Origin of the sequence: Rhodococcus sp. RS1C4 (assembly GCF_002258225.1) — a bacterium.
GTDB classification, from domain to species: Bacteria; Actinomycetota; Actinomycetes; order Mycobacteriales; family Mycobacteriaceae; genus Rhodococcoides; species Rhodococcoides fascians_E.
On record NZ_NOXZ01000014.1, the window covers coordinates 230,687 to 288,050 of the forward strand.

Below are 57,364 nucleotides of genomic sequence, written 5' to 3' on the forward strand. Positions count from 1 at the left end.
CCCGCCGTCGGGACTCGGTTTCTCCAGCGGTGCACCGTTCCTGCTCCTCGACGACGCGACTCTGAGCAACGAGCTCGTGGCCGGACGGGAAGTCGGGGCATCCTGGGTGCGCGTCGTGGTCAACTGGGCTCAGATCGAGACGGCGCCAGGCGTGTTCGACTGGGGCAACACCGATCGTGTCGTCGATGCCGCACGCGCGCAGGGTTACTCGGTGCTCGCGGTTCTGGCCGGAACTCCCGCATGGGCACAGGGACCCATTCCCAGCCTGCTTCCCGGAGCAGTTCCGGTCGACCCCAACACCTACGGCGCCTTCGCGGGCGCTACGGCGGCGCATCTGGGCAACCGGGTCGACTCCTACGAGGTCTGGAACGAACCCAACATCCCGTCGTTCTTCGCACCCGTCGACGCGGCACGCTACGTCGGGCTGTTGCGTGCCGCCTACCCCGCCATTCACAACGCGGACCCCGGCGCGACGGTGCTGAGTGCGGGCCTCGCTACGACGATCGACACCGGTGCGTGGACCGTCGCGCCCGTGACGTTCCTGCAGCAGATGTACGCTGCCGGAGCCGGCGGGTTCATGGATGCCGTTGCGCTGCACCCCTACACGTTCCCCTTCACCGTGGAGAACGACCCCAACGGACAGTGGGCACAGGTCGATCAGGCGTACGGAACGATGGCAGCCAACGGTGACGGTGGCAAGAAGATCTGGATCACCGAACTGGGTGCCCCCACCGGCAACGGCCCGATGGCCGTCACCGAGGAAGCCCAAGCCGCGATCATCGGCAGCAGCCTGGCGCAGGCGTCACGGCTGCCCTACGTCGGACCGGTGTTCGTACATGCGTTGCGCGACGCCGGAGCCGACGCCTTCGACTCCGAGCAGAACTACGGACTGCTGCGAGCCGACTTCAGCCGGAAACCGTCGTTCGCCGTCGTACAGGGGTCCTGACGACCGCGGTGTACACCCCGACCACCAACGCAGCGGCGACAGCCGTCCACCCCACCGTCGCGTTGTCCAGGTCGCCCGCCAGCCTGCCCTGCGCGATCCACATCAGGCCCCACACGATGCCGAGCGCCGGGGCAATCGCGCCCCGGGAGTCGGTCGCCAGCCCGACGCCCACCACGGCGGCAACGACGAGAACGACCACGGCCCACACCGTCGCCCAGCCCTCGATGCCGAGGTCGACGAGGAAAGCAGTCACATTCGCGATCGTCGCGACGCACACCCACCCGAGATACAAGCCCATCGTGCCGTCGGTGACGACTGCGTCGAGCCTGCTCTCCTGCCTGATCGCCTGCGTCGAGACGAACACACGAACGAGCACCACGAGCAGTAGCACGATGATCGGCACACTCAGCCACAGCTGATCGAGCTGGATCGACAGAATCCACACCGCGTTCAGAATCATCGACAGGGCGATCGGCCCGCGAAGGGTCTCCTGCCTCGGTCCCGCGAAGAATTGCCAGATCGCATACGCCACGAACCCCACATAAATGACCGACCAGATCGAAAACGCTGGTCCCGACGGCGCCACCAGCGTCGACGTCGCACTGAGCGCACCGCCCGCAGCCTCCGCGATGGGCGTGCCCACCCACGCCCCCGAACCGATGAACGAGCCCACCACGGCCACGATCGCACTGACGAGTATCCCGACTTTCATAGGCCGGAGAATGCCCCGTTCAGGACGTCGACAAACGGGTGGGGTGTGGTTCTCCCGACCTCGAACGAGCAATCATCCGGAAATCTCGTTTCTCGCACGCCTCGTCATGGGCAGGAGCACCAGAATTCCCGCGGCGGCAAAGGCCAGCGTCAGGTAGTAGACGGAGTGCACCGAACCGGAGGCATCGATGATCACGCCACCCAGTGATGCGCCGAGAAAGATGCCGAAGCAGATGATCGATGTATGCACGGTGTTGACCACGAACGACATCCCGCCGACGCGCATCACCCGCACTGCGAAGGCAGGGTTGAGGCTCACCCCGGCGAGTCCCAGGGCGGCTACGCCGACCAACACCACGATCTTGTTGCTGTCCGCCAGCAGAAACAACAGTCCCGACGTGAAGATCACCACTGCGCCGACGATCGAGACGACCAGTGGGAAATTGTCGGACAACCGGCTCACCACGGTGATTCCGACGACGCAGGCGACACCGTACGCAGCGAGAATGACAGGCACCAAGCTCTGATCGAAGCCCGCACGGTCGGTCAGAATCGGTGAGAAGTAGCTGAAGATCGCGAACACCGCGCCGATGAGCAGCCCGCTGGTCGCGTAGGCCAGCCACAATCCCCCGTTCCTCAACTCGGACAACTGCGCCCGGATCTTCGGTGGCGCACCCGCATCCACGGTAGGCACGAACGTCACACTCGCAACGAGGGAAACGCCGGCGAGCACCGCCACGAAGGCGAACGCGAGCCGCCACCCGAAGGCGTTGCCGAGGAAACTCGCGAGAGGAAGACCGAACACGGTTCCGATCGTGTTGCCGCCCATGACGATGCCTATCGCACGGCCACGGATCTTCTCCGGAACGGACTGGGCGGCAATCGACAATGTGACGCCGTAGGCCGTACCCGCCGCCGCACCGGTGATGATTCGGCCGACGACGATGACGGCGTAATTCGGTGCTGCAGCTGCGATCAACTCGCCGACGATGAACGCGATCGAGATTGCGACGAGCGCCTTCTTCGGTGGGATCCGAGCCAGCAGACTCGATGCGGGCGGCGCAACGATCACCATCGACAACGCGTAGATGGCAATGAGGTACCCGACGCTCGGGAGAAGGACCACCGCGACGACGTCGGGCGATCTCGTCGTCGATCAGATCCTCGAACAAGATCGACACACGCGCGAGAACGGACAACGACTCTCGATGAAGAACGGCGTCCACGGACTCGTCCGCCTTGCTCAGATACGAGGCCATGCACTCCTCGTACAGACCGACCTTACTGTCAGGCGAGCCGGACCGTCGCCGTAGCGCGGTGGCCGAAGATTCGCTTGCCCTCGAAGGTGGCGTTGAGTGCCACGACCGCGGTACGAGTCTCCGGGTCGAGGGACTTGATCTTTCCACCGAACTGAATCTCGGCGGCGCGGTGACTGTCCACGGGAATCGGCGCGGTGAAACGAACGGTGTAGTCCTTCACCGCACCCGGGTCACCGATCCACTCGGTGAGGTAGCCACCGCCGAGGCCCATGGTGAGCATGCCGTGGGCCAGCACGTTCTCGAGGTCGATGAGCTTGGCGAAACCCTCGCTCCAGTGAATCGGGTTGGCGTCGCCCGCAACTCCGGCATAGTTGACCAGATCGCCCCGAGTGAGACGAAACGACTTGCCGGGCAACTCGTCTCCGACAGAGACGTCGTCGAAGTTCACCGACGCCGACGACGGCACGTCGACGACGGTCAGCGGCGGGTGCTCCACCTGATCCTCGTCCTCGTCGTGATCAGCTGCACCCGCGCGCGCCGCGAGAGTCGTCGCGCCCTGCATGACGAGGTTCTCCGCAGCCTCGACGATCCCCTTGTCCACGTCACCGTCGCGCCCGATGAGCAGCGTCGTGTACGTGGTCTGCACCAGCTCACCCCGCTGATTGGAGACGATGTTCTTGGTGACCATCATGTCCTTGCCCATTACCTCCTTGTAGGAGTCGAGCGAGACGTCGCAGTACAGGTGATCGCCGGCAACGATCGGCTGATGGAACTGGAGGACCTGATCGGTCTGAAGCATCTGACTCAAGTCGAACCCGACGGCGATCTTCTGCAGCAGACGCTTCTGGGCCAGCGTGCCGACCAGCGACATGAACGTCAACGGCGCGACGACACTCGAATAACCGAGAGCCTCGGCCGCGTCACCCTCCCAGTGGACCGGGTTGAAGTCCTGGACTGCACGTGAGTATTCGCGAACCTTCTCGCGTCCGACGTCGTAGTAGTCGGCAGTGCGGTAATGCCGCCCTACCATCGCTCGCACATGTTCGGCAGGGTCGAAGGTCTCGGCAGGGTCGAAGGTCTCGGCGACTGTCGCATTCTCACTCATTCGACGCAACATACCTGCAACCGCGCCGCCAGACCACGCGCGGCGCGCAGCTTGTGGCACGTCATAGGCCCATCGCACCTACCGCCGTTCACCACACGAACATCCTCACGCCGACCGATGCCTCGGCATCACCGGATACGCCGTGGAACCGAATGCCTCCTGTGCCGTGATGGTCGTGAACTCCTGTGCCGTGCTGGTCGTGAACTCCTGTGCCCTGATGGTCGTGACCGCCGCCAGCGGACGCCTGGTGCGCTGCCGAACCTCGTCGGCAGCGAGAAGAGCGGCACCATGAGCGGTCAACGATTCCGGCGCCGACGGCACGAACACCGGTAGACGTAGATCCCGTCTGAAGACCCGACGGAGCAACGGTAGGTGCGCACACCCTCCGACCATGACGAGTGCGTTCACCGCCCGCGGGGACTCGACGATCACACTGGCGGTCCAGTCCTCGATGGAATACACGGCCCGCTCGACTATCTCGTCGAAAGAGCTGCGCCACAGCCGGATCGGGCCTGCGACGAACGGACCTGGCACCTCCGCCACGCGGAGGCTGGACAGCTGCTCACGCGCATAAGCAATGGCCACCATAAGACTGTCGATCCCGGAACTGGTGATCAGTTCGTCCGCACCGTACGTGGCGAGCAGGTAATCCCGCACGGCCTCGTCGCACACGGTTCCACCGAACGCACTGGTTCGCTCGGCGCAGTACACGCGGCCACTCGCCGGATCGACGACGGACACCGTCGTGCCGGATGCACCGACGTCGCACACCGCGACGGTGCGCAGCCCGTCCAGCTGACCGGAGCCGCGAAGATAGCGCAGCTGCGCGCCGAGTTCCGACACGATGTTGTACCTGTCCGACCGGTGCACCGAGTACGCGGAATTGCGGGTGCGCGACGCCGGGTCGTCCGGAACAGCGAGAACGGCGTCCTCGCGATCGACCTGCTGCACCGTCGCCATGGACTCGAGCAGCTCCAGCGCTGCGGCGACGTGGCCCTTCGCCTCGAACGACCGAACGACGTTGGCAGACCGCACCGAGTCGTCGGCCGAGTCCAGCGCCGTCGCGCGAGCCGTGGCAGAGCCCACCGACACTCCGAGCACCGTTCTCATGGTTCCCTCGACTTCTGCCCCGTCACGTCCGACTCCTGCACAGATGGTAGCCAGGAAATCCTTCGTTGGGTAGGCCCAGGGAGCCTTTTTCAATCTTTCAGTTTGTTTTCACTGTGATGTAGTGACCGCACACAGTGCCACAGGGGCTCACGCGACCCGTCGACGCTGCGCCAGCAGATCGCCCCACTCCTGCGTGGCGGCACCGACAGGCGCTGCGTCCGTAGCTGTCTCACGCGCAGCCGCAACGAGCGAACGAGCGGATTGCAACAAGCTGACATCAAACGTGAAACTGTGCGTCACCAATTCTTCGAATGCCTGTTCCGGGGAATATCCCCGCAAGGCAATGAGAACTCCGACAGCCCAATCGATACTGGTCCGAGAATCGTCCATCGAGCCAACCTACAATCCGTGAGATGTGAATATGCGTCGGTAACAACAACTTCGAGAATGCGCCAGACAACGATGCACGAGTTACGGACAGCGCATACAACACACACGCGGCCGCGAGCCGGCTTGTAGCCGAAGCGAACGGCCGCTGGAAATCATGGACCGATGGTAGCCCGGAATTCCCGCCGACTGCCACCGATGTTCGATGACAATTCACTACTCCGCGGATAATTCACACGCGGTTCACACGACCGAATCGTCATGTACTCATGAGGCTTCGGGAGCAGTACCGAACGCAGGCATGCCGGATCTAGGGGACGTCGTTCTCCGCGATCGGCGCGTCGGTAGTGCTGCTGATAGACGGCGAAGACGTGGTCTCAGTTGTAGTCGGCGTCGTAACGGGTGTCTCGGGGATTGTCGAGGTCGTCGTCACCCCACCGTTGCTCGGTTTGGTCGAACCCGGCCGCGTCGGGCCTGGTTCGGTCGCGACCGGACGGACCGGCGGTGCTGCTGCGCCCGGGTCGGCGGACTCGGGTTGCCCGGCTTCCGGCTGCGGCGCAGCTTCTCCGACGGGTGCGAGGGGCACGACGACGACAGCGCCGGGATCGACCGGAAGCGCGTCGGCGCCTGGCACGCCGTCGATCGGCGGCTCCGGAGCAGCGGTCGTCGACGCACCGACCGGGATGGATGCAGGGCGCGTCGGCGACGCATCCGAGGCCGGGACATCCGACGGATAGACCATCTCCGACGGGACCGAACCGCCGGCCTGCGACGGATCTGCCGTCATCGCCCATGCTGTGACGCCGCCCAGGGCGGCGAGAACGCAGGCGCCGACGGCGGCAATCGGCCAGACCCCGCGGTGCGGCTCTCGCGCTGAACTGGGTGCTGCGATTGCCGGCGCGAGCGAGCCCACGAGAAGGGCGGCAGCGATGTCCGGGGTGTAGGCGTCGGACAGGCGATCGTCGAAGATGTCGACGACGGGAGTCGGCTCGGATTCGGTGGCAGCCAGGGCGTCGGCGACGATTTCCCGTTGAAGAGCGTTCTCGCACACCACCGCTGCACCGGCGACGTTCAGGTCGTGTTGCATGGCCTGGACGCGCATGAAGCCGAGCGCGGTCGACACGGCTCCGCCTATTCCGCCGGGAGTTGCCGCGACGGTGACCGTGCGGGTCGCGACAGGGCCGAGCTCCGGGAGCGTGATGTCCACCAGCGACGCCGTGACCTCGTACGTGCTGACGTGCACGCCAAGCGCGATGTGCATGCCGCTCGTACCCCCCGTGTAGTGCCGTGAACCGAGTACCCGACGCCAATCCGGGCGATCGGTTGGTTTGATCGGCAATCAGACTACCCGGGTACCGGACAATCGTCGCATTCAGATTCCGGACTCGGTTATCTCCGCTCGGGACGCGGCAGCGGCGGCGAGTTCCTGCGCGTACAGCAACCCGAACGTGAACCCGTTCTCTCCTGGCGTGACACCCGCTTTGCGGCCCAACTCGAGCAGGGTCGCCGCGGCCACGACGGCATCCTGGTGCTCTCCGAGGATCTCCTGGACGTTCTTGTACCGGGCGATCCTGGCTTTCGACTCCTTCTTCCCGACGATCGGCTCGACCAACTCTGCGGCGTAGCGTGCCCGTTTGCCTGCCTTCCGGGCTCGGTGCAGTGCCTCGTCGTCGCCGGCGACTGTCGCCGCAGCCACCCGCTTGGATGCTTTCTTGCCTGCCTTGCGTGCGAGAACGTCGAGATCGTCGTCGTCGAGCTTGTGCGCGCTTTTCGCCAGCGGTAAGCCGCGGGTCCACTGCGCCAGTTCGGTCAGCAGGGCGAGATACCGCTCGCCGTCCAGTTCGGCGGTCACCACGGCACGGAAACGAAGCTGCTCGGCGAGCAGATCGTTCTCGATTCGCGCGGCGACGGGACCGAGCACCAGGTGATCCGGTAGCTCGCCCAGGGATTCTGCAAAGCGAGCACGCTGCACCTGACGGTCGCGAACCTCACCGAGAAGTCCGGCATACCAGGATAATTCCGTTTCCAGGAACAGCGCCCTGTCGTCGTCGAACAGTTCGGCGAACACGCGAAGCGTGCTGCGGTAACGGCGAATCGCGACTCTCGTCGAATGAATCGGATCCATCCCGCGGCGCAGGTACACGTCGCCCGCGAAGATCGCCTGGGCCTGCTGATTCAGGTAGTCCGCGACGACGCCGACGGTTCCCGTGTGGACCGGCTCGGCCGACGAGCGAACCGCACGATGGAATTTCGACGGATGCGCGCCGACGCGTGCCCCTGCCGCCTTCAGCTTCTTGCCCACCTGCTTCAGATCCGACTCCGCCCCCTCGGGACCGAGCTCGACCTCCACCTCCCGCCAACCGTGCCCGTCGGCGCCGGACAGATCGACCGTGACGGTGTCGTCGGCGAGTTCGGCAACCACGCGACCTTTCCGATCGGACAGAACGTGAAGCCTGCGCAGCGACGTCAACGTAGCCACAGGGGACAACGGCTTGCCGAGCGTGGCACCGATCAGAAGCTCCGCGAGTTCACCCGGGACTGTCGCGTCCTCACCGCTACCGAGCGGCAACCTGATCTCGGTCCGCGCCTTGTCGGCCGGAACCTTTGCGTGCCATCCGGTGTCGGCGTCACCGCGTCGGCGACGCACCGTGATTCCGCGCTGCAGCAGGTCGAGATCCGCGGTGTCGAAGTACGTGCTGACGAGCGAGACCTCCGACTCCGTCGCGGAACCGCCCGCAGGAATCAGCTTGTCCGCATCGGGAAGGACGAAGTCCGGGTCGACGTCGAACTTGTCCTCACGTTCGGTGTGTATCGAAGCCATGGAACGAGTCTGCCGTACACAGGTGAACAAACGGAGGCAAACATCGCCGGGCAGGGTCTCTACCGGCGGAGTTCTACCGGCGCGATGACGTTCGTGGAGGAGCCGACGACCGCACGGGCGATTGGGTCGGTGGCCGCGTCGTCGCGGTCGGACGAGTGGTCTGCGGTGGGTCGTTCCGCGGTTGGTCGTCCCGCTGCCGAGTCGTCGCCGTGGGGGTCGGGGTGGGTGCGCTGCTAGTGGTGGTCTCCCGGCGTCGAGTCGTGGTGACCCTCTCGTCGTCGGTCGACTCCACTTCGTCGGTCGTGTCCGCGTCACCTGTAGACGCCTCCGGGGTGGTGGTCACGGCCGCGGAGGTCGTGTCCGGAACCACGGACGCATCCGGTGGGCCCGGCGGCAGGCTGGGAGCCACGGTGGTGGCAACGGAGGAAGAGGACGTGATCACCGGCGTGTAGTCCAGGGCCGGGGGCTCGACTCCGCGATCGCTCGACGCCGCCGCAATCGACACGACCACACCGCCTGCGATCAACGCAACGGCTCCGCCTCCCAGGTACCGCGAAGCGCGTAGGCGCGTCAGACGCCGCGACGACGTGTCGCTGTGACGGGGACGTGCCCTACTCCCGGTGACGACGGACGCGGGGCCGTCCCCTCCCGCGGTCCCCCCGGCGTCGTCGGTCGCATGCTGGGCGACGACGAGTCGCCGAGCCATCCCCATCGCACCTCGCGCAGCCAGAGCTTCCGGCTCGCGCGGGACGAAGACGGGCACCGACAAACCGTCGATCAAGCTCTGTCGCACTATCTGCATGTTCGCGCCTCCGCCGACCGCGAACAGGGCGTCGACATGGGGCGCATCGGTGATCATCGACGACGCCAGAGCGACCGCGTCGTACACGCTGTCCCGAACCAGATCCTCCATGACGGATCGATGAAGGGTGGCGACGCCGGCCGGGCTCACCACCTCCACGGCCGTGACGGACGAGAGTCTCTCCTTGGCCTCGCACACGGTCTCGACGAACAGGTCGCGAGATTCCGGGTCCAGGACCTGCGACCCGAGAAGATGCTGGGACAACCTGGCGTCGCACCCGTCTCCGGACAACACGGTGCTGCGGCGCGAACCGAGGACGTGGCCGGAATCGCATTCCACGATCGACACGGTGACCCCGCCCGCACCGACGTCGAACAGCGCGACAGTCTGATCTGGCGTGAGATCCCCGGACTCCTGGAGCGCGCCGATCTGCGCACCGATGTCCGATACGAGTGCGAGGCCGTCCGCATGCTCCACCCCGTAGACCTCGCTGGGGTTCTTGTCACGAAGAGCCAGGACGGGGACCGTGCCCGTGGCGCCGTTCTCGCGCGCGAACTTGTGGACGGCCCAGGTCACCGAGCCCCACGGATCCTGCGAACCCTCGGGTACGGCAATGACGGTCTCGGTGCTGAGCTGGGGATCTGCGCGCACGTCGCTGCATGCTGCGCGTATTCCGCTCACACCGAGCGATGCGCCGAGTACGGCTGTCATCGAAAACCTCGCTCCGGTAAGCCCCAACCCACTTCGGCAAGGGTCGAGACTACCCGAAAAACCGTATGTTCGTATTGAAAATACGCTGTAAACAGACCTGAAGTTCAGTCGACCGGCGATTGAACGAAGTTCAGGTACGCTTTCGACGGTGTCGGGCCCCGTTGACCCTGATACTTCGATCCGACCGCCGCGCTACCGTAAGGATTCTCCGACGGGCTCGACAACCGGAACAGGCACAGTTGCCCGATCTTCATCCCCGGCCACAACGTGATCGGGAGATTCGCCACGTTGGACAGTTCCAACGTGATGTGCCCGCTGAACCCGGGATCGATGAACCCCGCGGTCGAATGCGTCAGCAAACCCAACCTGCCCAGCGAGCTCTTTCCCTCGAGCCGACCCGCCAGGTAATCCGGCAGCGTCGTCAGTTCGAGCGTCGACCCGAGGACGAACTCGCCTGGATGCAGTACGAACGGCTCGCCGTCCGCAGGCTCGACGAGCGTCGTCAACTCGTCCTGCTGCTTCGACGGATCGATGTGCGTGTAGCGAGTGTTGTTGAACACCCGAAACAGCTTGTCCAACCGAACGTCGACGCTCGACGGCTGCACCATCGCAGAATCGAAAGGCTCGATACCGAGGTTGCCGGTGGACACTTCAGCGCGGATGTCGCGATCGGAAAGCAGCACAGTGCAGGCTATCCCTCCGGCAGCACACCGTTCCCGCTGACCACCCACACGACACCCGACTGCTAGAGTTGCTCGGCGCGGACAGCCTCGACCGTCCGCCGCGCCGGTGTAGTTCATTGGTAGAACGCGACCTTCCCAAGGTTGAGAGGCGGGTTCGATTCCCGTCACCGGCTCTCTTTCTCCTTTCGTCGGTAACAAACCAAAACACGGTCCTCGAGTGTCGAATTCGAGAACTCGACCGTTAATTCGGCGGAATCGACCCTCGCATCGAGAACAAATATTCACATTTCGCTTTCCAGTGCAGTAGGCAGGCTGCATTGTGTTACACATCCCTCGTGCTTTTGTTACCCCTCGACAATTGATACGAAGGACCCGAAATGAAGTGGTTCGCTCTCGTAATGGCCCCGATCCTGATTGCGGCGCCTTATACATATCCGTTTCCCACCTACCCGCGACCGACGGTGTTTCCCAAACCTCCGACCACCACGGCGCCACCGCCCACGACGACAGCCCCTCCTCCCGTCACCACGGCCACTCCACCGCCGAGCGGCGGGCAGACGACCGTGCTCTGGGAGGACCAGTTCAACGGGTCGGGCGCCGTCGATCCTGGAAAGTGGGGTTTCCAAACCGGCAGGTGGGGCGCAACTTCGGGGGAGCAGCAGTACTACACCAACTCGACCAACAACGCGTCGGTCGCGGGTGGCTCGCTGAACATCACGGCCAGGAGGGAAACGACTCCGGACCGCAAGCCCGCGCCGAACAACTTCACCAGCGCTCGTGTCGTGAGCTTCGGAAAACAATCCGTAACCCCGCCAGTGCGACTGGAAGCATCCATAAAGATGCCTCGTGCGGCCGGATTGCTACCCGCTTTCTGGTTACTCGGCCTCGAACCGGGCAATGAATACAATTGGCCGCGTCAGGGTGAAATCGACGTCGTGGAAATTCCCGGCACAAATGGTCCCTCTTTCAATCTGCACGGTCCGGCGCGTAACAACTCCAGCACCGACGTCAAGACCGGCAGCGGAATGAGCCCGATTTCCGACGGCTTTCACACCTATCGGGTCGACTGGTTCCCTGACCGAATCACCTGGTTCGTGGACGGTGTCCAGAAGTTCACCGTGACGAAGAGCGACTACGAAGCCAAAGGGGGCAACTGGAAGCCGTTCTCCGGCGCATGGCCTCACTACGTCCTGTTCAACGTGGCAGTCGGCAACGACTGGGTCGGGAAAGCCCCTGCATCGACTCCGTTTCCGCAAACCATGAGCATCGACTGGGTCAAGGCAAGTCGTATCAATTGATTCGACTGTGATACGTCAGTAAAACAAACTCGTTTCATTGGTACATCGCACAGCGCATCGGCATAGGGTCGAGAGGAACCCACAAATCGAGGTGCTGTGTGAGCTACCGATTCTCGACGACGTCGACCGCCACCGTTCTGCTCCTGTTCGCCGCGTTCGGCGGCATCGCTCATGCTGCGCCGCCGAACGCTCCGGACGTACCGGGGCCCGCCCAGAGCACTCATGCCGATGCGATCGCGTACGCGGCGAACCACCCCGATTCGGTGCCTCCCGGCATGAACCCGACGGACTGCGTCCCGTCGGCAGAGCATCCGAATCCGGTCATCCTGGTCCACGGCACCGACGCGTCGGTCTACGCGGACTGGGCCGCACTGTCGCCCGCGCTGGCATCGGCCGGCTACTGCGTCTACGGACTGAACTACGGCGCCTCGCCGGACGGAACCAGCTTCGGCTACACCGACATTCGCGGTAGTGCCGCGCAGCTGAAGGACTTCGCCGACGGTGTTCTGTCCGCAACCGGCGCCGAGCAGGTCGATCTGGTCGGATACTCGCAGGGCGCGGCCGTCACCCGATACTTCACCAACCGCCTCGGCGGAGCGGACGTCGTCGACAAGTGGATCGGCATCGCGTCCCCCGCCTACGGTGGAACCGCCTACGGAGTGTCACCGGCTATCCAGGCCGTGCCGAGCGCCACGCGACTGGTGTCCAGCGAGTTCGGCCCCGCCCTGGTCCAACTGATCGAGGGCTCGACATTCCTCCAGGACCTCAACGCAGGCGGTGACACCGTCCCCGGCGTCGAATACACCAGTATCGCCACCGACGTCGACGAGGTCATCCAGCCGTACACCAATGCGCTGCTTCGTGATCCGGACGCCCGCAACATCGTGGTGCAGGACGTGTGCCCTCAGAACAACGTCGCGCACTTCACGTTCACCTACGACCCGACGACCATCGCTCTCGTTCTCGGCGCCCTCGACCCCGGCGCTGGAATCGTCCCACCGTGCACACCGGTTCCGATCGGTGCCGGCGTTCTGGACGTGGTGATCGCCAGCAACGCGCCGCCGCCCGCCGGATGATGGGCGGCGACGCCGATCGCGCACTCACCGCGCCGCGTGACGTTCCAACCAGTCGATCCCGAACGCCGTGATGGGTCCGGCGTCGACGACCACGCTCTCCGCGAGCCCCACCAGCCCACGAGCTCCGGCTCCGGTCGCGAGAAACTCCCGGACCACCGTCGCGAAGTAATCGTCGTCCAGGCCGGCCACCACGGGATCGGACGTGTCGAACTCCTCGGACCAACGCCAGACGGTCTCGCCGTCCGGACCTCGAAACGGGTACTCACGCCTCACCCGGCGCTTGGCCGGAACATCGGCCAACGCCTCCGCGTGATGCAGCACCGTCATCGTGTCCAGCGGCGCACCGACCATCAACACTCTGCCGCCGGCCCGGACCAGACGGGCGAACGGCGAATCCGGGCCGTAACCGTTGTCCAACGGGTGATCACGCGTGAACTCGTCGGCCCTCGCACCCAGCGCAGCGACCGAGGCGCCCGGGTTTGCGCTCCGGAGGACCCCCGGCCTGGTACCGATCGTCGACGCGAGTATCCCGTGGTCTCGCGCCGCCCGCGCGGTCGAAGGATCGAACGGCGGAACATGGGGCCGAATGTCGGCCGCAACGGTGCCGTCGGGACCCCAGATGTCGAGGCCCAACTCCCAGTCCTGATACGAGAGAACGGTTCCCGACGGCCCGACGACGTCCAGAATCGCATCGACCAGTGCGTCGGGGCCACCGAGGATCGTCCCGACGCTTCCGCACGCGGCATGCACCATCACGGCGTCGCCGCCTCGAATACCCAGGGCGCGGACGTCCGCGCCGAGGCTCGCTCGCGTAGCGATCATGGACGACGACCCTAGGGTGTGTCGACCTCACTGTCGAGCTTGAGCACCCGCTGCCCGTCGGACTGTTCGATCAGGTAGGCGGGCGTCTTCTCGGTCCCGTTCCTGGTGATCTCGCTACCCGAGATCTTTCTGGTCACCTTGTCGGTGTGGACCTCGACGATCTTGCCCTCGGCAGTGCCCTGTCCCCAGTTCCACTGCACGGTCGTGCCTTTTCGGTGCGTCATGCCGCCGGACTACCCCATCCGGGGGAATTCGATGCATCACCCACCCGGCCGCCCTCTACCCGACCGAAAAACGGTCGCAGCGGGCGTCACGACTGCTACCTTTCCCTCGAGCGCTGCGAAGAGGGGAAACGAATGTCACTGGTTGCAGATTACGTCGTGGTCGGCGCAGGTTCCTCGGGCGCGGTGCTCGCGAACCGGCTCAGCGCAGACCCGCGGAACACTGTCGTCCTGCTCGAAGCAGGGCCGGAGGACAAGAACAAGTTCGCGCACATCCCCGCAGCCTTCTCCAAGCTGTTCCGCAGCGAGGTCGACTGGGACTACGACTCCGAGCCGCAACCGGAGCTCAAGGGCCGCAGTATCTTCTGGCCACGAGGCAAGATGCTCGGTGGATCCTCGTCGATGAACGCCATGATGTGGGTTCGCGGTTTCGCGGCCGACTACGACGAGTGGGCATCGCTGTCGGACTCGTCGTGGTCCTTCGAGAAAATCGTCCCGTACTTCCGCAAGATCGAGTCCATCGAAGGAACGACGGCACTCGACGCCGGCACGACCGGGCCGTTGATCGTCTCGCACCAGCGAAGCCCGCGCGCACTCACCGCCAAGTTCCTCGAGGCCGTCGAACAGGCAGGTTATCCGGTGGAACCGCCGAACCTGCCCGAGCCCAAGGGTTTCTCGCAGACCATGGTCAACCAGAAGCGCGGAGCCCGCTGGAGCACAGCGGACGCCTACCTGGCGCCCATTCGCAAACGGAAGAATCTGACCGTCCTGACCGAGGCGCAGGCCACCAGGATCGTGTTCGACGGTTCGGCCGCGGTCGGCGTCGAGTACGTGTCCGGTGGCCACACCCAGACGGTGCGAGCGGCCCGCGAGGTGGTGCTCGCCGGTGGCGCGATCAACAGCCCGCACCTGCTGATGCTCTCTGGAATCGGCGACCGTACGGTTCTGCAGAACCTCGGCATCACCGTCCAGCATCACGCGCCCGAGGTGGGCCGTAACCTCACCGACCACCTCGCAGCGCTCATCGGCTGGAGCGTCGACAGCGATTCCTTGTTCTTCGCCGAGAAGATCCCCGAACTTCTGAACTACCTGATTCGCAGGCGCGGAATGCTGACGTCGAACGTCGCCGAGGCCTACGGTTTCATCAAGAGCAGAGACGACCTCTCTCTGCCCGACGTCGAACTGATCTATGCCCCCGCCCCGTTCTTCGACGAGGGGCTGATCGCACCCGACGCCCACGCCGCCGTCATCGGCTCCGTCCTGCTCCGTCCGCGCAGCCGTGGGGAGATCACGCTGCGCACTGCCGATCCGTTAGCGAAGCCGATCATCGATCCGCGATACCTCAGCGACGGTGACGGCGCCGACCGCGCAGCCATGCTGGAGGGACTGCGCGTGTGCAACGAGATCGCGTCCCAGCCTGCGCTGGCAGGTCTGCTCGGCGACATAGTCCGCCCTCGCGACGCCGGCGATCTTCTGTCCGAGGCGCTCGAGCAGAATGCGCACACCCTCTACCACCCCACCAGCACCTGCCGGATGGGCAACGACACCTCCAGCGTCGTCACGCCCGACCTCAGAGTGCGCGGCGTCGCCAACCTCCGGGTGGCGGACGCGTCGATCATGCCGACCATCATCCGTGGCCACACACACGCACCCAGCGTCGTGATCGGCGAAAAAGCGTCGGACATGATCCTGCGGGGCTGACCTGCTCGCTCGAGCGTGCCGTAAAGAAACCGGACCGTTGGATAAGGCCCATTTCGGAGGCCGTGCATAACGGATCGGTAACGCCACGGTGTCGAACAGGACACGGCACCACTACGAGTGGTCGAATCGGACATTCTGGGCACACGAGACGTCTCGGACGTGAGAGTCTTTGAGTACCAAAGCCATATGAACGGTTCGGCAGCGGCGGACAGAGCAAAAGCGTGTGGGTTCGGTCGATCTTTTGCGCCCAAATCGCCTCTGTTTCACAAATGGTCGAAGACCTCACCCATCCGGTACCGACCCGGTGGCGAATTACAGACAACGCTCAAGACATGAGCACGAAAGGTAGACATACAATGACCTCCATCCGTAAAGTCATGGCCGCCACCGCAATTGGCGCACTCACACTCGTACCTCTCGCCGCATGCTCGTCCGACGATTCCTCGTCCACCACGGAATCCACGTCGTCGGCCGCTGCCGAGACCACCGAGTCGACACCCGAGCCCGTGGCAGAGGTCGACGACCTCTCGAACGGCGTCAGCACCGCAGTCCTGCTGGACCCCGGCTTCACCGGCGCTCTCACCACCCTCGGACTCACCCCGGGCGTCATCGGAACCGCCACTCTCGCAGACGGTTCCATCAGCTTCCCGATCACCGGCGGAGACGTGAAGTACTGGGAGCCCGGCACGGTCGATCCCTACGTTCAGGGTGAAATCATGCACGACGGAAGCGGTCTGTCGCTCACCGCAGGGGACACCGTCGTCGAGCTGACCGACTTCGACATCGACCCGGGCACCTCGCTGCTCACCGGCAACGTGTCCGTCAACGGTGAAGTCGCTGCAGAAGACGCAGTCATCTTCGACCTCGACGGCCGCACCCTGAACCCGTTGGCGACCGGCCCCGACAACACCGCGATCCTGCAGGGCACGCAGGTCAAGATCTCGGAGACCGCTGCCGGCCTGCTCAACGACACCTTCCAGACCGATGCTGTCACCCCCGGCCTGCTCGTGGGCGTTGCCACCATCACCATCGCCACGGCGTAATGACCGAACCCGAACGCGCGGGATCACCGCTCCAGGTGGCCTCGCGCGTTCGGCGTCGTCGCCCCACCCCTCCCACGTTCCGTAGCCCCCTGCGGGGGCCGTGGCTGACGTCCGTCTTCGGCGCCGTACTGCTGCTCGGCCTGCCCATCGTCATGATCACGGGACTGCTGTCCTACATGGCGTACGGCCCGCAGTTCGGTCAAGCGATGCCGGCCGACGTCGGCTTTCTTCGTCTCCCCCACTTCGATTGGCCCACCGACCCGGCCTGGCTGTACCGACTCACGCAGGGACTGCACGTCGGCCTCGGTCTGATTCTCGTACCCGTCGTCCTCGCCAAACTGTGGTCTGTCATCCCGAAACTGTTCACCGTACCTCCGGTTCGCTCGGTAGCCTCTGCGTTGGAACGACTTTCGCTGATCGCACTCGTCGGCGGCATCATCTTCGAGACGGCCACGGGCGTCCTCAACATCCAGTACGACTACATCTTCGGCTTCAGCTTCTACACTGCGCATTACTGGGGCGCATGGGTGTTCATCGCCGGATTCGTCAGCCACGCCGTCATCAAGATCCCGACGATGGTGACGGCGCTGCGCTCCCGATCCCTGATGCAGGTGCTCCAAGACAAACAGACACAACAGGAGACCGGCGAGTCCGAACTGATCGCCGAGGACCCCGACGAACCGACAATCAGCCGCCGCGGGGCACTTGCACTCGTCGGCGGAGGCGCACTGTTCATCGCCGTGCTCACGGTAGGTCAAACCACCGGCGGCGTCCTCCGCACTGCCGCAATTCTCCTACCGCGCGGCCGATCCTACGGCGACGGACCGAACGACTTCCAGATCAATCGCACAGCCGCCGCTGCAGGAATCGGCGCCGACAACACCGGCTCCGACTGGCGCCTCGCCATCTCCGGCGGCAGCACGCCGCTGACGTTGAGCCGAGAGCAACTCCTGAACATGGAGCAACACACCGCCGAACTACCGATCGCCTGCGTGGAAGGGTGGTCGACAGTGCAGACCTGGACCGGGGTCCGCCTCCGCGACCTCGCCGCCGCTGCGGGCGCGGAGAACATCGCCTCGACTCTGGTCACCTCGGTCGAGACCAACGGGCCGTTCCGTCAGGCCACCTTGCAATCCAACCAGTCGCTTCACCCCGACTCGCTCCTGGCGCTGAAGGTGAACGGTGCCGACCTCTCCCTGGATCACGGTTATCCGGCACGCATCATCGTCCCCGCCATGCCGGGCGTGCACAACACCAAATGGGTGGCGAGCATCGAATTCAGGTCCGCATCATGAGACGTCTCTACGGCGCGGGTCCGCTGCACCTGCTGCTCATGGGTTTCGTGTTCGCCCTCATCGGTTATGTCGTCCACGTGGCCGGCATCGCAACCTTCTGGAACCGCGATGTGTGGTGGCAATCCATCGCGGTGTGGTTCGCGGGCGCCGTCGTGCTCCACGACTTCGTGCTGGTGCCCCTGTACTCGATCGTCGACCGGGCACTGCGCGCTTCTTCGCGTCTACTACGCCCGAGTGTCCCTGTGCTGAACCACATCCGGATACCCGCGCTCGGCGCAGCCCTCACCTTCGCGCTGTTCTTCCCCGGAATCATCGAGCAAGGCTCCGACACCTACCGAACCGCGACGGGCCTCACCCAGGAGCCGTACCTCGTCCGTTGGTTGTTGCTGACCGCCGCCCTGTTCGGCGCCAGCGCGGTCCTCTACACCGTTCGAATCGCAACATCGCATCGTGCACGAAACAGGAGAGAATCATGACACTCACCGCGGACGAGATGTTCGGCCGCGCCGCATCGGGTCTCCCCTGCTGGATGGGGTACTCCGACGGTTCACGTGCGGCGCTGCCGACCGCACGATGGATGGGCGGCGCCGCGGCGAGCCAGGAAGACCTCGCCGCCGATCACGAGATGCTGCGGCACTGCGTCGGACCGACGCTCGATCTCGGCTGCGGCCCAGGCCGCCTCACCGAAAGCCTCGTACGTCGCGGCGTCTCGTCCCTCGGGGTCGACACATCACGGAAAGCCGTCGACCTCACCGTGGGACGTGGTGGGCGCGCCGTTCTACGTGACCTGTTCGATGCACTCCCCGACGCGGGCCGATGGGCGTCCGTACTCCTCGCCGACGGAAACATCGGCATCGGCGGAGACCCGGTGCGCCTGCTGCGCCGCGCCGCCGAACTGATCCGACCCGACGGCACGGTCATCGCCGAGGTCGACGCGCCCGGATCGAATCACGTGATCGAGCAATCCGTTCGATGGGAAACCGACACGACATTCGGCGAGTGGTTCGCATGGGCCCGAGTCAGCGTCGACGCGACGGCCGACCTCGCACACGCCGCGGGCCTCACCGTCGTCGACGTCGCACCCGTTCACGGCCGGTACTTCGCGCGCATGAGCCTGGCGGATCACCAATTCGTGAACAGCAGATGATTGATCGCGAGTGCGGCGACCACCTGCAGTGCCAACCAGAACTTGTGCGAACGCTGCGGCAGAACAGCAGGAGCAAGCAACATCCACATCGCGAACGGAAGCCAGATACGTTCGGTCTCGGCCTTGCTCAGCTGACTCAGGTCAGCCATCACCACCGCCGCGAGGCCGGCGAGGACCAGCAGATTGATCGGCTGCAGCCGCGTGAAGATCCTGGGCAGCGCAGCCGGAACAGCCAGGCCCAGTGCACAGAACAACGCAGCGAAGTTCGCCCAACCCCAGTATGCGAACGGACGATCCGTCGCGATGCCCTGGTAGTAACGCTCCTGGACCAACTCGTAACCGTCGAACCACCAGAATCCGTAGGCCGTGAACACCGCCGTGACGACGAGCGCACCCGCCACAGCTCCGACGAGCGGCCACGCTGTGCGCGCCGCGATCAGAACAGCCACCGCGGGCAGGCCCATCAAGACCAAACCGTAGTTGAGGTAGATCCCGAAGCCGAGCAGCACACCAGCAGCCACGGACGCGGGCCAGAGAAGTCTCGAGTTCTTCCGTGTCGATACGGCCAGCAACGCGATACCCCAGGCAACGACGCCCATGTAGAAGGCGTCCGCGGACACCGCGACCCAGATCGCAGCGGGCGCGAGCACCACGAAGGGCGCTGCCCGACGGGCCATGGTCTCGTCGCCCAGGGCACGGACGGTCACCAGAACCGCTGCGGCAGCACTGGTTCCGACGAGGACACACAGCGACGCCGCCCACGCTCCACCGCTCAGCCCGAGCCGATCGAGCCACACGAACGTCAGCAGAGCGCCCGGCGGGTGACCGGACACGTGGGTGGTCCAGGAATCGACCTGGTAGTCCAGAATGCGATCGGAGAAGCCTCTCAGCGTCTCCGGGATGTCGGTGATGCCGGGTACCTCGTGCAGATACTCGTCGGTGGACGCGAGCCGATCGACGAATCCTCTACGCCATCCGTCGATCATCGCCAGCGACATCGTCCACGCCGCCGACGATCCCCACACCACGAACAGCAGCCGACGCCACGGCAGGCGTCGCGCCAACTCCGGTCCCCACAGAACACCGGCGATCGCAACGACAATCGCGAACGGGGTGCCCCACCCGTAATGAGGCTCGCGGAAGCCGAAAAGCGGTGCAGCGTCCGCAAAATCACGAACCTGCTGCGGTGTCCGGTTGATGATCGGGGTGATCAGTTCGTTTCCCAGGTACGGTACGACGAATGCCACCGCGACCAGCACGGCGGCGAGTCCGCCTGCCAGAGCTTCTCTCCAGTATCGGATAACGTCCACCCATTTCTCGTGCGATACAGCGTCGCCCTGAAGCATAGAAGAGAATGACACCATGAGTTCACGACAACGAGCGGACATCGCCGTCATCGGCGGCAGCGGCTTCTACTCGTTCTTCGGGCCCGACGCCGAAAGTATCGAGATGGACACCCCGTACGGAGCGCCGAGCGGCCCCATCACCGTCGGCGACGTCGACGGCCGACCGGTCGCGTTTCTGCCTCGTCACGGAGCGAACCACGAGTACTCACCCCACACACTGCCGTACCGCGCGAACATGTGGGCACTGCGAATGCTCGGCGTCGGTCGAGTCTTCGCGCCGTGCGCCGTCGGCAGCCTCGTTCCCGAGTACGGGCCGGGAACCGTGGTGGTGCCGGACCAGCTGGTGGACCGAACCAGTGGGCGCGTGCAGACCTACTTCGACCGCGGCGGAGTACACGCGGAGTTCGCCGATCCCTACTGCGGCGACCTACGCGCCGCAGCACTGCAGGACGGGGTGGTCGACGGCGGCACCATGGTGGTCGTCGAAGGGCCTCGCTTCTCCACTCGCGCCGAAAGCCAGTGGTTCGCTCGACAGGGATGGACCCTGGTCAACATGACCGGCCATCCCGAAGCCGTGCTCGCCCGAGAATTGGAGCTCTGCTACACCCCGATCGCCCTCGTCACGGACCTCGACGCAGGAATCGAAACCGGGCAGGGCGTCCGAGCCGTCGATGTCTTCGCGGAATTCCAGAAGAACATCGAACCGTTGAAAGCACTGGTGCGCAGCGCTGTCAACGCCGCGCCGATGGGTCCGTGCGAGTCCTGCCGGGTCCACGACGGCGTGACGCTGCCGATCGAGCTGCCATGACCCGCGTCCTTCTCACCGGCGCAGCCGGTTTCATCGGCGGACACATACGATCGGCGCTCGAACCGAATCACGACGTCGTCGCCATCGACGCGATGCTCGCGTCGGCTCACGGCCACAGCCTAGATTCCAGCAGCGTCGATTCGAGCAGCGACATCACCCGAGTCGACGTGCGCGATCACGCTGCGTTGGTCGAGCTTCTGGCGAGCGTCGACGTCGTGTGCCACCAAGCTGCCGTCGTCGGCGCAGGCGTGGACTCCGCCGATGCGCCTGCCTACGCCAGCCACAACGATTTCGGGACCGCCGTTCTGCTCGCAGCGATGGCAGAAACGGGCTGCACCAGACTGGTGTTGGCATCGTCGATGGTCGTGTACGGCGAAGGAAAATACCGCAACGCCGCCGGCGACCTCGTAGTGCCGGGGCCCCGTACGAGGTTGGCGGACGGCATCTTCGAGAACACCGACCCCGCCACCGGCGAGGTCCTGGACTGGGCACTCGTGGAGGAAGACTCGGAGCTGCGGCCACGCAGCACCTATGCAGCGAGCAAGGTAGCCCAGGAGAACTACGCCCTCGCCTGGTCGCTCGCCACCGGCGGTTCGGTGACCGCACTGCGGTACCACAACGTGTACGGGCCTCACATGCCGAGAAACACCCCGTACTCCGGAGTCGCCGCAATGTTCAGGTCCTCGCTCGAAGCCGGCAAGGCTCCCCAGGTCTACGAGGACGGGCACCAGGCGCGAGACTTCGTACACGTCAGCGACATCGCCGCCGCGAACACCGCAGCCATCGACGCCGCATTACCGGGATTCACTGCCCTGAACGTCTCGTCCGGGCACCCGATCACCATCGGGGAAGTAGCCTCCACGCTGTCCGACGCCTGCCGCGGCCCGGCCCCACAGATCACCGGCCAGTATCGACCGGGCGATGTGCGACACATCGTCGCCAGTCCTGAAAAAGCCGAAAGAACACTCGGATTCGTCGCCGCAGTGTCCCCGGAACAGGGCCTCCGCGAGTTCGCGACAGCACCACTGCGCGACGCGGAAGGCACCGGTGCACCTCGTGTCTGACGTGACGGTCGTCCTGCCGTGCATGAACGAAGCAGGATCACTTCCCGGCGTGCTGGCACGAATTCCCACCGGGTACGTCGCGCTCGTCGTCGACAACAACTCCACCGACGGCACCGCGGACATCGCGAAAGCACACGGCGCCACCGTGGTACACGAATCCGTTCCCGGATACGGATCGGCAGTGCACGCAGGGGTGCTCGCAGCAACAACCGACATCGTCTGCGTGATGGACGGAGACGGGTCGATGGATCCGCAGGATCTCCCTGCCCTGGTGAGCGCGCTGGACACCGCCGACCTGGTCGTCGGCCGTAGACAGTCCGGCCACTCCCCACTGCACGCACGGCTCGGGAATGCCGTTCTCTCCCTCCGACTGCGAACCAAGTACTCGCTACCGGTCCACGACCTCGGCGCGGTGCGGGCGACACACCGACGAACACTGCTGGACCTGAACGTGACCGACCGACGATCGGGATACCCCCTGCAACTTCTGGTGCTCGCATCCAAGGCCGGGCTGACCGTCCGCGAACTGGACGTCACCTACAATCCGCGAACCGCCGGTAAATCGAAGGTATCCGGCTCGATCAAGGGGACGATCGTTGCCACACTCGACTTCTGGAAGGTGTTGTCATGAAGGTCACCGCCCTGGTCGTCGCTAAATCCCCCGTTCCCGGATTGGCCAAGACAAGGCTCGCCGCAACCCTCGGCACCGACGCCGTCGCCGACATCGCCGCCGCCGCACTGCTCGACACCCTCGACGCCGTGTCCGCCGCCGACTTCGATCACCGCGTCGTCGCCATCACCGGCGACCTCGACAAAGCAAGCCGCCGAGAAGAACTGGAAGCGGCACTGGTGTCGTACACCGTGGTGAGGCAGCGCGGCGACGGGTTCGCCGAGCGCCTGATCCATGCACACGAGGACGCGTCGGGTACCCCTGTCTTCCAGATCGGAATGGACACCCCACAGATCACCGCGGAACTGCTCGACGCGTCGGCGATGCACCTGACGGAACCGGAGCAGTCGGTGCTCGGTCTCGCCGAGGACGGTGGATGGTGGGCACTGGGACTGCCGAATGCCGCTCTTGCCCAGGCGTTACGAGACGTTCCCATGTCCACGCCCACCACCGGAGCCTCGACGCGCACCGCACTGGAGAACTTGGGCGCTCGCGTGCGGACCCTGGCCGTCCTGCGCGACGTCGATCACGAGAGCGACCTGCAGTACGTGGCCGCGGAGTGCGCGTCGGGCAGTCGTTTTCGGGCCGCGGCCGAGCGTTACGTACCGCGTCTGCAATGATCGATGGATGCTCTCGGAGAACACCAGTGTCTGACAAGAAACCTGCTCGGATCCGGTTTCCCCGTCGGCTGAGACAGGTCGATCCCGCGCGCCGCGGAATCGTCCTCGCGTGGCTGGCCTTCACCGTCACGTTCGGCGGGGCCAGGTTGGTCACGTGGCTGATCCAGATCGACACCCGCGGCGTCGGCGATCTCAGTGCCGGCGGGGTTCACCTGCACCACTATCTGTGGGGAATTCTCCTGCTGGCGGCGGTCGCGATCTTCGGGTTGGTCGACCGCAGCCCGAGAACTCGCTCGTGGATGGGCATCGTACTCGGCATTGCGTTGGGACTGATCGTCGACGAAGCAGCTCTTCTCATCACACTCGAGGACGTGTACTGGCAGAACGAAGGTTGGTCGTCGATTGCCATTGCGGTGACCCTGATCGGCGTCGTCGGAAGTGCTCTGGTGCTCACGCGTAGCGGGGCGACCACCGAAGACTGACCTGAAATTCCCTCATAGGGTATTTTGGGGAATTGTGGCGAACGACTTCTATACCGCCGAGCAAGTCGCCGAACTACTCGGCCTTCACGTCCGGACGGTGCGCAACTACATCCAGGACGGACGTCTGCCCGCCGTCAGAATCGGCAAGCAATACCGCATCACCCCCGCCGGCCTGGCGGCACTCACCAGTGGCGACTCCCCTGCGTCGGAGATCGGCGTCGACGTGACGAGCATCGTCGACGCCACCGCCATCGACGAGCACACTGCCTCGCGTCTCGCACTGTTTCTCTCCACCGCCGCCACCGGCCGTGGTCCGAGCGCTCGGCGGCTTCGGATCGACACCGCATACGACACATCGACGTCGACGCTGAAGATCGTCGTCTTCGGCGGTGCAGGCGACGTCGCCGAGGTTCTGCGCTTGATCGACACCTTCGTCGAGGGAAGCCGATGAACGTTCTCCACGTCTCCGCCGACGGACACCCGATCGGTACGGAACAGGACGCACTGGACATCGTCGGCGAGGCATTCGGCATCGAGGCGCGCGTCGCCGTGGTCCCGGTGCAGCGGCTGATGCCGGAATTCTTCGATCTCAGCACCCGCCTCGCCGGTGAATTCGTACAGAAACTAGTGAACTACCGGATTCTCCTTGTCATCGAAGGCGATATCCAGCCATATACCGAGGTCAGCGAGCCGCTACGCGCATTCGTGGCCGAATCCAATCGGGGCCGACACATATGGTTCGTTCCCAATCGGTTATCGCTCCAGGACCGGATTGCAACAATCCGATAGCCGCTTTCGCAGTCATTTCTCAGGACCAAGTGCTACAAACAATGTGTGACCGGGGTACTCATAGGCGTGGCGATCTGGATGGCGATGGCTCTCGTCGTCGCCGTCGTGCTGGGTCGGGTCTCTCAGCGCGCGGACAGCGAAGAACTCGGATCGACCCTGAGCTGGGACACCGACGAGATCGACGAGGCCGTACAGCACGACCGGTAGACGCCGCTTCCGAGCGCCTACTCGTTCTTCTCCACGATTTCCGTCAGGATCTGTGCCGCCTCTGCGAGCGTGGCGCGCTCGTCGTCGCTGAGCTCACCCAGTCTCTCGGCAAGTACCCGCTCACGCTCGGCGACGTCAGTGTCCGCCACAGCCCGTCCCGAGTCCGTCAGGGTCAGAACCACCTGTCTCCGATCGGTCGCGTGCGGCACACGCTCGAGTAAACCCATCTCCACCAGGGCGTGCGACGATCTCGACACCGACGGCGGTTTGATCCGCTCACGCACGGCCAGCTCGCCCGTGGTCATCGGACCTTCCCGAAAGAGGGTCGTCAGGATCGACAGCTGAGCGACGGGAATTCGGTCGCTGGCGTGCCGCAGACGAAGCCGACGATTCAGGCGCATCGCCGACACCGACAGGTCCCTGGCCAGGTGCGTGTCCGATTCCGAGCTCATCCCGACAGGTTAGCGTGCCGAACGAACAGGGCGCGCACGGCCGACCCTCCGAGCGCGCAGATCCTGCGGCATCATCGGGGGATGGATGCCGAAGACTGGGACCGCAAGTACGAACGCCGTGACGCCGTCCCCGGCGAACCGCCCAACCAGACACTCGTCGAGATCGCGACGTCGCTTCCCCGTGGACGCGCCCTGGACCTGGCGTGCGGCGCCGGACGCAACTCCATCTGGCTGGCCACGCGGGGGTGGGAGGTGACCGGCGTCGACTTCTCGTCGGTGGCACTCACCCGAGCACACCGCGTCGCGTCGGCGTCGCCTGCATCCGTCCGAAACAGGCTCACCTGGGTCCACGCGGATGTGACGACCGTCCTACCGGAACCGGGATACGACCTGGTTCTCGCGCTCTATCTACATCTACCCCACGAGCAACGCCGCAAAGCAATCTCGACGGCACTCGATGCGCTGAAACCTGATGGAATCCTCATGATTCTCGGTCACCATTCGAACAACATCACCGATGGAGTGGGCGGACCCCAGGAAGTCGAACTACTCTATACGCCAGAGGAATTGGCAATCGACGTCGGCGATCGAGCCGTCGTGAACCTCTGCGAAACAAGGTTCAGAACGACAGACAGCGGTACCGCAATCGATTCGTTACTACTCGCCAGTAGGTCCCGCCTTGGCAGCGCGAATGAACGGGGGTAATATGCCTCTATGTTACCGACGAGTAGCTATACCGAGTAGCTAGATGCTTGGGCGGTACTCACGAGACCGCACCACTGACTGGAGAGCGACGCAATGGGCCATTACAAGAGCAACCTTCGGGATCTCGAGTTCAACCTCTTCGAGCTGTTCGGGCTCGACGAGTCCCTCGCAGGTGACAACTTCGGAGACCTCGACGGCGAAGCCGCACGCGACATGCTGCGCGAGGTAGTACGCCTGTCCGAGGGTCCCCTCGCCGAATCCTTCGCCGACGCGGACCGCAACCCGCCGGTGTTCGACCCGGAAACCCACACCCTGAAGCTGCCGGACTCGTTCAAGAAGTCCTTCAAGGCCCTCTACGACGGTGAATGGTGGCGCGTCGGCCTCGACGACGACGTCGGCGGCATCGCCGCTCCCCGCAACCTCGGCTGGGCACTCAACGAAATGCTGCTCGGCTCCCAGCCGGCCGCGTTCATGTACTCCGCCGGACCCTCCTTCGCCAACGTCCTGTTCCACAACGGAACCGACGAGCAGAAGGAATGGGCCAAGGTCATCGTCGAACGCCAGTGGGGCGCCACCATGGTCCTCACCGAGCCCGACGCCGGATCCGACGTCGGCGCCGGACGCACCAAGGCCATCAAGCAGGAAGACGGCTCCTGGCACATCGAGGGGGTCAAGCGCTTCATCACCTCGGCAGTGTCCGACGACCTGTTCGAGAACATCTTCCACCTCGTTCTCGCCCGCCCCGAAGGCGCAGGACCCGGCACCAAGGGCCTCAGCCTGTTCTTCGTCCCGAACACCCACTTCGACTTCGAGAAGGGTGAACTCGGCGAGCGCAACGGCGTCTTCGTCACCGGCGTCGAACACAAGATGGGACTCAAGGCGTCGGCGACGTGCGAGCTCACCTTCGGCGGACACGGAATCCCCGCGCAGGGCTGGCTCGTCGGCGAGGTACACAAGGGCATCGCGCAGATGTTCGACGTCATCGAACACGCACGAATGATGGTCGGCACCAAGGCAATCGCCACCCTCTCCACCGGCTACCTCAACGCTCTCGACTACGCGAAGCAGCGCGTCCAGGGCGCCGACCTGACGCAGATGACCGACAAGGCAGCACCGCGCGTCACCATCACGCATCACCCCGACGTCCGTCGCAGCCTCATCACGCAGAAGGCATACGCCGAAGGCCTGCGTGCTGTGTACCTGTACACCGCCGCTCACCAGAACCCGATCACGGCCAAGCAGGTCTCCGACGCCGACGAGGACATCGCCTACCGCGTCAACGACCTGCTGCTCCCGATCGTCAAGGGCGTCGGCTCCGAGATCGCCTACCGTCAGCTGGCCGAGAGCCTGCAGACCCTCGGCGGCTCCGGCTTCCTGCAGGACTACCCGATCGAGCAGTACATCCGCGACTCGAAGATCGACTCGCTGTACGAAGGAACCACTGCCATCCAGGCGCAGGACTTCTTCTTCCGCAAGATCGCTCGCGACCGCGGCGTTGCACTCGCTCACGTTGCCGGACAGATCAAGTCGTTCATCGACAGCGAAGCAGGCAACGGCCGGCTCAAGGCAGAGCGCGCGCTTCTCGCCACCGCACTCGAGGACGTGCAGGCCATCGTCACAACGATGACCCAGCAGCTCATGGGTGCACAGGAACAGCCCACCGAGCTCTACAAGGTCGGCCTCGCATCGGTGCGCTTCCTCATGGCATTCGGCGATCTGCTCATCGGATGGCTCCTGCTCCGTCAGTCCGAGATCGCCATCACGGCACTCGACAACGGCGCCGAAGGTAAGGAAAAGGCGTTCTACGAAGGCAAGATCGGCGTCGCGTCGTTCTTCGCCAAGAATATCCTGCCCGAGCTCACCGCAACGCGGAACATCCTCGCCAACATCGACCTCGACGTCATGGAACTCGACGAAGCAGCATTCTGATCCCTGCTGTCACAACGTCCGCACCCTCGCCCGAGGGTGCGGCCGTTGTCGTCGGTGCAGACGCTCACCTGTGGGCCGGACGCTCACCCAGGTGCTAGCACTCGGCCGTGCGTCCGGCACGTAGGTGAGCGTTCACATGCTCTGCTCCAAGTGCCCCGGGAGCAGATGGCCCATTCGGTCACGTTTGGTTTCGAGGTAACGCACGTTCGCGGGTGCGGCTCCGACGAGCAGTGGAATGACGGCGGTCACGGCGATACCGTTCTCCCGCAACCCATCCACCTTCAGCGGGTTGTTGGTGAGCAACCGGACGTCGGCCACCTCGAGGTCGTCGAGAATGGCTGCGGCACCGCCGTATTCTCGACCGTCGGCCAGTTCGTCGAGTTCGAGGTTGGCCTGCATCGTGTCGAAGCCCTGATCCTGCAGTCGGTAGGCAGCGAGCTTCTTGAGCAGACCGATGCCGCGACCCTCGTGTCCGCGGAGGTAGACCACAACGCCACCTTCGCGGGAGACTCGCGCCAATGCAGCGTCGAGCTGTGGTCCGCATTCACATCGTTGGGACGAAAAAGATTCGCCGGTCAGGCATTCGGAGTGAACACGGACTATCGGTGACCCGGCGAGCTCACCCTTGACCAGTGCGATGTGTTCGGCCCCGGTCTCCTTGTCCGCATATCCGATTGCTCGGAATTCACCGTGCGCGGTCGTCAAGACCGTCTCTGCCACTCGTTCGACGCGTCGCGGAGCGGGAACTGCCGTCACTCCGTGTGCCAGCCGGTAGTTGATCAGCTGTTCGATGGTCAGTACCGGAAGCTGCATCCGACGCCCCAGAAGCTCGATGTCCGGGAAGGTCATCATCGTCCCGTCGTCGGCGACGAGCTCGGCGATGACGCCGACCGCGGGCACTCCCGCCAAGCTGCACAGATCGACGGCGGCCTCGGTGTGTCCCGGACGTTCGAGCACTCCACCGGGGCGCGCACGCAGTGGGATGACATGCCCGGGCCTGATCAAATCGGTTGCGCTGGAGGACGGATCGGCCAGCACCTGTAGAGTGCGGGCGCGATCGGCTGCGGAAATACCCGTCGTCACGCCCTCGGCGGCGTCCACCGTCACGGTGTAGGCCGTTTTCTTCGGATCCTGGTTGTCCGCCACCATCGGCGGCAGCTCCAATGCGTCGGCGCGTGCTCCGGACATCGGCGCGCACAGCAATCCCGAGGTGTTGCGGATGGTCCACGCCGTCCATTCGGGCGTCACCCGATCCGCAGCGAGGATGACATCGCCTTCGTTCTCACGCCGTGCGTCGTCGGTCACCAGTACGGGTTTGCCTGCACGGAGTGCGTCGAGCGCTTCCTTCATCACTGCTCGACCTCCACGGCCAGGCGACGGAACTTGCTGCCGTGAAACACGATCGGCGCAACGTCCTTGATCTCGAGTTCGTTGATCCGCATCAACACGATCGCGTGATCACCTGCGGGGACCTCCTCGGTGACGGTTGCGTCCAACCACATGCTCGCACCGCCGATGAACACGGCACCGTCCTCGGTGGTGGTCACGTCCAGACCTTCGAATCGGTTGCCGGTCTTCGCGGCCAGCGTCCGAGCAGCGACATCGTGTGCCTCACCGAGGACGCTGATACCGATGCGATCCGCGGCCGCGAACTTGGGCCAGGTCGTCGACGTGTTCTGAACGCAGAAAGCAACCAGAGGCGGGTCGATCGAGACCGACACGAAGCTACTGGCCGCCATACCCACTGGAACACCGTCGATTTCGGCACACAGCGCTACGACGCCACTGGGAAATTGGCCGAAAGCCGAACGGAGAACGGCCGAGTCGAGGGAAGTGGTAGCGAGAGTCATGAGATGTCCGTTCGTGTCGTGACCGCATCGGTCAACACGCGGCCCCAGCGTGCGACGTAATCGGCAATTGCGGTGTCCGTTGTGTACGTGGTGTCGATCAGATAGAGACCGGGAGCGGGAGTGACAGCGCCCAGTTCGACGAGTGTGTGCTTGAGAAACAGATCAGGCGCCATGGCGTGCGCCGGGCCTGCGCCGAGCATCACCGGCACGACGACTACGTTCTCCAGCCCTGTCCCGGTTGCGAACTGATCGAGAAAAAGTTTCAGCACACCGGTGTAGGTCGCCTTGAAGGTCGGGCTCGCCACCACCACGAGGTCCGAGCCGCGGACCGACTCGACTGCGGACGCCACACCGGCGTCGCCCCACCCGAGTAGGCCTGGACCGAGGGTGATGACGTCGATGATCTCGTCGACCTCACGGCCGGCCACGGCCTCGGCGACGAGGCGCGCAGCGTCCAACGTCCGAGAGCCGGGTTTCGGGTTGCCTGCAACCACTGTCAGTTTCACTTCGGGCCTCCAGCCACATCGATTCCTGATGTGACTGCTACTCAACACCGAGGTCGTGTCGAATATGCAACCCGAATGTGGCGGACGTATTGCGCCGCGCGGGTACCTCCCCGCCGTGCAACCGACCAGGGCATCAGCCCGCAGCCGGCCGCACAACGCCGCAGCGGCTACGCCGCACAACGCTGCAGCGGCTACGCCTGAAGCTTGCGGAACTTGCTGCCGTGGAAAATGATGGGGTCGATGTCGCTCTGGACCTTCAATGAATGGATGCGCAACAGAACGATCAGGTGATCTCCAGCCGGAACCTGCTGGTCGATCGTCGTGTCGAGCCACGCTGTCGCGCCATCGATGAACACGGCGCCCTGCTCGGTGGTCGTCAGGTCGAGCCCGGCGAAGCGGTCACCCGTCTTGGCTGCAAGCGTCCGCGCAGCATCGTTGTGAGCCTCGCCCAGAACACTGACTCCGATGTTGGGGACGCCTTCGAGCTTGGGCCATGTGGTCGACGTGTTCTGAATGCAGACTGCCACCAGCGGCGGCTCGATCGACACCGCGACGAAGCTGCTCGCGGCGAGCCCGACCGGAACCCCGTCGATCTCCGCCGCGACGGCGACGACCCCACTGGGGAACTGCGCGTACGCCTGGCGCAACGTCGCCTGGTCGAGGTCGGTGTGTGTGAGCGTCATGCCGAAGCTCCCTTTCGTGCGTCTGCGGCGGCCGTGATGACGGGTCCCCATCGCCGCGCATAGTCCACGATACGAGTGTCCTCGGTGAAAGTGGTATCGATGAGGTACAGACCGGGAGCCGGCGTGATGGCGCCGAGCTCCACGAGCACCGGCTTGAGCAGCAGATCCGGAGCCAACGCGTGAGCAGGTCCCGCTCCGAGCATCAGTGGGACGGCCACCACATCACGCAAACCCTCGTCGGTGGCGAACTGGTCGAGGAACACCTTCAGCACACCGGTGTACGTGGCTTTGAACGTCGGGCTCGCGAACACGACGATGTCGGACGTCGCCACCCGGTCGACAGCCGCCTTCACCGCGTCGTCACCCCAGCCGAGCAGCCCGGATCCGAGCGTGATGACGTCCACCTGACCGTCGGCCTGCCCTCCGGTGATCTCCGACGCCAACAGATGCGCTGCCGCCAGAGTCCTGGATTCGGGTTTGGGATTGCCTGCCACCACGGTGACCGTCATGAGCCTTCTTTCGATCCGAGAACACATTCCCCATCAGCCAACACCTCACCGCGGACGGGTGTCCAGGTTCTGAATCACGCAGATCGAAACCCCGGGAATGATCGCCGACGTTCCTGCGTCGTACTCTGAGGTAGTTAGCAGAACTCACAAAGGACGGTCCAGTGCCGACAATCGACACCTACATCGCTCTCGGCGACTCCTTCACCGAAGGCGTCGGTGACCCCGACCCGTCGAGCCCCAACGGAGTCAAGGGCTGGGCGGACCGAGTAGCCGACCAACTCGGCGCCCACAACCCGAACTTTCGGTACGCCAACCTCGCAGTGCGAGGAAAACTCCTCGATCAGGTCATCCAAGACCAGGTCGGCACCGCGATCGACGTCGCCCCCGACCTGATCACCATCTACGCGGGCGGAAACGACATGATGCGGCCGAAGGTCGACATCGACGGAATCGTCGAGCGCTACGACGCGGCCCTCGCGGATCTGACATCGACCGGCGCACGCGTAGTGGCATTCACGGCCTACGACGCTGGATGGTCGCCGATCTTCCGGACCTTCCGCGGTCGCACCGCGATCTACAACGAACTGCTCCGCGAAGTCGCCGACGACCGCGGCGTCGAACTGATCGACTACTGGCGTTTCGACGGCTACGACGACCCGCGCATGTGGGACTGGGATCGACTCCACATGTCCACCCGCGGACACACGAGAATGGCTGCGGAAGTGCTGGACTTCATCGGCGTCGAACACTCCATCTCGCTGCCGGCCCTCGATCCGCTGCCTCCTGTCGAGAAGGCACACCAACGACGCGAGAACGCCGAATGGGTCAAATCGTTCGCGGCGCCGTGGGTGTCCCGACGCCTCCGCGGTGCGTCGTCGGGAGACGACATCAGTCCGAAGCACACTGCCCCGCAACCGATCACGGTCTGACTATTCGCCGTCCTCCGCGGGCGGCGCGGCCGGAGGAGCTGCTCCGGCCGGTCGGTCGGCCGGCTCGTCCTCGGGCTCCGGTTCGGGCTCGGGCGATTCGCACCGGACGATCGGGATCGGGTCGTACTTGACCGTCCTCGTGTCACGGGAGATTTCGTTGCCGGTGGCGATGTCCGTGATCACCCGAGTATCGCTGGCGGTGAAACCGGGCCCACCACCGGACGGCACACACGCATTGCCGGCCGGCAAAGTGATGGTGTTCGGGCTCGTCGGATTGGACCGGGGCCCGGTGACGGATTGGACATCCACCGTCTTGGTGCCCCAGAGACGCACTGTCACATCCGAACTCGACCCGAACGACTCGATCACCACACCCGTCTTGCCGGTGTTGGTGAACTTCAGATCGATCGCACCCTCGAACACGGTCGCCTCGCGGGCCTCCGGGTATCGACTGATGTAGTAGCTGTGTTCGGTGTGCCCGGCATCTTCCATGCCGCCGAAGTACGCCGCGTTGTACAGCGTCGTCGCGAACTGACTGATTCCGCCTCCGACAGCCCTGTCCGGTCGCCCGTTGTCGATGATGCCCGATTCCACGAAACCCTGAGCCGTGCCACGAGGGCCCGTGTACTCGTTGAGCGAGAAGGTTTCACCCGGCTTCACCAACGCGCCGTTGACGATGTCGGCGGTCAGCCGAATGTTGACACCGGACGCGTATTCGAAACCGCCCGTGGTGTATTCCGCCACCACCTCCTGGATCCCGAGCGCCTGCGCACCCTCCGTCGTCAAGGCGGGTTGAGCCTGCTCGTAGATCGCGTCGCTGGAACGGGAATCAGAGGAGCCGAGCAGAGCAGGCAACTGCTCCAACGTCTTCGGCCACTGAACCAGTTCACCGACGACGGCGGGAACGACTGTCGGGGCACCGCCACCGAGCGCGAACGTCGCATCCTTCGGCGGGGTTTCCGTCGACGCCAACTGCGGGGCGAGAAGCGCCGTCGCGGCGGGGGTGTCGTACCTGGTTGCGAGAACACCGTCGCCGTCCGGCTCGAAGCTCAGCACCGCGGCCACGTTCTCCGGAGACAGCACCGCGCGCGCACCGTCGCGGCCGGTGAACACCACCGGCGCCGACACCGCAGGCGTGGCGACCTCGGCCAGAACACGATCGACCTCGTCCTGATGAACGGTCACGTCGACGGTCTCCACCGGTACCTCGACCGCACCGAACGCCCAGTTCGCCTCGATCTCGTCCCGCGCAGCCTGCACGTCCATCGTCTGCCCCGGCGCCGGGGTGACACCGACCGGAGTAGTGCCCTCGAACACCACATCGCCCTCCGACGGCGCTCGATCCGTCTGTGCCCGAATCGATTCCACACTGGCATCGAGCAGCGCGGCATCGACGGTCGACTCGACGCCGATCTCACGATCGGTGAAGAACGACATCACACGTGTGAACGGACTGACCGGCTGCGAACCGGCACGGTCGAGCGTCGTCGCCCAATCCACTCCGAGACCGGCCTCCGACGGCACCACCTGCAACTGCTGATCACCGGCGTCGACCACGACCGCCTCGTTCACACGGGGGCCGAGCTCGGACACGAGCTTCGCCTCGGCGTCCTCGTGGCTCAGACCGCCGACCTCGATACCGGCGACGGTGACGCCCCGGGGAACCGAATCACTCGTCGAGAGCATGTCCGCCGCGTAGAACACTCCCAGAATCGCCACCGCGGCGCCTGCGAGAACGGCAATCTTCATGCGAGAGAACTTCTCTTCTTCCTTGCCAGCGGGCTGTCCCTCCGTGTCGCCGTCAGCGGGCTCGGCAGGTACGAACTGCGCGGTGGGGGCAGGCTGCGCGGTGGGGGCAGCCTGATGTTCGGACGACGCTGCGACGACGGGAATCGCGACGGTGGCGCTGTCCTCACCCGCGGGCTCCGGGGCCATCGGCCCCCGATCACCGGGCGGTGTCACTGCGGAATACGCCTGCGTCGGAGCCGACTCGACTGGACCGGGCCCGACCGAGCTGACGTGCCCTGCTGCCGGAGGCCCGGAAGGGGGTGTGGGTTGGTCCTGCGTGTCGGGCTCGGGAGCAATCGCTTCGTCGGCATCAGGCTCTTCGGAGGTGAGCGGAGTCGGCGATCCCTCACCGGGGAGGCCCGCGACTGGTCCGTCCTCGAGTCGATCACTCTCAGCGACATCGTTCTCAGCGACATCGTTCTCAGCGGCAACGTCGTGAGATGCAACGTCGTGAGATGCAACGGCCCCAGCGTCCGTGACCGAAGAATTCTCTGCCGGAATGTCGGCGCCGTGTTCGTCCTCGGCTGTTATCTCATCTGCTGTCAGCTCGTCGGCTGAGACCTCATGGGCTGAGATCTCGTCGGACCGGTCTTCCGCCACCGGTCCCTGCTCGGCCGACTCCTGCTCGACGCGCTCCTGTACAGGTGGTTGAGGGACAGGGGGAACAGTTGATTCGGATGACTGAGCCGGGGACTGCCCGGGAGGGGGCTCGTCGGGATCGATGGCACGCATCACCTCGGTGATGGCCTCGTACGGCAGAACGTGCTCGGGCTCGGTGTCGACCGTTTCGACGTCGTCCCGTGGGTCGCCGTGCGCGCCGGCATCACCCGCATCGCCACGAAGCGCCTCGTCACGGGCTTCCTCGTCGGACCGGGAGCCGCGCTCGTGCTTGCCCTTGCCGTCTCCACCGACGCTCACGTTCTCGACCCTCCCGAAACCCCGGACGAACACCGACACTGTCGCGCACGAGCTTACGCATCGACACGTGAGGGGATCGACTCGAGCATCGGGAAACCCCGGCCGCCGCAGGCCCACGAAAGAGGCTCCACACCGCTGCCGGGTCGGGGGTCGGGCAGCAGTGTGGAGCCACTACGAGTATCGCGCATGCTTGTGAAGCGTTACAACCGATCGCGCGGTGTCTCGCCAATTCATTCAGGTGAATGATCGGCGGGGTGTCGTGCTGTCGCCCTGCCCGACAGCACGCACCCAATGACCGGTCCTGACCAGTGCGAGCGTGAGCAGAAGCCGATCCCTCGGATCGGTGAGGTCCTTGCCGGTCAACTCCTCGATACGACGGACTCGGTAGATCACGGTGTTGCGGTGGCAATACAGCACCTTCGCGGCATTCGTCGGCGATCCATCACTGGCAAGCACGTGGGCGAGCGTCTCGAGCAACGTCCCACGCTGAGGCTCGGGATGCGTCCACATGTTCCCCAACGCGTGGTGAACCAGTAGGTCCGAGGACTCCTCGTCGGCCGCCATGATCACGCGCGGCAGCCGATCGGTCGCCAATGCCACCCCGGCCTCCTCCGAAATCGTGTCCGCGGTGAGCGTCGCCAGCCGATACGCCGCCGCGAACGAGGACACACCGTCGGGCGAATGTGCCACACCCACCGGGCCCACCGCCCTGGCTGCGAGCGCGTCGACGACGGAATTCAACGATCCCTTCGTCAATGCAACGAGCGCGAACTGATGCCCGTCGCGGATGTTCCAATGAGACACCGCACCGATCTGATCCAGCGCATCCTCCGGCGCAGTGAGAGGCGGTGAACCCTGGTCGTCGACGGGCCCGACGACACACGCGATCTGCTGCGACGCCGAAAGTCCCAGTGTCGCACGCGCTTCGAGTACGAACGACGGATCACCTCCACGCCCGGACCGCAGGCCGTCCAGTACCACCAGAACGTTGGCAAGATCGCGTTGCTGCATCCGAGCGCTCTCGCGGCGGTACGCGTCGACCAGAGTCTCGTACTGCCCGTCGAGTGCACGCCACAACTGCTGACCCGCCACGAGAAGAAGATGTTCGTCGATGTCGGACCGCCGCCGATCACGCGCGTGAACCAACTCTTCCCACAGCGTCCGACTGCCGAGTGTGTACGCCTTGAGCACCAATTCCATCGGGATGCCCTGACGCGCACGCTCCCGCCCGGTGCGGCGCCACACCTCACGGGTGTTGTCGTCCGCGGCCGACACACCGGACAGCGTCCGTAGCCCCTGGCGTATGTGTTCGCGGGTACTTCGCCTGATCTCGCCGGCAATGTCGGGCGTCGCGCTGGCCAGGTACGCAGGTTCCTGCTCGATCAGCGCCAGCGTGATGGAGTCCGCAATCGAATCCGCCCGATCGATCAACGCCGACCACGCCCGTTGAATCTTCTCCTGATCCGACGCAGGCACCCGCACACGAGCAGCACCCACCGAAGGACGGTCGGTGGGGCGGTCGAAGGCAACCATCGACACAGTTTTGCGCATCCCGCCCAGTCGGCAGGGCGATTTGACCGGTACTGGTGCCGCGGGACCCAAACATTCTGTGCGCTGCGCCCATACCGCCCGTTGTGCGCGGCAACCATAGTGAACGCACACAGATTGTGAGGTGGATCACTTGAGTTCGACGGTTACCCCCAGTCCGATCTTCACCATGACCGACGTCGACGTCACGTTCGGCGGCGTCGTCGCACTGTCGAACGTCAGTCTCGACGTTCGACCCGGTGAAGTCCTCGGCGTCATCGGCCCCAACGGCGCAGGCAAGACAACACTGTTCAACGTTGCATGCGGACTCGTCCGCCCGCACACCGGAACGCTCACTCGAAACGGAGTGCCCCTGTCCCGGCTGCGACCCCACGACCTCCCCAAGCTGGGCATGAGCCGAACACTCCAAGGACTCGGCCTGTTCGACCGGATGAGCGTCGTGGACAACGTCATGATCGGCGCCGACAGACGGGCACGCACCGGAATACTCGCCGGACTGCTCGGGCTGCCATCGAGTGCATCCGACGACGCCGCAGTGCGATCGGCCGCAATGGCCACGCTCGAACGACTCCGAATCGACCGGTACGCCGACCGCTTGCCGCCGAGCCTGCCCTACGCCGTGCGGAAACGCGTCGCCCTCGCTCGCGCACTCGTCAGCGAACCGTCACTGATCCTGCTCGACGAACCCGCATCCGGACTGTCCTCCGACGAGATGGCAGAACTGGGCAACGAAATCCGAGCCCTCGCCCACCCCGAAATCAGTTCTTCCTTAAAGTCCACTCCCGCCTCCCCGGGTCATTCCGCAGGCTCCACTCCCACCTCCCCGGGTCATTCCGCAGGCTCCACTCCCGCCGCCTCCGCGCCGGCGTCGGTGATGCTCGTCGAACACCACATGGACCTCGTGATGAGCGTGTGCGATCGAATCTTCGTCCTCGACTTCGGCAAGGTGATCGCCCACGGCTCACCCGACGAGATCCGTCAGGACCCGGCCGTTCTGGCCGCGTATCTCGGGAACGAGGTGACCCACGGTGAGTGACTCGGCCCAGATTCACATCACGGACCTGACCGTTCGCTACGGACCTGTCACAGCGTTGGATTCGGTGTCCATGACGGTCGCAGCCGGTGCGATCACCGCGGTGCTCGGCGCCAACGGTGCCGGCAAGACCACCCTGCTCCGGACCGTGTCGGGGCTGCTGAAGCCCGAGTCGGGCAGCATTCGTCTGGCGGGCACGGAGCTGGTGGGAGTGCCGCCGGACCGCATGTCCCGCAAAGGACTTGCTCACGTTCCCGAAGGACGGGGCGTCATCGCCGAGCTCACCGTCGAGGAGAACCTCCGCCTCGGAGCTCTGGGACGCAACCGAAGTCACGACGCCGTCACGCTCGACCGGGTCTACGGCATGTTCCCGCCACTCGACGGTCGTCGCACGTCGTCCGCCCATACCCTGTCCGGCGGTGAGCGGCAGATGCTCGTCATCGGACGCGCGCTGATGGCAACGCCGTCCGTGCTCCTCCTCGACGAACCGTCGCTCGGTCTCGCGCCGAAAGTCGTCACGCAGATCTTCGACACGCTCCGCACACTCGTCGAAACCGAGTCCATGACAGTTCTTCTCGTCGAACAGAACGCACGAAGCGCCCTGTCGATCGCCGAACACGCCGTTGTCCTCGATCTGGGCAAGGTCGCCGTCGAAGGCCCAGCAGCCACACTCGCCGACGACGACGCCCTCCGACACGCCTACCTCGGGTTCTGACGCGAGCTGAAAGGACGCCACCTCAAGTGCAGCAACTGCTCACCATCCTCATCAACGGAGTGACGACCGGCATGATCTACGCCGCGTTCGCCCTCGCCCTCGTTCTGATCTGGCGGTCGACACGCATCGTCAACTTCGCTCAAGCTCCGATGGCCATGATCACCACCTACGTCGCGCTGGTGGTCATCGACGCCGGATACTCGTACTGGATCGGCTTCGGCGTCGCTCTCGTTTGCGGTCTGATCCTGGGAGCAGCCGTCGAACGTCTCGTGGTTCGGTTCGTCGACAGTTCGTCGCACATCAACCCCGTCATCCTGACGCTGGGACTGTTCATCATCATCCACGCGGTGGCAGCCATCGTGTTCGGCAACCAGTTCCGTTCCTTCCCTGCGCCGTTCGGCTTGACCGGCCAGAAGGTCGGCGATCTGAACATCGCGCTCACCGGGTACGACGTCTTCAAGATCGTGGCAGTGCTGATCGTCCTCGGACTGCTCGTGCTGCTGTTCCGGTTCACCGACCTGGGTTTGAAGATGCGTGCGAGCGCCTTCGAGCAGGAGGTGGCGAAACTGCTCGGTGTCCGCGTCGGCCGCATGCTGACCCTCGGATGGGCACTGGCCGCCGTGGTCGGATCCCTGGCGGGTCTGCTGATCGCGGGAGGCTCGTTGGTCCACCCCGGATACATGGATTCGATCGTCGTATTCGGTTTCGTTGCAGCCGTTCTCGGCGGTCTCGACAGTCCGGGTGGTGCCGTCGTCGGCGGCTTGCTGATGGGTGTGGGACTGAGCTTCGTCAGCGGCTACCTGGGCCAGGATCTGGTCTCCTCCGCGGCACTGGTGATCCTCATCGTCGTACTGCTGCTCAGACCGAGCGGGCTGTTCGCCGGCACCGCGGCGCGGAGGGTGTGACATGAACGCTGTCCTCACCCGCATGACATCCACACCGGTTCGCCGTCACTTCCTTTGCGCGGCAATCGGTCTGGTCGTCGTCGTTCTCGCTCTCGAATCGCTGAGCACGTTCCGGCAGAGCCAGCTGACGTCGGTGGCCTACCTCGCGATCGCGGCCGGTGGCCTCACCGTCCTCACCGGACTGAGCGGTCAGCTCTCGCTCGGTCACGGAGCGTTCATGGCCGTCGGCGCCTACACCGCGGCCCTGATGCTACGAGCCCAGGATTCCGGGTGGTCCGTACCGTTGGTCCTGCTCGCCGCCACCGTCGTGACCGGCATCGTCGGAATCGTCGTCGGCGTCGCCGCGGCCCGTCTCCACGGACCGTATCTGGCGGGCGCGACGCTGGCCCTGGCCGTCGCCGTTCCCGGCCTCGCGTTGTACTTCAAGGACTACCTCGGCGGTGAGCAGGGCCTCGTGGTTCCCGCTCCGAAAGTACCGGGACCGATCGACGACGTCATGTACTTCATCACCGGAAACGAGCTCAGCGGAACCAAATTCGTCGCCTACGTCAGTTGGATCCTTCTCGTCGTCGTCTTCTTCCTCCTCGCCAACGTGTCCGCCAGCCGCATCGGACGACGCTGGCGAGCAGTGCGCGACGACGAGGTGGCCGCGGAACTCGCCGGGATCGACCTGGGCCGGGCACGAATACTGGCGTTCGTCGTCAGCTCGGCCTGCGCCGGAGCCGCAGGCGCTGTCCTCGCGATGTCCGCCCGCATCGCCGCACCGAGCGGATTCACGCTGACACTGTCGCTGACGTTGCTGTCGGCGGTGGTGATCGGCGGGCTCGGAACACTGTCGGGCGCCCTGATCGGAGCCGCACTGCTGACCTACATTCCGCCGGTGGTGACGAACCTCGGACTCGACGCCGGACTGAGCAGCCTCCAATCCGCCGAGCTCGCACCACTCGTCACGGGAATCTTCACGGTTCTCGTGATCCTGTTCGCTCCACTCGGTTTGACCGGAACCTACCGAAAGTGGCGTCTCACACGGAGCATCACGAGAAAAGGGGAACGATGAACAGAACCAGATCGCTGGCAGCGCGGGCGACCGCCTTGGTCGCGGTGGTGTCACTTGCCGCCGCGTGCGGCGCGGGAGGTAGAGACGAGGCCTCCGAAACGTCGGAGGGCTCGACCGTTGGCATCACCGACACGTCGGTGAAGATCGGTGCGCACTTCCCGCTGACCGGTGTCGCCGCCCCCGGATACAGCGAAATCCCCACCGGCGCACAGGCTTACTTCGACTACGTCAACGCCGCGGGCGGCATCAACGGCAGGCAGATCGAGTACGTCGTACGTGACGACTCCTACGACCCGACGACCACGACGCAGGTCGTCAACGAACTGGTTCTGCAGGACGAGGTCTTCGCCGTCGTCGGCGGACTCGGCACCGCGACACACAGCGCGGTGGTGGACTTCCTCAACGAAGAAGGCGTACCGGACCTGTTCGTCTCCTCCGGCGCGATCATGTGGGGCAACGACCCGGCGAAGTACCCCAACACGTTCGGCTGGCAACCCGACTACCAGGTCGAGGGCAAGATCATCGGCGACTGGGTCAAGAAGAATCGCCCGGATGCCAAGGTGGGCCTGTACTTACAGGACGACGACCTCGGACGCGACAGTGAAGCTGCGGTCCGACAATATCTCGACGACCAGATCGTCGAGGTGGTCCGCTACACCTCCGGCAACACCGACGTCGCGCCGCAGATCGCCGCACTCCAAGGCGCAGGCGCAGACCTGGTACTCGGTTTCAACGTCCCGTCCTACACCGCCCTCAGCCAGTTGACGGCGATGCGCCTCAACTACGACCCGGAATGGTTCTACTCCTCGATCGGATCCGACGTCGATCTCGTCGGGTCACTCCTCGGACGGTTCTCCCAGGGCGCCGTCACCGACGGAAACCAATCGCTCGAAGGCATGATCTCGCTCGAATACATCCCCGGAATCGACTCACCCGAGAACCCCTGGACCCAACTGTGGCAGAAGGTGTGGGCGGAGAACGGCGATGGCCAACCTCTCACCAACTACCGCATCTACGGCCTCAGCCAGGCATACGCATTCGTTCAAGCGTTGGAAGCAGCAGGCGAGAACCCCACTCGCGAAGGGATTGTCTCCGCCATCCAAGAGGGCGGCATGGACTTCCAGGGACCACAACTGGCGCCCTTCCGGTACTCGGACGACAGCCACCTCGGCATCTCCGGCGCAAGTGTGTACCAAATCGTGAACGGCGTACCCGAGTACCTGACACCGGTCCTACAGACGGACATCGGAGACTCGGAAGTAGTCGAGTACACCGGTGAAGAGTCCACCCCGCCCGAAAGCGGAATTCCCGGCTAGAACGACTTCTCGCAGGTCACGGTCGACAGATCCGTAAACCCCTCGCTTGCGGATCTGCCGACCGGGTCGTTCCGCAGGCTCCACTCCTGCCGACCGTCTGCCCCCTGGTTCGAGCGCCGGTTACCTAGCGCTCGATGATTGCGGTGACGCCCTGACCACCGGCCGCACAGATGGAGATCAGGCCACGGCCCGAGCCCTTCTCTGCGAGCATCTTGGCCAGCGACGCGACGATACGGCCACCGGTAGCTGCGAACGGGTGACCGGCAGCCAGCGACGATCCGTTGACGTTGAGCTTGCTCCGGTCGATCGACCCGAGCGCACCGTCCAGCCCGAGCCGCTCCTTGCAGTACTCGTCGCTCTCGAATGCCTGCAGCGTCGCGAGCACGACGGATGCGAACGCCTCGTGGATCTCGTAGTAGTCGAAGTCCTGCAGCGTAAGCCCGTTGCGAGCCAGAAGACGCGGAATGGCGTAAGTCGGGGCCATCAGCAGTCCGTCCTTGAACGAGCTGTTGCCGTGGATGTAGTCGACCGCAGCCGTCTCGGAGTCCACCAGATGCGCCAGAACCGGAAGGTTGCGCTCCGAGGCCCACTCGTCCGTCGACAACAGCGCCGCCGACGCGCCGTCGGTGAGAGGCGTCGAGTTGCCTGCCGTCATGGTGGCGTCGCCCAGCTTGTTGCCGAACACGGGCTTGAGCGTCGACAGCTTCTCGACGGTCGATCCCGGACGCAGGTTGTCGTCGCGGGTGAGACCGAGAAACGGCGTCACCAGGTCGTCGAAGAAGCCGCGGTCGTACGCGGCTGCCATGTTCTTGTGGCTCGCGGCGGCCAGCTCGTCCTGGTCCTCGCGGCGAACACCGAACTCCTTGGCCGTGATCGCGGCGTGCTCGCCCATCGACAGGCCGGTACGCGGCTCGCCGTTGCGCGGGATCTCGATGCCGAGCATGGACGGACGAACGTTGCCGAGCAGCTTGATGCGATCGGTGGTGGTCTTCGCGCGATTGAGAGACAGAAGGAATTCGCGGAGCTCGTCGTTGACGCCGATCGGTGCATCCGACGTGGTGTCCACGCCGCCACCGATGCCTGCATCGATACGTCCCGACGCGATGGCGTCGCCGACCGCGATGATCGACTGCAGCCCGGTGCCGCATGCCTGCTGGATGTCGAAAGCCGGGGTGTACGGGCTCAGCGCGCTACCGAGTACGACCTCGCGGGTCAGGTTGAAGTCACGCGAGTGCTTGAGGACAGCACCGGCAGCAACGAGACCGAGACGCTCGCCCTGCAGCCCGAACCGGCTGACCAGCCCGTCGATGGTGGCGGTGAGCATATCCTGGTTGGAAGCCAGAGCGTACTTCTTGTCGGAGCGCGCGAACGGGATGCGGTTGCCACCGACGATTGCGACCGGTCGTAGCTGCTTGCTTGTCACTTTTCGTCTCCAAACATCGTGGAAAAAGACCCTGGTGGAGAATCATCTTACTGACGAGTAAGTTGGTTGTCGACACCCGGTCGTGCGCTCCCTGCTTCACAGAAGGGAGGCGCCAAATCGAAAGGTAGGACAGTGGCAGCCACCAAGGGAGCCCCAGACCTCTACTCCACGTTCCTGGCGTCCGCGCCCGGAGCCTTCATCGCCAAGCAGGCAGGTCTGCCGCAGCCCGAGAAGCTGCGTCGCTACAAGGCAGGCGAGCCGCCTCTCGCCGGCCCCGTGCTCATCGGCGGACAGGGCCGACTCGTCGAGCCGCTGCGCGAACTGCTGTCGGACTACCCGCAGGCCCAGGCACACGACGACAAGTACGGCGCCCTGGTCTTCGACGCCACCGGCATCGGCAACGTCTCCGAACTCGAGCAGCTGTTCCAGTTCTTCCAGCCCGTCATCCGCAACCTCGCACCCTCGGCGCGCGTCGTCGTCATCGGCACGACGCCGGAAGAGACCGCGAGCGTCGACGAGCACGTCGCCCAGCGCGCACTCGAAGGATTCACCCGCAGCGTCGGCAAAGAGGTCAAGCGCGGCGCGACGGCTCAGCTCGTCTACATCTCGCCCAAGGCATCGACCGGACTCTCCGGCCTCGAATCCACACTCCGCTTCCTTCTGTCCGCGAAGTCCGCATTCGTCGACGGCCAGGTCATCGCCGTCGGCGACGCAGACTCCGAGGCACCCGCTTCCTGGGACAAGCCTCTCGCCGGCAAGGTAGCCGTCGTCACCGGCGCTGCCCGCGGCATCGGCGCCACCATCGCCGAGGTCCTCGCCCGCGACGGCGCAACCGTCATCGCAGCCGACATCCCCGCTGCCGGTGAAGCACTGTCCGAGACCGCGAACAAGGTCGGCGGCACTTCCCTCGCCCTCGACGTGACGGCACCCGACGCCGGCGAGGTCCTCTCCAAGCATCTGCTCGAACGCCACGGCGGCGCGGACATCATCGTCCACAACGCAGGCATCACCCGCGACAAGACGCTCGCCAACATGGACGACAGCCGCTGGAACTCCGTCATCGGCGTCAACCTGGCTGCACCGCAGCGCATCACCGACCAGCTCGTGGCATCGGGAGCACTCAAGGAAGGCGGACGCGTCGTCGACGTCTCCTCCATCGCCGGTATCGCCGGCAACCGCGGCCAGACCAACTACGGCACGTCCAAGGCAGGCGTCATCGGCCTCGTACACGCATCGGCACCGGTTCTCGCGAAGAAGAACATCACCATCAACGCCGTCGCCCCCGGATTCATCGAGACCGCGATGACGGCAGCGATTCCGTTCGCGACACGCGAGGCAGGCCGACGCATGAGCTCGCTGCTGCAGGGCGGCCAGACCGTCGACGTCGCAGAGCTGGTGTCCTACTTCGCCTCCCCCGCGTCCAACGCCGTCACCGGACAGATCGTCCGAGTCTGCGGCCAGAGCCTCCTCGGCGCATGAGCGTCGTCCAGCTCACGGAGCAGCCGAAGACGTCGGAGATCTACACTTCCGCTGCGCTCGGAGCCCTGCCGTTCCTCGGATCGAAGTCCACCACGGCGCCGTCGACGGTGTACGAGCTCCGCGGACTTCGCGTCGACCCCGACAACCTGGCCGCATACTGCCGGGCCACCGGACTGCGGTTCGGCGACACTCTGCCGGTGACATATCCGTTCACGCTCGTCTTCCCGACGGTCATGAAACTGATGGTGTCCAAGGCATTTCCGTTCGCCGCCATCGGATCGGTCCACGCCGAGAACGTCATCGAGCAGTACCGGGCAATCTCCTCCTCGGAGCCCCTGGATGTACGTGTGCACGCGGAGAACCTGCGTGAACACCGCAAGGGCTTGTTGATCGACGTGATCAGCGAAGTCAGCGTCGGACGCGAGCTCGTCTGGAAGCAGACCTCGAGCTTCCTGAGCCTGCAGAAGACCTCACTGTCCGGTGGACCTCGCGAAGCACCGCCCGCCGACGAGGTCCCGCCGCCCCCGACACGCACACTGCGAGTGGATCAGAAGACGATCAGCAGGTACGCATCGGTCTCCGGGGACCGCAACCCGATCCACGTGTCGTCGTTGGGCGCCAAGGCCTTCGGCTTCCCGCGGACCATTGCACACGGAATGTGGAGTGCAGCAGCAGTACTGCAGGTCATCGAAGGTCGCATCCCCGACAAAGTGACCTACAACGTCCGCTTCGGCAAGCCCATAGTCCTGCCCGCAACGGTCAACCTCTACGCCGAATCCGTCGGCGCCGGCTGGGACCTGTCACTCAAGAACCCGAAAAAGGGTTATCCCCACCTCACCGCAACCCTGCGATAGGTGCAGTTTCACCCCCTTCCGGGACCGAACGTGCCGTTCGGTCACTTCAAGTGACCGAACGGCACGTTCGCTCCGAAAGCAGGGCCGGCCCGCTCCCACAACGAGGGGTACGCCGGCTACTGCGTCGGAGCGGTTTTCTTGCCCGCCAGACCGCGCCAGGCGAGGTTTTCCAGCAGGTCCGCGGCGGCGTCGACTTCGATTTCTCCGCCGGCGACGCGGTCGGCGACGGCTTCGCCTGCACCGACGAGGGCCACTGCCATGAGGGGGAAGTTCTGGTCCGGATCCGGTTCCTTGGTGCTCATCTCGAGGAGACGGGCGGTCAGTTCGATCAGTCGGTCCCTGCTGCTCTGGACCTGTGAGGCGAAGGCTGTCTGGCCTATTGCCTGCCGGTACAGCACCATCCAGGACTTACGGTTCTCGCCGACGAAGCCGAGGAAGCCGAGAAGTGCGCGTCGGAGCTGTTCACGTGGGGTGAGGGTGGGGTCTGCCGCGGGCGTCAGTGCCTCGACGAATTTGACGCCTTCACGGTTGATGCACGCCGCGAAGAGCTCGTCCTTGGAGCCGTAGTACAGATAGAGCATGGGTTTGGAGATCGCCGCTTTCTTGGCGATCGCGTCCATGGAGGTCTCGTGAAAACCGTTGTCGGAGAACACGTCGACTGCCGCGTCGAGCATCTGCTGCTCACGTACGGCGCGCGGCAATCGCTTGGTGCCACCAGCCATGAGTCCTCCAAACCGATATCGAACTCATGACCTTACTCCACGGTAAGGAGGCCTGCGTCACTACTGCGCCCGCCGGATGCATGCCGCGGCGCCGAAGAAATCCGCACGCACCCGGAAAGTTCTAGCAGACACCCTTGAAGCGAGCCACCGTCGCCGCGGACTCGTCGACCTGCGCTGCATCGAGGCGACCTGTCGCCACGGCGTCCTCGAGGTTGTCGAGCACCTGCGGAACGTCGTCGGTGGTGAGCCACAGAGCGACATCCGCGCCTGCAACGAGAGCTGCCTCGACAGCCGCGACGATGCCCAGCCGATCGGTGATGGCCGCCATCCCGCTGAGGTCGTCGGTGAAGATCGGTCCGGTGAAGGGCGCCGCACCGTACCCGACTCCGTCGCGCAGCAGCGACATCGCCGCCGGGCTGATGCTGGCAGGCTCACCCGGCTCGGTCAGGCCCGGTACATCGAGGTGTCCCACCATCACGCCGACACCGCCGGCGGACAGTTGCGCGAACGGGATCAGATCCGACTGGATCAGGTCCTCCAACGGCGGCGTCGTCACCGCACCGGTGTGCGAATCGCCGGATGCAGAACCATGTCCGGGGAAGTGCTTGATGACGGGCTGAACACCGGCGTCGCGCAAGCCCTGCGCGTAGGCACCGGCGTAGGCGACGACCTGAATGGGGTCGGCGGAGTACGAACGGTCGCCGATCACCGAATCGTTCGGTTGACTGCTGACGTCGACGACGGGCGCGTAGTCGACGGTGATCCCGAGGTCCCGCAGGCCGCGGCCGCGTTCGAGCGCCATCCGATACGTGGCGTCCACGGACATCGTCAAAGCCGTCCGACGCGCCGACGGGTCCTCGCCCAGCAGATCCGCGACGCGGGACACACGCCCGCCTTCTTCGTCGATGGTGACCATCGGAGGGACCGCTGCCGCGGCGTCGATCTGCGGAACCTCGCGGTTCGCGAGCGTCGACGAGTCCGTCCAGCTTCCGATGAAGATTCCGCCGACCTGTTCACGAGCCATGATGTCGACGGCATCGGCAGTCCCGGTCACGCCGACGGTCAGCAACTGGGCCAATCGCTGCCGCTCGCTGAGTGTCTCGACGAAAGCCTCGCAGGAGTTCACCGGAGCGTCGGGGGTGGGGGGAAGCGTCGTCGTGGTGGTCGTGGACGGCGGCAACGCAGACTCCGTGGCCACCTGAACCGAGTCACCGGACGAACACGAGGCCGTGAACCCGACCCCGATCACCACTGCAGCGACCGCGACGGGCGATCGGAATTTCCTCATGCCCCCGACCGTAGCGGAGTGGTCCCACACCGCTGTACGCGCGCAGTAACCTAAGGACAAAAGCGACACGAGGAGGGACTACGAGATGTCCGCAGACCTGATTCTCATTGCCTACGACGGCTCCGACAACGCCAAACGCGCCATCGAGTACGCCGGCCGATTCCTGACGACGACACGCGCGATCGTCGTCACCGCGTGGGAGCCGATGGTGCGCCAGGCAGCACGGATGTCCGGGCTGTCCGGCGTCATGCAGCCCGAATGGGTTCCCGACGACGAGGCCGAGGATGTGGCGCTCACCGACGCGAAGGTGACCAACGACGAGGGCGTTCGCCTCGCCCAGCAGGCCGGCCTTCAGGTCGAGGGCCACTGCGCGGAGTGCACGACGGCCATCTGGAGTGCCATCGTGGAGAAGGCCGACGATCTCGACGTGGACATCATCGTCACCGGCACTCGCGGCACGACGGGGTTGCGTTCACTTCTCCAGAGCTCGGTCGCGGACCATGTGCTTCGCCACAGTCACCGGCCTGTTCTGATCGTGCCGCCTGGAAAGTAGCCGCGCGTGCGCTCCGGCTACCGGGCCTGCGGGTGATAGCGTGAGCCGCGCACGCGTGCCAGTCGACGAAAGTGGAGAACCGAGATGAAGTTCGCTGTCCCGGGAGTTGTTGCTGCGGTAGTCGGCGCTGTGCTCGGTGCCGGGGTGGTATTCGGAGTCACTGCTGCGGCGGCCGACAACACGCGTCCCGAGATCGATCGCTCCGGCAATGCTGATTCGTCCCTGCTGAACCAGGTTGAGTACGGCAGCCGCTGACGCACCTGCTTCGATCTCTTCCGAACCACTCGGTCGTAGGTGGTTGCTCGGCGTCTCCACTCTGGCGTTTCTCCTCGCTTTCCTGCAGGTTCCGGGCTACACCGTTGCCGACACCAAGTACGACCTGACGCAGAATCCCCTCGGCTTCCTCGCGCGCGCCTCCCATCAGTGGACGTCGCAAGCTCCCCTCGGCCAGGTGCAGAACCAGGCGTACGGCTACTTCTTTCCGCACGGCGCGTTCTTCGCGCTCGGTGACATCGCGTCGATTCCCCCGTGGATCACCCAGCGCATCTGGTGGGCGCTACTGCTGACAGCCGGGTTCTGGGGCATCGTTCGCCTCGCCGAAGCTCTGGGAATCGGCAGCCGCAGCTCGCGGATCATCGCCGCCGTCGCGTTCGCGCTGTCTCCCCGAGTCATCACGACGCTCGCATCGATCTCGTCGGAATCCATGCCGATGATGCTGGCGCCCTGGGTACTGATTCCCATCGTCCGGGCGTTCCGCAGCAGCACCTCCACCCGCACTCTCGCCGCGCAATCGGCGGTGGCCGTGGCGTTGATGGGCGCCGTCAACGCTGTCGCGACGGCAGCCGCGTGCCTCGTCGGCGTCGTCTGGATTCTCTGCCACAGACCCAACCGACTGTGGATCGTCTTCGGTGCGTGGTGGGCCGGCTTCCTGGCCCTCGCGACCCTGTGGTGGATCGTTCCGCTTCTTCTGCTCGGCGCGGTCAGCCCACCGTTCCTGGACTACATCGAATCCTCGGGGACGACGACCCAGTGGGCCTCGTTGATCGAGATCCTCCGCGGGACGAGCAGCTGGACACCGTTCGTCTCGCCCGAGCGCGTCGCCGGAGCAGTGCTGGTCACGCAGCCGGCCGCCGTCGTCGCGACGGGAGTCGTCGCCGCAGCAGGTGTCGTCGGTCTCGCGATGCGATCGATGCCCGCCCGTGGCCGCCTGACCGTCATGCTGTTCGTCGGAATCCTCGGTCTCACAGCCGGATACGTCGGCGGACTCGGCTCGCCGATCGCCGACACCGTCCGCGTGTTCCTCGATTCGGGCGGCGCGCCGCTCCGCAACGTCCACAAACTCGAGCCGCTCGTCCGAATCCCTCTGGTACTCGGACTCGCTCACCTTCTCGCCCGAGTCCCGCTTCCCGGTGCCGCACCGACGCGCACCTGGCGAGCAGCCATCGCACACCCGGAGAAGGACAAGATGGTCGCCGTCGCCGGGCTCGTGCTCGTCGCGCTGACGTTCTCCACCTCCCTCGCATGGACCGGCAAACTCGCACCCCGAGGGGCATACCAGTCCATCCCGCAGTACTGGCACGACGCCGCGGACTGGCTCACCGCTCACGCGTCGGGCAGCTCACCCGACGGCTCCGATGCCGAGCGCGCGCTCGTTGTTCCCGGCGCGCCCTTCGCGATTCAGACGTGGGGACTGACTCGCGACGAACCACTCCAAGCCCTCGCGACGACGCCGTGGGCCGTCCGCGACTCGGTACCACTGACCCCGCCCGGTGCGATCCGGGCCCTCGACTCCGTCCAACGACTGATCGCCGACGGCCGATCCTCGGTCGGCTTGGCCGACACCCTCGTCGGGCAGGGCATTCACTACGTGGTCGTCCGCAACGATCTCGATCCCGAGACGTCGCGTTCCGCACGCCCCGTCCAGGTCCACGCCGCACTCGACGGCTCCCCCGGCCTCGAGAAAGTCGCGGAGTTCGGCGAGGACATCGCACCGGGAACAGTCGACGGCATCACGGTCGACGGTGACATGCGGCCGCCGTATCCGGCTGTCGAGATCTATTCGGTGAAGCTGCAGGAGCCAAGCTCGAAGGAATCTGAAGTTTCGGGGCCCTACACCGTCGATCTGAACCGTGTCCCGTTCGTTCAAGGTGGCCCGGAATCCGTTCAGCGACTGAACGAACAGCGGCGATCCGGTGTCCCCGACCCGGTGCCCGCAGGCCCCGTCATCCTCGCGTCCGACGCCACCACCGCGGGCCTGGACGTCGATTCGGTCACTGTCACCGATACTCCGATGAACAGGGAGACGGATTTCGGGCAGGTCGACAACCACAATTCGGCGCTGAGAACCGCCGACGATCCTCGTCGCTCGTTGAACGAAGTCGCGGACTATCCCGTCGTGGGCGCGGACACCGTCGACGGCGAATGGGAGGGCGCGAGCATCACCGCCTCGAGTTCCGCATCGGATTCCACTCAGATCGGTGGCACCAAACCGGGAAGCGGGGTCGCGGCGGTCGTCGACGGCGATCTTGCGACGAGCTGGGTCAGCAACGGCATCGAAAGCGCTGTGGGACAGTGGCTTCAACTCGATTTCGACGAGCCGATCTCCGGCGGGCTCCTGCATCTGCGTACCAGCCCGGGGACCATCGGTGACCCGGTGAAGTGGCTCGAGATCACCACTCCGGGTGGCAGTACCGCGGCGCGGGTCGACACTGCGGGTGAGCCCATGACCGTCTCACTCCCCGGCGGATCGACACCGTGGGTGCGCATCACGGCGAAATCGACCGTGGACGGCACTCGGGGAAGTCAATTCGGAATCAGCGAACTGTCGGTGGAGGACTACTCGGACCGCGACAACCCGCAGCCCGTGTCGATCGTGCACCGTGCGGTGCTGCCGGGCGTCACGCCCGGAGCGGACGTCACGTCGTGGGACCTCGGCCAGGAGTTCCCCGGACGACCGGCCTGCCTGGACACCGAGGACCGAATCCGATGCAGCAGTGGACTGTCCGCGGCACCCGAGGAGCTCGGCAGGTTCTCGCGCACCCTGTCGGTGCCGACCGGAACCGCAGTGCTGCCGGAACTGACCCTGCGCACCCGACAGAGCCCCGAGCTGGAAGCGCTGCTGGCACAACCGGGACGACCCGTGGCAACGGGCGCATCCGACGTCGGCGACCTCCAAGGATCCGCCTTCGCGGCCACCGACGGCGACGACCGAACATCCTGGACCGCGCCCGAGAAGAGCATCGAGCAGCGAGCCGGAACGCAGCCGACACTGACGATCGACCTGCCCGCGCCGACGCTGGTGGACGGCCTCACCGTGACCCCGAGCCTCGGCGACCTGCCCGCTCACCCGACGACCGTCGCCGTGAATCTCGGTGGCGGACCGCAGGTTCGCGAGGTGGATCCCGACGGGCCGACGACCATCGATCTCGCGCCACAGGTGACGGATCGGATCGTGCTCTCCATCGTCGACTGGGACGATCGGCTGGACAAGAACTCCCTCGGCTTCGTCCTCCCGCAACCGCCCGGTCTCGCCGACGTCGCCGTGCTGTCGGGGGGCCGCGACATCGGCGCCGCTCCCGACGCAGCCGATGACCGCACGATCACCGTCGCCTGCGACGTCGGGCCGATCATGTCCATTGCGGGCCAGACCATCCGGGCGTCGGTGACGGCGACGGCGCGGCAATTCCTGTCGGGCGAACCACTGCAGGCGACCATCTGCGAGGGCCCCTTCCCCGTTCCGAACGAGACGCTCAACCCGATACCCCTGCCGGAAGGCAGACAGGACGTCGTCGTCGACCCAGGTGCAGCCTTCGTCGTCGACGGAGTGCGACTCCGCACGATGCCCGTCCCCGCCGTCAGCGCAACCAGCTCGTCTCCCCGAACCGCGGAGACGACAGCGTGGGACGCCGACCACCGAGAAGTGACCATTCGTGAATCGGACGTCGATCAACTGTTGGTGGTACCGGAAAGCAGCAATACCGGCTGGCACGCCACCGCAGCATCCTCAGGCTCCAGTCCCGCCCAACCCGGTCATTCCGCAGGCTCCACTCCCGCTTCAGAACTGCAGGCTGTCACCGTCAACGGCTGGCAGCAAGGCTGGATCGTGCCGGCCGGGACGTCGGGAACGGTGACGCTCGAGTACCCGTCGGACAAGTGGTACCGACTCGGAATCTTCGGCGGATTGTTCCTGCTGATCCCGTTGGCGTTCTTCGCTCTTCGTCGAAGTCGCGTAACCCAGGACCCGGCACCACGGCCCTGGCGCAGCGCGGTGCTCGGGTGGTTCGGACTGACCGCGGCCGTCGCCGTGATCTCCGGGCCGGCCGGAGTTGCCGTCGTCGCCGCAGTCGCGGCCGTGGCAGTGGCCGTGGGCCGACGCTTCGGTCGATCGGCGGAAGCCAGGGCGGCGGTGTGGGTCGCCGGGGTCGGAACGCTGCTCGCGACGGCGTTGCTGTCGAAGGGTCCGTGGCGATCTCCCGACGGCTACATCGGCCACTCGTCGCTGATCCAGCTTGCCGCGTTGGTGGCACTCGTCGCCGTGGCAGTGAGTGCTCTGCGGGCTCGCCGATAACCGGCGGTCACGTCACCGGCGGCGAAACCACACCCGAATCGGTTCTTCGATCAGCGCGTAGCTCGCGGCGGCGACGGGAATCGACAATGCGACGGTCACGACCAGAACCAGCAGGAAGTGTCCGCTGAAGGGGATGATCCCGAACACGGGGAAGACCATCGCCAGGATCACCAGATGCCAGATGAAGATGCCGTAGGACCAGCGTCCCAGAGCAAGGGTGACCGGGTGCTCGAGGATGCGTCGGGGTCCGTCGGCCAGAACGAGAGGCGCCAACAACGAGAACGCGAGGACTGCACCGAGCACGATCTTGACCTCGAACTGCCACGGCTCGGGACGCACCAGCCCTTCCGGCCCGGCGAGCGGGGTCGCCGACAGGCCGAACGCCACCAGTGCGATCGCGGCCATCAGTACTCGGTGGCTCGCCAGACGGTGCAACCACGTCGGGGGGCGGGTCGTGTACTCGGCCAGGAGCATTCCGGCCGCGAACCACGGGAAGTATCCAGGCAACCAATTGTCGTGGTGGATCGCCTCGGGTGTGGACACTGGTACGAACGCCCAGCACAGACTGATCGCGGCCACAGCTGCGACGACGGGAATGCGGAACCGTGCTCGATCGCCTCGTAGGGCAGCCAACGCCAGGCCGAGGAACGGCAAGACCAGATAGAAGGCGACCTCGACCGACAGAGACCACATCTGAGTCATGCCCTCGGTGAGAGTCAGAGGCACGAACACCTGCGTCAAGGACAGGTTGGCGGCCCACACCCGCCAGCTGCTTCCCGTGTTGGGCAGGAACAGCAGAACCAGCGTCACCACGACCCAGTACGCCGGAAGGATGCGCACGGCGCGCGACCACAGATAGCGGCCGATCGGCTGAGCACGACCCAACCCGCGCGCCTGCGCCGCGTGCGGACGCCACAGCAGAAACCCGGACAACGCGAAGAACAGCGCGACAGCCAGGTCGAACCTGCCCCAGATTCGGCCCATGACGGGAGAATTCGCGGCGCCTGTCTGAAAGGCCACGTGGGTGACGATGATGCCGATCGACGCGAACGCGCGCATTCCCTCGAGCGACGGGATGAATCCGCGCAGCGGTGCGACGGATTTCGGCAGCGATTCGGTGGACGTAGTCATGACGCGACCAGTCAAGCACCCCGCGTCGTCCGCTTGTGAAAGTCCACGGTCGTCGGGCGTGCCCGCGACCGTACGACGTGATGACTGTTACTGTCACCAGCGACGTGGCGATACCAATCGGACACTCCAGGAACGGGCGTTTCCTACCCTGACCTGTCGGGGGTGGAAGCAGCGGCGCGCCAAGGAAATAAGACTAAGGAGATTCTCACATGGCGGAGCGCTCAGGGCCGAGCCGGATTCTTGCCCTCGTACTCGTCGGATTGGGCGCATTCCTGCTGGTAGCAGCGATTCTGATCCCGACGTACACCGTGCCCCGCCTGGAGAAGACACCGCTGGATCTCGAGGTCACGACGGTATCGACCGGCACCGGAAGCGTTCTCAACGCTGCATCACTGGCCGCGGGCCGCGCTCAGGTGGACGAGAACGTGAACCTCGTGTCGCAGCGCTTCGTCACCACCGAGGAGCCGTCGAACGCCGACGACATCACCGTGCAGGCCGGGCAGACGCTGCGCCGCACCGACAAGCAGGGCGACACCGGGCTGCTCACCGCCAGCGTCGACCGTGTGACGCTCGATCGTGTGTCGTCCGAGCCCGTCGAGAACCCCATCGGCACCATCCAGGTCCAGGGCGACAAGCCGGCCGAGGAAGTTCCGCACACCGGCCTGCAGTACAAGTTCCCGTTCAACGCGGAGCAGAAGGCGTACCCGTTCTTCGACATCAACGCCCGCGCGTCGCAGGACATCGACTTCGTCGAAGAGACCGAGATCAACGGCACGCCCGTCTACAAGTACGAGCAGACCGTCGGCCCCGTCGATCTGTCCGGCGTCGTCAACCTCCCGACCAACAAGGTCACCCTCCCCGCCGAGACGTGGGGCGTCGAGGGCGGCGAAGCCCCCGTCACCATGACCCGCTGGTACGAGAACACGCGGACGGTGTGGGTGGAGCCCAAGACCGGTGTCATCGTCGACGGTGAAGAGCAGATCCACCAGTACTACTCGCGGACTGCGGGCCAGCCCGAGGTAGACGTGCTCAATGCGCCGATCAAGTTCGACGAGAACACCGTCGAATACCAGATCCAGCGCGCCAAGGACGGCCAGGACCAGCTGTCGACGTTCGGACGTACCGTGCCGATCATCGCCGGAATCCTCGGCGTCATCGCGTTGATCGCAGGTATCGTGCTCGGACTCCGCGGCGGCAACGGCCCGCGTCGTCCCGTGCGTACCGGCGGACCGCAGCAGAGCGGAGGCGGCGGCGCAGCACCGGCAGCTCCGCAGAACCGCGACTGGACGACCGATCAGACCGAGGTCATTCCGAGGACCAACCTCTCCAAGGAGTAGCAACTCCACGAACAACAACGGCGCGGCCCATTCGGGTCGCGCCGTTGGTCGTTCTCAGGCCGAGGGTGGCCGGCCCCAGGTGCACACGGACCGATGCGGCAGGGCCGGATGTGCCGTCCGAGGCGGATTCGAGTGCACTCATGAACGCAGGGCGGCCACGCACACCGCGAGTGCGGTTGCCGCGGCCACGGACACTGCGACCACGACGAACTGCAGCACCGTGGACGCGCACAGCGTCAACAGGACGACTTCGGCGGCCAGTCCGAGCCACGCCAGGATCGCAAGCGTCGTGCGTTCCCCCGCAATAGCCCACAGCAACGCGCTCTGGAGCACCGCGAGACAGGCGCCCTGCAACGCGAAGATCCACAGGTATCCCTGCACGGCTGCGTAGTCCTCGCCCACGATCAGCGGGATCAGCCCCGCGGCGACGGCCGCCCCGAGGATCAGAACCGCACCGATTCCGGCGACGACGGACAGTGCCGATCGCAGCGCCGACGCCGAGTGCGCAGGGTTGGCCATACGCGGATACAGCACTACCCCCACTGCCTGCGGCAGCCAGAACGCTGCCTTCGTGGCGACGGCGCCGAGGGCGTAGATGCCTGCGTCGGCTTCGGCCAGCAGTGCGCGCGCGAGGAGCAGATCCACCGACGACAGCAGAATCAGCACCAATTGAACCTGCGACGCCCCCAGCACGGTGGCGACGCCGATGCGCACGTCACCGGTGTGCGGACCACCGGGCCCGGGTGGCTCTCGGTTGGCCAGCCGTGCGCCGAGGGCGACCAGTCCTGTGCCGGCGGCACTGACTGCGAGCACTGTGCCGGGACCCGCGCCGAGGAACAGCGCGACGACCGCGGGAACGACCTTGCCGAAGCCCGCGGATGCCAGCACGATGCTCAATCGGCCGAACCGCGCGGTGCCCTGCAGTAGCCCTTGTTCGGTCGCGAGCAGCACGAGTAGTGGGGCGACGACCAGCGCCGACGTCGTCGCCAGAACACTCGTGTTCATCGCCACCGCCACTATCGGTGCCGCCAGCACCGACAGAACGGCGACGACGCCGGCGCAGCGGTATCCGAGGCTTCGGAGCTTGCCGGTGCTTCGTCCGCGCACCACTTCCCTGGCCACGACCGACTGCAACGCGAGCGCCGGAACTGCGAGCACCAACTGGGCGGCGAGCAGACTCGCGAACTCGCCGTACTTCGCTACACCCAGCAGGCGGCTCGCCGGAAGATGCAGGAGATACGAGGCGATGTTGGCCGTCATCGATCCGATGGTCACCATCGTCATTCCGGCGACCATCGCTCTGCCTGCGGACCCGGAGGCGGAGACAGGGCGAGTCGGCATGCGCCCACGGTATAGGGTGCCGGACATGGCGTCGGGTGGTCGGTGGGCTGCGCGCCGGTCCCGGTGGGCGCCTCCGCTCTACAGCGTCGCCCTCGCGTCCGTGGTGCTCGGCCCACTGTTCGGCAACGGCTATCTACTTCTGCGCGACGCCGTCAGCACGCCCAGGTCCTACTTCACCGACTCGGCTCTCGGGGTCGGCGACGCCGCCGCCCGGGCGGTCCCGCAGGACGCGGTGGTGGCCGCCCTGTCCACGGTGGTCGACGGCGGACTCGTCGTGAAAGCTGCTCTGCTGCTCGCGCTGTGGCTCGCCGGCTGGGGTGCCGCGCAGATGTCGCGGACCGTGCTGCCTTCGGCACCGCTGCCTGCACTGCTGGTGGCGTCGACGGTCGCGATCTGGAATCCCTACGTCGCCGAGCGTCTGCTGCAGGGGCATTGGAGTCTTCTGATCGGGTACGCGGCGTTGCCGTGGACGGTCGTCGCTGCGCTCGATCTCAGGCGGACGGGCCGGTGGGGGTGGCTCGCGGTCTGTCTGGCCGTCGCGGGCCTGACGCCGACGGGTGCGCTGCTCGCCGCGTCATGTGCGTGGTTATGCGCGTCCAGGCAAACATTTCCGCTCACAGCGGGATTGACCTTGCTGGCGTCGGCGCCCTGGCTCGTGGCGACGGCGGTGTCGGGCTCGGGGGCCACCGGTACCGACCCCGC

General features: G+C 65.3%; 56 protein-coding genes and 1 tRNA gene (2 of these 57 cut by a window edge). 32 read left to right on the forward strand and 25 right to left on the reverse strand.

Translation table 11 applies throughout. From position 1 onward, the window contains the following. On the forward strand, positions 1-946 hold the 3' portion of the coding sequence (locus tag CH289_RS06280; RefSeq protein ID WP_094727587.1) for a beta-galactosidase. Its footprint begins 83 nt before the window's first position; 946 of the gene's 1,029 nt are visible here — the last part of the coding sequence; the start codon falls outside the window, past its left edge; the stop codon is at positions 944-946. On the opposite strand, the gene CH289_RS06285 is transcribed toward CH289_RS06280, so the two are convergent. The 9 genes from CH289_RS06285 to dcd all read right to left on the reverse strand — a co-directional run bounded on the left by CH289_RS06285 (position 906) and on the right by dcd (position 10,535). After that, positions 906-1,658 (reverse strand): hypothetical protein, encoded by a 753-nt coding sequence (locus CH289_RS06285; RefSeq protein ID WP_094727588.1) that lies wholly within the window; start codon positions 1,656-1,658, stop codon positions 906-908. The two genes, CH289_RS06280 and CH289_RS06285, sit on opposite strands and share 41 nt — an antisense overlap. Positions 1,659-1,730: 72 nt before the next feature. Next, a complete protein-coding gene (locus tag CH289_RS06290; RefSeq protein WP_179276751.1) occupies positions 1,731-2,783 on the reverse strand; it encodes an MFS transporter in 1,053 nt (350 codons plus the stop codon). 161 nt (positions 2,784-2,944) lie between these two features. Beyond that, entirely contained in the window at positions 2,945-4,021 is a 1,077-nt protein-coding gene (locus CH289_RS06300; protein WP_052067893.1) for a fused (3R)-hydroxyacyl-ACP dehydratase subunits HadA/HadB, read from the reverse strand. Positions 4,022-4,126: 105 nt separating this feature from the next. Further along, a complete protein-coding gene (locus CH289_RS06305; protein WP_094709023.1) occupies positions 4,127-5,131 on the reverse strand; it encodes an Hsp70 family protein in 1,005 nt (334 codons plus the stop codon). A gap of 147 nt (positions 5,132-5,278) precedes the next feature. Further along, positions 5,279-5,521: an ANTAR domain-containing protein gene (locus CH289_RS06310; RefSeq protein WP_020110514.1), complete on the reverse strand. Its 243-nt coding sequence runs from the start codon at positions 5,519-5,521 to the stop codon at positions 5,279-5,281. Between the two features lie 307 nt (positions 5,522-5,828). After that, entirely contained in the window at positions 5,829-6,779 is a 951-nt protein-coding gene (locus CH289_RS06315; RefSeq protein WP_094628766.1) for a hypothetical protein, read from the reverse strand. Between the two features lie 111 nt (positions 6,780-6,890). After that, positions 6,891-8,339, reverse strand: coding sequence for a CYTH and CHAD domain-containing protein (locus tag CH289_RS06320; RefSeq protein ID WP_020110512.1), 1,449 nt, complete (start codon positions 8,337-8,339; stop codon positions 6,891-6,893). 73 nt (positions 8,340-8,412) lie between these two features. Continuing rightward, complete coding sequence (locus tag CH289_RS06325; RefSeq protein WP_094727589.1) at positions 8,413-9,852, reverse strand: Hsp70 family protein; 1,440 nt, start codon at positions 9,850-9,852, stop codon at positions 8,413-8,415. Between the two features lie 104 nt (positions 9,853-9,956). After that, positions 9,957-10,535, reverse strand: a complete 579-nt coding sequence (dcd, locus tag CH289_RS06330) for a dCTP deaminase (RefSeq protein WP_019665613.1) — start codon at positions 10,533-10,535, stop codon at positions 9,957-9,959. A 102-nt stretch (positions 10,536-10,637) separates the two neighbouring features. On the opposite strand from dcd, the gene CH289_RS06335 reads away from it, so the two are divergent. The 3 genes from CH289_RS06335 to CH289_RS06345 all read left to right on the forward strand — a co-directional run bounded on the left by CH289_RS06335 (position 10,638) and on the right by CH289_RS06345 (position 12,909). Next, a tRNA-Gly gene (locus tag CH289_RS06335) sits at positions 10,638-10,708 on the forward strand. A 225-nt stretch (positions 10,709-10,933) separates the two neighbouring features. Next, positions 10,934-11,833 carry a glycoside hydrolase family 16 protein gene (locus tag CH289_RS06340; protein WP_080738117.1) on the forward strand — a complete coding sequence of 300 codons (900 nt, stop codon included), beginning with the start codon at positions 10,934-10,936 and terminating at the stop codon, positions 11,831-11,833. A gap of 98 nt (positions 11,834-11,931) precedes the next feature. Continuing rightward, on the forward strand, positions 11,932-12,909 hold the full coding sequence (locus tag CH289_RS06345; RefSeq protein WP_020110509.1) for an esterase/lipase family protein: 978 nt from the start codon (positions 11,932-11,934) through the stop codon (positions 12,907-12,909). Between the two features lie 24 nt (positions 12,910-12,933). On the opposite strand, the gene aac(3) is transcribed toward CH289_RS06345, so the two are convergent. Continuing rightward, complete coding sequence (aac(3), locus tag CH289_RS06350) at positions 12,934-13,731, reverse strand: aminoglycoside 3-N-acetyltransferase (RefSeq protein ID WP_033188893.1); 798 nt, start codon at positions 13,729-13,731, stop codon at positions 12,934-12,936. Positions 13,732-13,742: 11 nt separating this feature from the next. Continuing rightward, positions 13,743-13,955 (reverse strand): hypervirulence associated TUDOR domain-containing protein, encoded by a 213-nt coding sequence (locus tag CH289_RS06355; protein WP_019665609.1) that lies wholly within the window; start codon positions 13,953-13,955, stop codon positions 13,743-13,745. Positions 13,956-14,087: 132 nt separating this feature from the next. Here CH289_RS06355 and CH289_RS06360 point away from each other — a divergent pair, with 132 nt between their 5' ends. The 5 genes from CH289_RS06360 to CH289_RS06380 all read left to right on the forward strand — a co-directional run bounded on the left by CH289_RS06360 (position 14,088) and on the right by CH289_RS06380 (position 19,138). Continuing rightward, on the forward strand, positions 14,088-15,653 hold the full coding sequence (locus tag CH289_RS06360; protein WP_094727590.1) for a GMC family oxidoreductase: 1,566 nt from the start codon (positions 14,088-14,090) through the stop codon (positions 15,651-15,653). 356 nt (positions 15,654-16,009) lie between these two features. Continuing rightward, a complete protein-coding gene (locus CH289_RS06365; RefSeq protein ID WP_033188891.1) occupies positions 16,010-16,696 on the forward strand; it encodes a hypothetical protein in 687 nt (228 codons plus the stop codon). After that, entirely contained in the window at positions 16,696-17,991 is a 1,296-nt protein-coding gene (locus CH289_RS06370) for a molybdopterin-dependent oxidoreductase (RefSeq protein ID WP_230594012.1), read from the forward strand. The genes CH289_RS06365 and CH289_RS06370 overlap by 1 nt, the downstream gene beginning before the upstream one ends. Then, entirely contained in the window at positions 17,988-18,467 is a 480-nt protein-coding gene (locus tag CH289_RS06375) for a hypothetical protein (RefSeq protein WP_020110504.1), read from the forward strand. The genes CH289_RS06370 and CH289_RS06375 overlap by 4 nt, the downstream gene beginning before the upstream one ends. After that, positions 18,464-19,138 (forward strand): methyltransferase domain-containing protein, encoded by a 675-nt coding sequence (locus CH289_RS06380; RefSeq protein WP_019665604.1) that lies wholly within the window; start codon positions 18,464-18,466, stop codon positions 19,136-19,138. The genes CH289_RS06375 and CH289_RS06380 overlap by 4 nt, the downstream gene beginning before the upstream one ends. Here CH289_RS06380 and CH289_RS06385 read toward each other — a convergent pair. Next, positions 19,114-20,484: a hypothetical protein gene (locus CH289_RS06385; RefSeq protein ID WP_037158842.1), complete on the reverse strand. Its 1,371-nt coding sequence runs from the start codon at positions 20,482-20,484 to the stop codon at positions 19,114-19,116. The genes CH289_RS06380 and CH289_RS06385 overlap by 25 nt on opposite strands. Before the next feature lie 16 nt (positions 20,485-20,500). Here CH289_RS06385 and CH289_RS06390 point away from each other — a divergent pair, with 16 nt between their 5' ends. From CH289_RS06390 to CH289_RS28205, 8 genes are read left to right on the forward strand one after another with little or no spacing between them, the layout of a single operon-like run. After that, complete coding sequence (locus tag CH289_RS06390; protein WP_094727591.1) at positions 20,501-21,292, forward strand: S-methyl-5'-thioadenosine phosphorylase; 792 nt, start codon at positions 20,501-20,503, stop codon at positions 21,290-21,292. After that, a complete protein-coding gene (locus tag CH289_RS06395) occupies positions 21,289-22,356 on the forward strand; it encodes an NAD-dependent epimerase/dehydratase family protein (RefSeq protein WP_037139807.1) in 1,068 nt (355 codons plus the stop codon). Before CH289_RS06390 ends, CH289_RS06395 begins: the two co-directional genes overlap by 4 nt. Beyond that, a complete protein-coding gene (locus CH289_RS06400) occupies positions 22,340-22,987 on the forward strand; it encodes a glycosyltransferase family 2 protein (protein WP_033188886.1) in 648 nt (215 codons plus the stop codon). Before CH289_RS06395 ends, CH289_RS06400 begins: the two co-directional genes overlap by 17 nt. Further along, positions 22,984-23,646, forward strand: a complete 663-nt coding sequence (locus CH289_RS06405; RefSeq protein WP_094727592.1) for a TIGR04282 family arsenosugar biosynthesis glycosyltransferase — start codon at positions 22,984-22,986, stop codon at positions 23,644-23,646. The genes CH289_RS06400 and CH289_RS06405 overlap by 4 nt, the downstream gene beginning before the upstream one ends. After that, positions 23,643-24,128 carry a hypothetical protein gene (locus CH289_RS06410; protein ID WP_179275374.1) on the forward strand — a complete coding sequence of 162 codons (486 nt, stop codon included), beginning with the start codon at positions 23,643-23,645 and terminating at the stop codon, positions 24,126-24,128. The genes CH289_RS06405 and CH289_RS06410 overlap by 4 nt, the downstream gene beginning before the upstream one ends. A gap of 34 nt (positions 24,129-24,162) precedes the next feature. Then, the gene (locus CH289_RS06415) at positions 24,163-24,579 is read left to right on the forward strand and encodes a helix-turn-helix domain-containing protein (protein WP_019665597.1); all 417 of its coding nucleotides are present in this window, start codon (positions 24,163-24,165) and stop codon (positions 24,577-24,579) included. Next, a complete protein-coding gene (locus tag CH289_RS06420) occupies positions 24,576-24,917 on the forward strand; it encodes a DUF4180 domain-containing protein (RefSeq protein WP_020110498.1) in 342 nt (113 codons plus the stop codon). Before CH289_RS06415 ends, CH289_RS06420 begins: the two co-directional genes overlap by 4 nt. Positions 24,918-24,962: 45 nt before the next feature. Next, positions 24,963-25,124 carry a hypothetical protein gene (locus CH289_RS28205; protein WP_019665594.1) on the forward strand — a complete coding sequence of 54 codons (162 nt, stop codon included), beginning with the start codon at positions 24,963-24,965 and terminating at the stop codon, positions 25,122-25,124. Positions 25,125-25,141: 17 nt separating this feature from the next. Here the strand turns inward: CH289_RS28205 and CH289_RS06425 are convergent, their stop codons facing one another. Next, complete coding sequence (locus CH289_RS06425) at positions 25,142-25,576, reverse strand: MarR family transcriptional regulator (RefSeq protein ID WP_019665593.1); 435 nt, start codon at positions 25,574-25,576, stop codon at positions 25,142-25,144. Between the two features lie 81 nt (positions 25,577-25,657). On the opposite strand from CH289_RS06425, the gene CH289_RS06430 reads away from it, so the two are divergent. Further along, complete coding sequence (locus CH289_RS06430; protein WP_020110496.1) at positions 25,658-26,281, forward strand: class I SAM-dependent methyltransferase; 624 nt, start codon at positions 25,658-25,660, stop codon at positions 26,279-26,281. A gap of 93 nt (positions 26,282-26,374) precedes the next feature. After that, entirely contained in the window at positions 26,375-28,210 is a 1,836-nt protein-coding gene (locus tag CH289_RS06435) for an acyl-CoA dehydrogenase (protein ID WP_094727593.1), read from the forward strand. 132 nt (positions 28,211-28,342) lie between these two features. Here CH289_RS06435 and CH289_RS06440 read toward each other — a convergent pair whose 3' ends face one another. The 5 genes from CH289_RS06440 to CH289_RS06460 all read right to left on the reverse strand — a co-directional run bounded on the left by CH289_RS06440 (position 28,343) and on the right by CH289_RS06460 (position 31,758). After that, a complete protein-coding gene (locus CH289_RS06440) occupies positions 28,343-29,560 on the reverse strand; it encodes a bifunctional 3,4-dihydroxy-2-butanone-4-phosphate synthase/GTP cyclohydrolase II (RefSeq protein WP_033188883.1) in 1,218 nt (405 codons plus the stop codon). Further along, positions 29,560-30,060 (reverse strand): flavin reductase family protein, encoded by a 501-nt coding sequence (locus CH289_RS06445; protein WP_020110493.1) that lies wholly within the window; start codon positions 30,058-30,060, stop codon positions 29,560-29,562. Before CH289_RS06445 ends, CH289_RS06440 begins: the two co-directional genes overlap by 1 nt. Continuing rightward, a complete protein-coding gene (locus tag CH289_RS06450; protein WP_019665586.1) occupies positions 30,057-30,566 on the reverse strand; it encodes an NADPH-dependent FMN reductase in 510 nt (169 codons plus the stop codon). The genes CH289_RS06445 and CH289_RS06450 overlap by 4 nt, the downstream gene beginning before the upstream one ends. Before the next feature lie 191 nt (positions 30,567-30,757). Continuing rightward, positions 30,758-31,249 (reverse strand): flavin reductase family protein, encoded by a 492-nt coding sequence (locus tag CH289_RS06455; protein WP_094727594.1) that lies wholly within the window; start codon positions 31,247-31,249, stop codon positions 30,758-30,760. Continuing rightward, positions 31,246-31,758 carry an NADPH-dependent FMN reductase gene (locus CH289_RS06460; protein ID WP_094628786.1) on the reverse strand — a complete coding sequence of 171 codons (513 nt, stop codon included), beginning with the start codon at positions 31,756-31,758 and terminating at the stop codon, positions 31,246-31,248. Before CH289_RS06460 ends, CH289_RS06455 begins: the two co-directional genes overlap by 4 nt. Positions 31,759-31,919: 161 nt before the next feature. Between CH289_RS06460 and CH289_RS06465 the strand changes: the two genes are divergently transcribed. Beyond that, complete coding sequence (locus CH289_RS06465; RefSeq protein ID WP_020110491.1) at positions 31,920-32,687, forward strand: SGNH/GDSL hydrolase family protein; 768 nt, start codon at positions 31,920-31,922, stop codon at positions 32,685-32,687. Here CH289_RS06465 and CH289_RS06470 read toward each other — a convergent pair whose 3' ends face one another. Continuing rightward, a complete protein-coding gene (locus tag CH289_RS06470; protein ID WP_094727595.1) occupies positions 32,688-35,432 on the reverse strand; it encodes a VanW family protein in 2,745 nt (914 codons plus the stop codon). A gap of 195 nt (positions 35,433-35,627) precedes the next feature. After that, positions 35,628-36,926: a PucR family transcriptional regulator gene (locus CH289_RS06475; RefSeq protein ID WP_269210580.1), complete on the reverse strand. Its 1,299-nt coding sequence runs from the start codon at positions 36,924-36,926 to the stop codon at positions 35,628-35,630. Positions 36,927-37,074: 148 nt separating this feature from the next. Between CH289_RS06475 and CH289_RS06480 the strand changes: the two genes are divergently transcribed. Genes CH289_RS06480 through CH289_RS06500 form a run of 5 tightly spaced genes read left to right on the forward strand, consistent with a single transcriptional unit; the run spans position 37,075 to position 41,967 of the window. Then, the gene (locus tag CH289_RS06480) at positions 37,075-37,977 is read left to right on the forward strand and encodes an ABC transporter ATP-binding protein (RefSeq protein WP_462052393.1); all 903 of its coding nucleotides are present in this window, start codon (positions 37,075-37,077) and stop codon (positions 37,975-37,977) included. Then, the gene (locus CH289_RS06485; protein ID WP_094628794.1) at positions 37,970-38,689 is read left to right on the forward strand and encodes an ABC transporter ATP-binding protein; all 720 of its coding nucleotides are present in this window, start codon (positions 37,970-37,972) and stop codon (positions 38,687-38,689) included. The genes CH289_RS06480 and CH289_RS06485 overlap by 8 nt, the downstream gene beginning before the upstream one ends. Positions 38,690-38,715: 26 nt before the next feature. Further along, positions 38,716-39,594 carry a branched-chain amino acid ABC transporter permease gene (locus CH289_RS06490; protein ID WP_019665578.1) on the forward strand — a complete coding sequence of 293 codons (879 nt, stop codon included), beginning with the start codon at positions 38,716-38,718 and terminating at the stop codon, positions 39,592-39,594. Between the two features lie 22 nt (positions 39,595-39,616). Further along, positions 39,617-40,651: a branched-chain amino acid ABC transporter permease gene (locus CH289_RS06495; RefSeq protein WP_230620929.1), complete on the forward strand. Its 1,035-nt coding sequence runs from the start codon at positions 39,617-39,619 to the stop codon at positions 40,649-40,651. Further along, positions 40,648-41,967 carry an ABC transporter substrate-binding protein gene (locus tag CH289_RS06500; protein WP_019665576.1) on the forward strand — a complete coding sequence of 440 codons (1,320 nt, stop codon included), beginning with the start codon at positions 40,648-40,650 and terminating at the stop codon, positions 41,965-41,967. Before CH289_RS06495 ends, CH289_RS06500 begins: the two co-directional genes overlap by 4 nt. A gap of 124 nt (positions 41,968-42,091) precedes the next feature. Here the strand turns inward: CH289_RS06500 and CH289_RS06505 are convergent, their stop codons facing one another. After that, positions 42,092-43,390, reverse strand: coding sequence for an acetyl-CoA C-acetyltransferase (locus CH289_RS06505; protein ID WP_020110485.1), 1,299 nt, complete (start codon positions 43,388-43,390; stop codon positions 42,092-42,094). A 132-nt stretch (positions 43,391-43,522) separates the two neighbouring features. Between CH289_RS06505 and CH289_RS06510 the strand changes: the two genes are divergently transcribed. Continuing rightward, entirely contained in the window at positions 43,523-44,869 is a 1,347-nt protein-coding gene (locus CH289_RS06510) for a 3-oxoacyl-ACP reductase (protein WP_019665574.1), read from the forward strand. Beyond that, the gene (locus CH289_RS06515; protein ID WP_037158859.1) at positions 44,866-45,723 is read left to right on the forward strand and encodes a MaoC/PaaZ C-terminal domain-containing protein; all 858 of its coding nucleotides are present in this window, start codon (positions 44,866-44,868) and stop codon (positions 45,721-45,723) included. The genes CH289_RS06510 and CH289_RS06515 overlap by 4 nt, the downstream gene beginning before the upstream one ends. A gap of 116 nt (positions 45,724-45,839) precedes the next feature. Here the strand turns inward: CH289_RS06515 and CH289_RS06520 are convergent, their stop codons facing one another. Together CH289_RS06520 and CH289_RS06525 are read right to left on the reverse strand one after the other, a co-directional pair. Continuing rightward, positions 45,840-46,445 carry a TetR/AcrR family transcriptional regulator gene (locus CH289_RS06520; RefSeq protein WP_019665572.1) on the reverse strand — a complete coding sequence of 202 codons (606 nt, stop codon included), beginning with the start codon at positions 46,443-46,445 and terminating at the stop codon, positions 45,840-45,842. 121 nt (positions 46,446-46,566) lie between these two features. Next, entirely contained in the window at positions 46,567-47,733 is a 1,167-nt protein-coding gene (locus tag CH289_RS06525) for a glycoside hydrolase family 3 N-terminal domain-containing protein (protein WP_094654872.1), read from the reverse strand. Between the two features lie 85 nt (positions 47,734-47,818). Here CH289_RS06525 and CH289_RS06530 point away from each other — a divergent pair, with 85 nt between their 5' ends. From CH289_RS06530 to CH289_RS06540, 3 genes are all read left to right on the forward strand, one after another. Continuing rightward, positions 47,819-48,286 (forward strand): universal stress protein, encoded by a 468-nt coding sequence (locus CH289_RS06530; protein WP_019665570.1) that lies wholly within the window; start codon positions 47,819-47,821, stop codon positions 48,284-48,286. Positions 48,287-48,370: 84 nt separating this feature from the next. Beyond that, positions 48,371-48,541 (forward strand): DUF2613 domain-containing protein, encoded by a 171-nt coding sequence (locus CH289_RS06535; protein WP_019665569.1) that lies wholly within the window; start codon positions 48,371-48,373, stop codon positions 48,539-48,541. Further along, positions 48,522-52,853 (forward strand): alpha-(1->3)-arabinofuranosyltransferase, encoded by a 4,332-nt coding sequence (locus CH289_RS06540; RefSeq protein WP_179276752.1) that lies wholly within the window; start codon positions 48,522-48,524, stop codon positions 52,851-52,853. Before CH289_RS06535 ends, CH289_RS06540 begins: the two co-directional genes overlap by 20 nt. 12 nt (positions 52,854-52,865) lie before the next feature. On the opposite strand, the gene CH289_RS06545 is transcribed toward CH289_RS06540, so the two are convergent. Next, a complete protein-coding gene (locus CH289_RS06545) occupies positions 52,866-53,984 on the reverse strand; it encodes an acyltransferase family protein (protein ID WP_094727598.1) in 1,119 nt (372 codons plus the stop codon). Positions 53,985-54,193: 209 nt separating this feature from the next. Between CH289_RS06545 and CH289_RS06550 the strand changes: the two genes are divergently transcribed. After that, positions 54,194-55,321 (forward strand): PorA family protein, encoded by a 1,128-nt coding sequence (locus CH289_RS06550; RefSeq protein WP_094727599.1) that lies wholly within the window; start codon positions 54,194-54,196, stop codon positions 55,319-55,321. A gap of 138 nt (positions 55,322-55,459) precedes the next feature. Here CH289_RS06550 and CH289_RS06555 read toward each other — a convergent pair whose 3' ends face one another. Then, a complete protein-coding gene (locus tag CH289_RS06555; protein ID WP_256977061.1) occupies positions 55,460-56,662 on the reverse strand; it encodes a polysaccharide biosynthesis protein in 1,203 nt (400 codons plus the stop codon). Positions 56,663-56,687: 25 nt separating this feature from the next. Between CH289_RS06555 and CH289_RS06560 the strand changes: the two genes are divergently transcribed. Next, on the forward strand, positions 56,688-57,364 hold the start of the coding sequence (locus tag CH289_RS06560) for a hypothetical protein (protein WP_256977062.1). Its footprint extends 1,021 nt past the window's final position; the window shows 677 of its 1,698 coding nt (coding positions 1-677); it begins with the start codon at positions 56,688-56,690; its stop codon lies off the right edge, out of view.

Bases quoted from the DNA above. Each gene is read 5' to 3' on its own strand.
- CH289_RS06500 (WP_019665576.1), top strand. From the start codon at position 40,648: ATGAACAGAACCAGATCGCTGGCAGCGCGGGCGACCGCCTTGGTCGCG.
- CH289_RS06530 (WP_019665570.1), top strand. From the start codon at position 47,819: ATGTCCGCAGACCTGATTCTCATTGCCTACGACGGCTCCGACAACGCC.
- CH289_RS06375 (WP_020110504.1), top strand. From the start codon at position 17,988: ATGAGACGTCTCTACGGCGCGGGTCCGCTGCACCTGCTGCTCATGGGT.
- CH289_RS06325 (WP_094727589.1), bottom strand. From the start codon at position 9,852: ATGACAGCCGTACTCGGCGCATCGCTCGGTGTGAGCGGAATACGCGCA.
- CH289_RS06495 (WP_230620929.1), top strand. From the start codon at position 39,617: ATGACATCCACACCGGTTCGCCGTCACTTCCTTTGCGCGGCAATCGGT.
- CH289_RS06310 (WP_020110514.1), bottom strand. From the start codon at position 5,521: ATGGACGATTCTCGGACCAGTATCGATTGGGCTGTCGGAGTTCTCATT.
- CH289_RS06300 (WP_052067893.1), bottom strand. From the start codon at position 4,021: ATGAGTGAGAATGCGACAGTCGCCGAGACCTTCGACCCTGCCGAGACC.
- CH289_RS06425 (WP_019665593.1), bottom strand. From the start codon at position 25,576: ATGAGCTCGGAATCGGACACGCACCTGGCCAGGGACCTGTCGGTGTCG.
- CH289_RS06355 (WP_019665609.1), bottom strand. From the start codon at position 13,955: ATGACGCACCGAAAAGGCACGACCGTGCAGTGGAACTGGGGACAGGGC.
- CH289_RS06460 (WP_094628786.1), bottom strand. From the start codon at position 31,758: ATGACGGTCACCGTGGTGGCAGGCAATCCCAAACCCGAATCCAGGACT.
- CH289_RS06515 (WP_037158859.1), top strand. From the start codon at position 44,866: ATGAGCGTCGTCCAGCTCACGGAGCAGCCGAAGACGTCGGAGATCTAC.
- CH289_RS06385 (WP_037158842.1), bottom strand. From the start codon at position 20,484: ATGCTTCAGGGCGACGCTGTATCGCACGAGAAATGGGTGGACGTTATC.
- CH289_RS06360 (WP_094727590.1), top strand. From the start codon at position 14,088: ATGTCACTGGTTGCAGATTACGTCGTGGTCGGCGCAGGTTCCTCGGGC.
- CH289_RS06550 (WP_094727599.1), top strand. From the start codon at position 54,194: ATGGCGGAGCGCTCAGGGCCGAGCCGGATTCTTGCCCTCGTACTCGTC.
- CH289_RS06535 (WP_019665569.1), top strand. From the start codon at position 48,371: ATGAAGTTCGCTGTCCCGGGAGTTGTTGCTGCGGTAGTCGGCGCTGTG.
- CH289_RS06420 (WP_020110498.1), top strand. From the start codon at position 24,576: ATGAACGTTCTCCACGTCTCCGCCGACGGACACCCGATCGGTACGGAA.
- CH289_RS06405 (WP_094727592.1), top strand. From the start codon at position 22,984: ATGAAGGTCACCGCCCTGGTCGTCGCTAAATCCCCCGTTCCCGGATTG.
- CH289_RS06410 (WP_179275374.1), top strand. From the start codon at position 23,643: ATGATCGATGGATGCTCTCGGAGAACACCAGTGTCTGACAAGAAACCT.
- CH289_RS06370 (WP_230594012.1), top strand. From the start codon at position 16,696: ATGACCGAACCCGAACGCGCGGGATCACCGCTCCAGGTGGCCTCGCGC.
- CH289_RS06365 (WP_033188891.1), top strand. From the start codon at position 16,010: ATGACCTCCATCCGTAAAGTCATGGCCGCCACCGCAATTGGCGCACTC.
- CH289_RS06285 (WP_094727588.1), bottom strand. From the start codon at position 1,658: ATGAAAGTCGGGATACTCGTCAGTGCGATCGTGGCCGTGGTGGGCTCG.
- CH289_RS06340 (WP_080738117.1), top strand. From the start codon at position 10,934: ATGGCCCCGATCCTGATTGCGGCGCCTTATACATATCCGTTTCCCACC.
- CH289_RS06315 (WP_094628766.1), bottom strand. From the start codon at position 6,779: ATGCACATCGCGCTTGGCGTGCACGTCAGCACGTACGAGGTCACGGCG.
- CH289_RS06430 (WP_020110496.1), top strand. From the start codon at position 25,658: ATGGATGCCGAAGACTGGGACCGCAAGTACGAACGCCGTGACGCCGTC.
- CH289_RS06380 (WP_019665604.1), top strand. From the start codon at position 18,464: ATGACACTCACCGCGGACGAGATGTTCGGCCGCGCCGCATCGGGTCTC.
- CH289_RS06305 (WP_094709023.1), bottom strand. From the start codon at position 5,131: ATGAGAACGGTGCTCGGAGTGTCGGTGGGCTCTGCCACGGCTCGCGCG.
- CH289_RS06435 (WP_094727593.1), top strand. From the start codon at position 26,375: ATGGGCCATTACAAGAGCAACCTTCGGGATCTCGAGTTCAACCTCTTC.
- CH289_RS06455 (WP_094727594.1), bottom strand. From the start codon at position 31,249: ATGACGCTCACACACACCGACCTCGACCAGGCGACGTTGCGCCAGGCG.
- CH289_RS06390 (WP_094727591.1), top strand. From the start codon at position 20,501: ATGAGTTCACGACAACGAGCGGACATCGCCGTCATCGGCGGCAGCGGC.
- CH289_RS06520 (WP_019665572.1), bottom strand. From the start codon at position 46,445: ATGGCTGGTGGCACCAAGCGATTGCCGCGCGCCGTACGTGAGCAGCAG.
- CH289_RS06555 (WP_256977061.1), bottom strand. From the start codon at position 56,662: ATGCCGACTCGCCCTGTCTCCGCCTCCGGGTCCGCAGGCAGAGCGATG.
- CH289_RS06525 (WP_094654872.1), bottom strand. From the start codon at position 47,733: ATGAGGAAATTCCGATCGCCCGTCGCGGTCGCTGCAGTGGTGATCGGG.
- CH289_RS06475 (WP_269210580.1), bottom strand. From the start codon at position 36,926: ATGGTTGCCTTCGACCGCCCCACCGACCGTCCTTCGGTGGGTGCTGCT.
- CH289_RS06440 (WP_033188883.1), bottom strand. From the start codon at position 29,560: ATGAAGGAAGCGCTCGACGCACTCCGTGCAGGCAAACCCGTACTGGTG.
- CH289_RS06445 (WP_020110493.1), bottom strand. From the start codon at position 30,060: ATGACTCTCGCTACCACTTCCCTCGACTCGGCCGTTCTCCGTTCGGCT.
- CH289_RS06545 (WP_094727598.1), bottom strand. From the start codon at position 53,984: ATGACTACGTCCACCGAATCGCTGCCGAAATCCGTCGCACCGCTGCGC.
- CH289_RS06320 (WP_020110512.1), bottom strand. From the start codon at position 8,339: ATGGCTTCGATACACACCGAACGTGAGGACAAGTTCGACGTCGACCCG.
- CH289_RS06395 (WP_037139807.1), top strand. From the start codon at position 21,289: ATGACCCGCGTCCTTCTCACCGGCGCAGCCGGTTTCATCGGCGGACAC.